The organism is Chryseobacterium sp. Leaf405 (assembly GCF_001425355.1).
In the GTDB taxonomy this organism is placed as follows: domain Bacteria; phylum Bacteroidota; class Bacteroidia; order Flavobacteriales; family Weeksellaceae; genus Chryseobacterium.
Map to the genome: position 1 here is coordinate 575954 of NZ_LMQN01000001.1, position 47991 is coordinate 623944.

Sequence of the window (47991 nt, forward strand, 5' to 3'; positions counted from 1 at the left end):
CGAAGCCAATAATCACAAAGACAACAATATTGGAAATAATGGCTTTTATTTTATTCTTTTTTCTTGATTTTTTATTTTCTGCAGCACCAGATTTTGCTGGAGCCGATTGTGTATTTTGAGTATTTTGTTCCTTGTTTTCCATTGTTTTTCAGTTTTAAAAATTAAAGAGTTCCCGTAGATTTAAGAAGGTTATAGTATTGATACAGCACATTGATTTCCGCATTGGCATAATCCAATTCCGATTGTAGTTTTTGGTTTTGCGCATCAATCATTTCTGCCTGTACTGCCAACTGATTCAGATATTTAGCTTCCGTAATCTTGTAGTTTTCTTCTGCCAGTTTCTTAGCATCATTCAGTATTTCAGTCTGTTGAATGGATTCCTGATATTTTACATAAGCAGCATTTACCGCCATATCAATATTTTGTTGGGTTAAAGTCATAGCATCATTTGCCTGATCTTTCTGAATTTCACCTAACTGTACTCTTTCTTTCGTTTTATAAAGGTTATCTATATTGTAGCTTAAAGAAACTCCCGTCTGCCAACCACTTGAATACATATCCAAAACAGGATTTCTTGTGGTAATAGGTCTTTGCAAAGTATAACCTCCGAATCCTGCTACAGTAGGCATTTTATCTGTTTTAATAATCTCAATATTTTTATCTGCAACAGCAATATTTGTTTTCGCAGATTTCATTAATGGATTGGTTTCATGGGCAAGATTCACATAATAATCCATTCCGATTCCTGATTCTTTGTTGGTTAATTCTTCAATCGGAACAATCTCTGTATCAATTGGTAAACCCAAAGCGATACTTAAATTATAATTAAGGATTTTCTTATTGTTTTTTAACGTTAAAATTCCCTGATCTAAGTTTTTGATCGCCAATTCACCACGAATCACTTCATTTCGGGTCACCATTCCCTGCTGATAGAATTTTTGGATATTTTTCAATCGTTCCTGAGCCAATTTTTTGTTGTTTTGAAAAACTTGCTGTTGATTTAAAATTTTATAAACATCTAAATAATTGGATATTACTAAAAATTTCACATCCTGTTTATTCTTTTCTAAATCTAATTCTGAAAGTTGTTCACGAAGTCCCGCCAACTCAATCGACTTATTTACCAATCCGCCTTTGAAGATCAGCTGAGTCGCCTGAACTGCATAAGAACTTCCGTAATGAGGCATTGGAATTGTTGTGGAATTTGAAAAATCTTTATCAATTGCTATTACATTTCCCAAATAAAACTGACTTGTTGAAGCCGTTATTGTTGGTAATTTCTGAAGTTTTGTAATTGTTATATTCTGTTTTGCGATGTCTATATTCTTTGCAGAAACTTTCAACTGCTGATGATTTCGCACCGCCAGTTCGGCGACTTCATTCGCTGTCATCTGTTTGATTTCTTGTGAAAAAAACAGCGCAGGAAATAACGCTACCACGAGTGATAGAGCTGTTTTTATGTTCTTTACCATTTTACCTTGTTTTACGAATACAAAGTTATGGAGATCATCAATTCAAACAAATGTTTGATAATTGGAAAAAGATGTTCAAATGTAGGATTTTATCCTTCAAACTGATTTCGATATTGTGAAGGACTTTCTCCCAGATGTTTCTTAAAAAAATGAGAAAATGAGTATTGATCGCTGAAACCGAGAATTGAAGAAATCTCTGCGACAGGCTTGCTGGAAGAATTCAACAATACTTTTGCTTCATTAATCACAATCAAAGCAATCACCTGACTTGCAGACTTCCCCGTAATCGTTTTCACAACTGAAGAAAGATGTCTGGTTGTGATCGACTGACGTTCGGCATAGAACTCCACCGTTCTTTCTTTAAGATGATTTTCTGCCAGATCACTTAAGAAAACAAAAACAATTTCTTCCTGTCTCGACATTTGATTTAACGAATTATTATCCTCTTTAGAAATAATCCCTGCCATCTGGTAACAAAAAACGGAAAAAAGATGTTCAACAATCTCTTTTTTATAGGTTATTTCTGTTTCAGAATCGAGAATATATTTAAGAAAATTCACACTTTTCCAGACTACTTCCATTTCATTGGGCAGAAAAGGAACCCCGATATTCATTTGCTGTCTGAAATAACGATAGGTAATTAATCGATTGAATTTCAATGATAAAGCCGAAATAAATTCTCTTTTATAAGAAACCATTCTCGACTGAAAATCATCGCTTACGGAAATCATTTCATAAACCGTCTGTGGATCTGTCACCATAAACATATTTGCCGAAAGTTCAAGATCGCTAAAATGTTGTCTGAGTTTTATCGTTCCTGTTTTAATGAATATAAATGCAGGATTATCAGGACGGAAAGGCTTATCGACAGCAATTCTCTCGAAAATATTATGTTGCGTGAAAATTTCGACCCCAAATTTTTCTAAGACAGACATAACACAAATGTAAGCAAAGTCTTGAACGATTGCAAAAATTTATTATTTTAGTATTTCCAATTCCAATTATGAGAAAAATTGATTTACTTCTTGCAGAATATGGCGAAAGCCACAGAAATTCAACCAACAAATTAATTCACTGGATCTGTGTTCCTTTGATTTTTTGGACGATTTTAGGTTTTATTTCATACATTCCGACACCGAATATTTATTTAAAATACTTTGGTTTTCTAAGCGTTGCAAGTTTTATCGCATTAGTTTTGGTCACTATATTTTACTTTCGGTTATCATGGAGAATTGCTTTGATCATGATTTTTGTAATGCTTTTAATGGAGCATCTTGTATCATTGGCTAACGTTACTTTCGGAAAAAATTCATGGATATTTTATCTTGCTGTTTTTATCATTACATGGATTTTACAGTTTGTCGGACATAAAATTGAAGGCAAAAAACCATCTTTCTTAAAAGATCTTCAGTTTCTTTTAATCGGACCAATCTGGTTATTAAGTTTCTTGCTAAAAAAAATGGGAATCAAATATTAGATCAGTCTTCTAAAGCGTACACTGCAAAGCTTGCTAACCAATGATCTCCCCCATAATTCCCTTGAAATAATAAAGGAAGTCCATTGTTTAAAAAGATAATGGCCGTCTTTTGGAACTCCTTTTTTAATGGATGGTTATCGGGAAGAGATTTTGCAATTCCTTTCATACACCAAGCTTTTGTGAAAGACAAACCAACCAAATGAACGGTTTGATAATCAGACAAATCACTTACAACAGGAATTTTTTCAATATTCTCCAGACTTCGCTTTTCGTAAAAGTTATGTAACCAAGAAATAAATTCTTTTTGAGGCAAAACTCTTCTCATTAAATCCGCAATTTCTAAACTTGGCGAAAAAAAATCAGAACCGTCCGGTTCAAGATAAGCCGGAGTTTTTGTATTCTTTAAATAAAAATATTTTGCCTTTTCTACCAATTGATCTTCAAAAGTTTTATCTCCGGTTGCTCTTGCCCAATCTAATGCAAAAACCATTGCAAATGCAGTATTTGGGTGAACTCCCGTTCTGTTTGGATATGTTTGTTTTGGCAGATAGGTCTTCCATGAACTTAGAATTTTATCTGTTAAAGGTTTTAAATTCTGATGCCATATTTTTGCTTTCGGATGATCCCATGTCATTAATTCTTCGTCCAATTTCAACAGCCATGCCCAACCGTATGTTCTTTCAAAAGTAGTGGTTAACTGATATTTTGTAAAATAATCTGCTTCAGCCTGAAGATTTTCTTTTGTAAATGAACTATCAAGAATATTTTCAATGTCATTTGCAATCGATAGATTTGGTTTTGTTTTTAATAAACGAGTCAGCATCCAATGCCCATGAACAGAGCTGTGCCAATCAAAACAACCATAAAAAGTCGGATGAAGATCTTTGGGAGTTAAAGGGGATTCATTAGCATTATTAATGATGTGTGCTGTTTTATTCGGATATTCCTGATTGATGCAATGAAGTGGTTTTTCGGATAATTTAATCGCCATTTCATCTGTCAATTTCGGAACTTCCTGAGCAAACATCAAAATTGGAGAAAATATAATTACTATAAGACTTCTTTTCATTCAATAAAAATAGAAATTAAATTTCATCTTCTAAAATAACATTCATTAAAATAATTGTATTATATTCTAAAAATCATTGAAAATTTTCCATCAAACTTAAAATTAAAGCATGATTTTTGATAAGATTCAGCAAAACTTACTCATGAAAAAATTCATTGCTCCTTTATTTTGTTTATTTCTTATCAATTGTAATAAATCTGAAAACTTGGCTCAGCCTGAATTAAAAGCTGATCTAATGGAAGTTATTCAAGAAGATAAAGTAATATCAAGTGCTACGGCATCTCCTACTGCCAACAATATCTCTGAAAAGGCAATCTCTGAAAATGAACCCAATTCTAAACCTCAAAACATCAATATAATTTCCAAAAAAATTATTAAAAATGGTGATATGAGAATTCAGGTTGGTGATATTAAAAAAGCTCAGAATCAGGTCAATGAAATTATAAAAAGCAATAAGGCTTACATTCAAAAAGAAGAGTTTCAAAATACAGATGTAGATGAAAATTTGGATATAACCATCAGAGTCCCACATCAAAGTTTTGGTATTTTAGTTAATTCTTTTTCTAATGGACTTGGTTCTGTGCTGTCAAAAAATATTTCTTCAAACGACGTAACAGAAGAATACACCGATGTCTCTATAAAATTAGCCAATAAGAAAATTTACCTTGAAAAATATCGTGATATGCTGAAAAATGCAAAAACCACGAAAGATATGTTGGAAATTCAGGAAAATATTCGTGAGCTTGAAGATGAAATTGATGTTTCGGAAGGCAGACTTCGATTTATAGATGATCGGGTGAATTACAGCACCTTGAATGTAAGCTTGTATAAAGAAAAAGTAAGAAGTTCAACCACATCTAAAATTGGTTTCGGAAGTCGTTTCGGAGATTCGGTAACGGAAGGCTGGAATAGTTTTGTTGCTTTTCTGCTTGGTATTATTTCACTTTGGCCTTTCTTTTTATTAATTCCGTTAATTATTTTTGCCTGGAAAAAATGGAGAAGCAAAATAAGAAAAAAATAAAGAAAAAACCGAATATTGATTAATATTCGGTTTTTATATTTTAAATCAAATGTTAAGCATTGAAATGATTTTTCACGGTTTCTAAAACCTGTTCATCAGACATTTGCTGTGCAGTATCCAAAGTAATATTCAGATTTTTAAACTGAGCAGTCTCATGTAGATAATGTTTCAGTTCTTCCTGAATTTGTCCCGGACCGGTAATATAGACTTCCTGAGAATTGGTAAGTAAATGTTCTATCTCTTTGAAGAATTTTACTTTATTCGTTCTTTCTGCGTTGTTTCCGGCATTCTCACTTGAATTACCATGTTGAATTTCTGCTTTTACCGGACTGCAAAGGAAAAATTTAAATGCATTTTGAGCATCATGATTTTTTACAACAACAGCTTTTTCGCTGTCAATCCAAAGTCCTGCTAATTTTTTCTCAGACATAATTTAATTTTTTAAAGTTATGTTTTAATAAAGACAAGAATGATGCTAAGATTGCGTTAATGCATGTTAAAATTATTTGCCTAAAACAAATACAGCCGGAATTTTATGCAGTTCAGGTTTCTGTTTCTGCCATTCTTTAATCGTTTTTGTTTTAATAAATTCATGCTCTGGATCATTGATATTTGCTGCGATACAAAGCTTTGTAGCTGGTGCTAAAAACTTGGTTAAATCTTCAAACAGAGGATTATTTCTATACGGTGTTTCCATGAAAATCTGCGAATATCCCGTCTTTTGAACCAGACTTTCTAACTGTAAAATCTGCTTTTTCTTTTCACTTCTGTCGATTGGTAAATATCCGTTAAATGTAAATTCCTGTCCGTTAAAACCACTGGAAATCAATGCTAAAATAATTGAAGAAGGTCCTGAAATCGGGATAACTCTGATATTTTTTTCATGACACCATTTTACAATCAGATTTCCGGGATCAGCAATACAGGGAAGACCGGCTTCTGAAAGCAATCCGAAATCCTGTCCTTTTAACATAAGTTCCTGAGCTTCTTTAATATCTTTATTTTCAGTATACTTATCCAACAAAAAAAGTTTTAGATCTGACTGTTTTTTTTCAGGAGCGAAAAACTTAACAACTTTTCGTGCGGTTTTTTCATTTTCCACAAAAAAGTAATCTGTCTGCATAATATAATCTTTAATCACAGGCGAAAAATGCGTGATAGAGGTATTTTCTGAAAGATAAGCAGGAAGTAAAAAAAGCATTTTATATAATATTTATGAAGATTAAATTTAAGAAAAAAATAAAAAGTGATTATAAAACCTGTTCGGCAATTCGGCTGCAACCTTTTTCTAACAATTGGAAAACATTTTCAAAATCATCCATTTCACCCCAATACGGATCAGGAATCTCGGAATTTTCATGATCTTCCAACACTTTCATAAATAAAGAGACTTTCTGTCTTTGCTCTTCATTTTTCGTTTTAGAAATAACATCTTCATAAACATTTGTATCCATACAGTAAATTTTATCAAAATTTCCAAAATCTGCTTTTATAATGGGTCTCGATCTTTGTTTTGAAATGTCAATTCCATGATTGGCTGCCGTTTTAATGGCTCTTTTATCGGGATGCTCGCCTTCGTGCATAGAAATTGTTCCTGCAGAATCAACCAAAAAATTTTCAGGAACTTTTTTCTTCATAATTCCTTCTGCTAAAGGACTTCTGCATATATTTCCCAAACAAACCATCAATATTTTCATGTTTTTCTGATTTAAAATTATTAGTTTAAATACAAAACTAAATAAAAAATGAAGAATAAATTATTCTCCATTTTTATTATCTAAATTAAATTATTTCTTACTGTTTGATTCTTTCCGATAAATCTTTAACGTATTTTTTGATCTCCTTATCGACTTTAGAAACATCTTTAATGGTATCACAAGCATACATTACTGTTGAGTGATCTTTTCCGCCCATTTCCTCACCAATTTTAGTGAATGTAGAGTTGGTAAGTTCTTTAGAGAAATACATTGCCAGCTGTCTTGGAAGTGCAATCTCTCTTTTTCTTGTTTTAGATAAAAGCTGCTCTCTTTTGATTCCGAAATAATCACATACAACATCCTGAATATAAGGAATATTGATAATTTTTTTCTGATTGGCGGCAATTTTATTGATTGTATCTTTTAACAATTCAAGACTAAGATCGGTTTTATAAACTGTAGAATAAGCAATCACAGAATTGATAACTCCGATCAGTTCTCTTACATTCGTTTTCGTTTCGATAGCCAAGAAATCAAGCATATCATCAGGTAAAACGATTCCGTCAATACTTAATCTGTCAACGATAATTTTTCTTCGAGTCTGTACATCCGGCGACTTAATTTCCGCAGAAAGTCCCCATTTAAAACGAGAAACAATCCTGTCCTGAATATCCATAATGTCAGCAGGAGCCTTATCAGAAGTAAGGATAATCTGCTTTCCGTTTTGATGTAAATGGTCGAAAATATGGAAGAAACTGTCCTGAGTTGCAGATTTCCCGGAAAGGAACTGAATATCATCAATGATTAACACATCAACCATTTGATAAAAATTAGCAAATTCCGTTTGCTTATGAGCTTTTGCTGCTGAAATAAACTGTTGAATGAATTTTTCAGAAGACAAATATAAAACTACTTTATCAGGAAACTGATTTTTAACTTCAAGACCGACAGCCTGACCCAAGTGGGTTTTTCCTACACCATATCCTCCATATAAAAATAATGGGTTAAAGGCAGTTGCACCTGGTCTTTTAGCAATAGATCTCGCTACGGTAGCAGCAAATTTGTTGCTTTCACCTTCAATATAATTCTCGAAAGAGAAATCTGCTTTTAAGTTAGAATCAATATTTACCTTTTTAATTCCTGGAACTACAAAAGGATTTACAATATTTGAAGAGAAACCTTGCGGCATAGTTTCCTGCGTTCTGGGTGTAGGAACACTTTTGCCCTTCACATTCATTGTAACGGGTTTTTCTAAGCCTGTAGGCTTATTTTCCATTACAGAATACCATAATTTAACTCCTTTTCCTATATTTTTCTTCAGGGCAGCAGAAAGTAAGGATAAATAATTATCCTCGATATATTCCTTGTAAAAATCACTCGGAACCATAAGCGTAAGGTTGTTATCAACCAAAGAAATTGGCTGCACCTTATCAAACAGTAAGTCGAAAGATTTTTCAAGCTTCTTCAAATCAGAATTGTCTTCAGCTGCGTTTAAATTATCACGCATAAACTGAAGGCATTTCTGCCATATCATCATTAGATTTTCATTCATAATTTAAAGCCCTGATTATTTCTTGAGTATCTCTTTTTAAGAGGAAGACAAAGGTCTCATTTTTTTATTTTTAAAAAAAATATTGCGGGTATTGATTATTTAAAAATATATTTGTATGAATATTTTACCATCAAAAATGATACACACAAAACACTCATTACGAGTACGTTACGGAGAAACCGATCCCATGAAATACGTCTACTACGGAAACTATGCGCAATACTTTGAGATTGCGAGAGTTGAGCTTTTTCGGAGTATAGGAATGTCATATAATGAGATTGAAAATCAAGGAATTTGGCTTCCGGTTTCCGATTACAAAATTAAGTATTTAAGACCAGCTTTGTACGATCAAAAATTAGAAATTCATACGTATGTAAAAAAAATCCCGGGAGTAAAAATTGAATTTGAATATGAAATTTATAATGAAGATGGCATTAAAATTACAGAAGCATATACTACTTTATTTTTTTTAGATGCAAAAACCAACAAAATTATCAAGTGTCCGGATTATCTCGTGAAACTGATAGAAGAAAACTGGGTTGAATAATTTAGGATTGAGATATGAGTCTAATAACTTTTCATTACATTTAAAATTCAAAATAAATATAGATTACAATGAAGATTGCATTTTTGGGTCCGCAGGCGAGCTTCACTCAGCTTGCAGCCACTCAACTTTTTCCGGATGAAGAACTTTTACCTCAAACCAATATTTTAGACTGCTTTCTTGCCGTTGAGAACGGATTAGTGGAAAAAGCCGTTGTTCCTTTGGAAAATTCTATTGAAGGAACAGTTTCTATGACGCTGGATTATTTGTATAAAACGCCTCAGATTAAAATTGAAGCGGAAGCTGTTATGCCGATTGCTCATCATTTAATGGTTCATCCGAATTGTAATGTTGAAAATATTGAAAAAATTTATTCTCATCCACAAGCGTTAGCACAGAGTTTTCATTTTTTGGATACACAATTTAAGAATGTTCAAAAACAGGACTATTCATCAACTGCTGCTGCTGCAAAACACGTTTCGGAAAATCCGGAAAGGAATCTCGCTGCTGTTGCCAATCAGTTTGCTGCAAATTTGTACGGATTGAAAATTATTCACCATAATATTCAGGATTTTGAACAAAATCATACGCGGTTTATTATTATTTCTAAAGAAAATCATTCATACGATAATAAAAAACTTACCGTTTCGGGAGAGAAATCCGGTCTTTTAATTACCCTGCCTGAAGATCATCCGGGAAGTTTACATCAAATACTGTCCGTTTTTGCATGGCGGAAAATGAATCTCAGCAAAATAGAATCACGAACTTTAAAAACCGGATTGGGAAATTATTTTTTCTTCATTACCGTAGTCGGAAAATGGAATCCCATTTTACATGAAAATGCCATTGAAGAATTAAAAACGCTTGACGTAAAAGTAGATTTTCTCGGGAATTATCAAGAATTTATTTTAAAAAGCTAAAAAATATTATTTTATCTCAAAAGCTCCTCATTCAGGAGCTTTCTTTATTTTCAACCATTTCATTTTCAACAACTAAAACGATTAACCTAAATTCATTATTTGGTGATATAGATTTTTTTTATTAAAATTGCAGTGTTGGCTTTTCCTACATTATTATTAAAAAAACATTTCATTATAATCATAATTATAACAAATTTTAATACGAAATTAACTATAAAAATAAAAAATTATTATCCAAAATTATCATTTCGCATAATATTTGATGTATATTTACTATAAACTAACTGAGACTAAACCATATTAACTAATTTAAATTTCTTAACATGAAAACTAAAATTTATTGTGCACTTTTTGCCCTAGTAGGCATTTGTACGTTCTCGCAATCCGGATGGATTGGAATAAACACTCCAAATCCTCAAGCCAACCTCGATGTAAATGGAACAATGAAATTAAGAAACACTCCTGCTGCTACATCTCTACCGGGATATCAGATTTTGAGTGTGAATCTTAATAGTAACGGCGATAGCCAGGTATCACAGATGAACCCTCAGATGCTTGCTGATTTTGCAGTAAATTCAGGAGCCAACACATCTATTTATGCTGCAAAAAAATCTACAGGTATAACGCTGGTATCCCTCTCACTTTTCCCTACAGGATTCAGAACTGTTAACTTTTTAGAAGCGGAAAGAAATGTGGGTGTACCTGCTCTATTTTCTGAGACGGATCATAGTTATACCATTCCTTCAAACGGAACGTATGCAGTAGGTTTTTCCTTTAAATATGGTACAGGGGTACAAGCTGGTGTTTTAGTAAACAGCCCGGGAGTAGGAATTTTGAGAACAAGAAATAACGTAGCAACACTAATAGACAGCCGTATATTCAGCGGACTGGATTTAGGATTGGTAGCGTTAACAATTGCTGAGTCTAACATCACTTCCCTTTATACTTTCCAAGCCGGTGATAAAATTAATTTCGGTCTTACGGGATCTACTGCGCTTACTGCAGGAATTCTTTCAACCAGTGTAGGATCTTTTTATATTTATAAAGTTTCTAATTAATTCTTATACAAATTCATTCAATTTATTTACTAATCCATCGTAGTTTTTACGGTGGATTAATAATTTAAAGCATTATCTACAATTGACTATATTTGATAAAAGTAAAAAATCCGAGGATGGAATATTCTTTCTTATTAATATGTTTGCTCATCATATTTATTATTTATACAACTTTAAATAATAAAATTAAAAAGCTGGAAAATGATATTTCTGAGCTTCAAAAAAAATTCAATAAAAATGAAGAACAAATTAAAATAGATGAAACTCTAAAAACCAAAAGTACTGTATCTGATATTTCGCAACCAGTATTTACTCTATCAAATTCTAATGAAATTCAAGAAAATACTCCTCCTGAACGAAAACAGCAAAAAGATATAATTACTCCCATATTTGAATTTTTAAAACAAAATGCGTTAACCATCATTGGGATTTTCACTTTAGTTCTGGGAATCGGTTATTTTGTAAAATATGCCATCGACAGAAATTGGATCGGTGAAAATGCAAGAGTGGGAATCGGCTTTCTTATTGGAGCTATCATCATTACAACGGGACATTTTCTGAGAAAAAATTACACCGCATTCTCTTCAATCATAACCGGAGGCGGAATTGCCGTTTTATATTTTACCGTTACCATTGCTTTTCGGGAATATCAGCTGTTTTCACAAACAATTGCTTTTTCGATAACCTGTTTAATTACTTTGATTTCCATTGCACTCTCCTATTATTACAAAAGTGAAATCTTAATTATTTTTTCTTTATTTGGTGGATTTTTAGCACCGTTAATGATCAGCACCGGAGAAAGTAATTATTTTTTCCTTTTCACTTATATTACTGTTTTAAATATTGGGATGCTTGCCATCATCTTTCTGAAAAACTGGAAAAGTGTTGGTTGGATTGCTTTTATTTTCACTACGGTTTATCTTTCTTATTGGACTGCGGACAAACCTCAAATTACAGGAATTTTTTTTTATCTGATAAATTACGTCATCTTTTATGTGATCGCTTTATTAAATTATAGTAAGAAAAATATTCTTCAAACCTTTGATATTTTAATGATTGTTTTAATAAATCTGACAAGTATTATTGGAATTGTTTATATTTTTAATGTGCTGCAATATCAACCGGTAATTATTTTTCCGATTCTCTTTGGTTTTATCAACCTTTTTCTTCTGTATCTGGAATACAAAAAAAAGAATTTGGGCATCAATTATTCTGTGTTTACAGGAATTACGGTGAGTCTTTTTACCATTGCTTTTGCTGTACAGTTTAAAACTCACTTAATTACAAGTGTTTGGGCAATCGAGGCAACTTTGCTTCTGTTTATCTGGAAGAAAACTAATCTCAATGTCTTTAAAATCTGTTTTTACGTTTTATTTCCATTAGTAATTATTGCGCAGATTATGACTTGGTCGGAATATCTTGATACCAAAAATATGACAATCATTTTCAATCCTGTATTTCTGACGAGTTCCGTAGCGGTTACTACAACATTTGTCAATTTAATATTGTTGAGAAAGCTGAATAATACAGAAAACCAACCTATAAATTTCTTCGAAAATGTATTTACCATAGCAAGTTTCGGAATTATTTACACCGCACTTTTACTGGAAATTATATATCACATTTCAGACAGAGAATGGATTGTAATTTTCACTGTGGCATTACTTTTCAGTCTGTATTATATCTTCATGATTCTTTTGCTTAGAAAGAAATTGGAAATCAATAAAATTCTGGAAACCGGACTTTTTTATCTGTTTTTAATTTTAATCATCATTCATACTTCCATTGCAGGAACCGAAATTGTTGATTCATTTTTGCTGAAAGAGCTCGGCTTCAATATGTATTTTCTTTATTTATTGTATGTCTTGCCGCTTATATATTTGATGTTTAAATTTTTAACGAAATCTGAAACTTCTAATTTAAAATTTTCATATTGGCTGACTTCTATTACACTGGTTTTTGCCGTCAGCTTTGAATTATATCATCTCTATATTTTATTGAATAGTAATGATATTTCAACAGTTTATATCTTTAAGAAACACTTTAGAATCCTTTATTTACCGATCATCTGGGCTGTTCTTGCCAGTATTTTCATCTATAAAGGTCTAAAAAGCGAAACATCAGAATACAGCAAAATCGGATTTGTATTAATTGCCATAATGATCTTAAAACTTTATACTTATGATGTCTGGGAAATGGATAACATTTCAAGGATAATTGCATTTATAATCCTAGGAATCATTTTACTATTGAGTTCATTTTTATTTCAGAGACTGAAAAAAATCATTAAAAATTTAGTGGAAAACAAAGATGAAAAGATAGAAGCTGACAATAGATAATAACAACAAAACTCCTTATTTATCATTATTATTTAAATTAATGTAAATTTTAATTCACATTTAATAAAAAATAACTATATTTAACAAGTTTTTAATAGTCATTTATTCCCAAACATTATGAAAAAAATACTCTACTCTTTTTTACTATTGTCTTCGGCAACTTTATTTGCGCAGAAGAATACGGCAACCAAATTTGCAGTTGCCAATGATATTGTCGGAACGGTAGATATGTTTACTAATTATAAAAAAGTTATTCAAAGCTCTCAAGTTTATAAAACTCAGGCTGCACTTCCGCAAAATCTTAAAAAGTTTAATTCATTAGCAGAAAAAAACGGACTCACAGAATTTAAGTTCAATACCAAGCAGTATAATATTGATTCTGTACCATTATCTGACATGAATTTACAATACGAACTTCCAAAAGATAATCCTGTATTTATTGACGGTTATGAAATTGCGGATTCCAACACGCTCGTATTTGGAGATATTTTAGCCAAAATGGAAGTAAAAAACAATGACGGTAAAAAAGCGTTGTTCATTTCAACAAAAAAGTAATTTCTTAAACCATATTTAAATTAGAAAGGATACTCAATTGAGTATCCTTTTTTAATATTTATTATTCCATTTTTTCTTTAATTCATCATAAATTTTCTTCTCTGTGGCATTATTTCCCGGTTCGTATAACTTCATATCTCTTATTTCGTGCGGAAGAAAATCCTGATCTACAAAATTTCCTTCATACGAATGCGCATATTTATACTCTTTTCCGTAATCCAGATCTTTCATTAATTTTGTCGGAGCATTTCTTAAATGTAACGGAACAGGAAGATTTCCCGTTTTTTTCACCAAAGCCAACGCCTCATTAATTGCCATATAGGTGGAATTACTTTTCGGGGAAACAGCCAGATAAACAGCCGTTTCACTTAAAATAATTCTGGCTTCAGGATTTCCGATTACATTTACTGCCTGAAAACAGGTATTCGCCATCATCAGCGCATTCGGATTTGCCAATCCAATATCTTCAGCTGCCAAAATCAGCATTCTTCTTGCAATAAACTTAATATCTTCACCGCCGGCAATCATTCTCGCCAGCCAATACACCGCACCGTTCGGGTCGCTGCCACGCATTGATTTGATAAAGGCAGAAATAATATCATAATGCTGCTCTCCGTTTTTATCGTACAACGCCATTGTTTCCTGCAACACCTCAAGAACATCCTGATTGATGATTTCTTTTGTAGACGAATTTTTATATTGATTAAAAACCAATTCCACAGAATTAATCAGTTTTCTGGCATCACCACCGGAATATTGAATAAACGCTTCTTTTTCCAGAACTTTGAAATCTGTTTCTTCATCTTTGTTAAATCTTTCGGCAGCAATATCAATTAATTCTTCAAGCTTCTCATAAGTCAACGCCTTCAAAATATAAACCTGACTTCTTGAAAGCAAAGCAGAAACTACCTCGAAACTTGGGTTTTCAGTTGTTGCCCCGATGAGAACAATCCAGCCTTTTTCTACGGCATGAAGCAGAGAATCCTGCTGAGATTTGTTAAAACGGTGAATTTCATCAATAAAAAGTATTGGTGATTTTCCTGAAAAAAGATTCTGTTTTTTGGCATCTTCAATTACATCACGCACATCTTTTACCCCCGACGAAACTGCAGAAAGTTTATAAAATTTTCTTCCTGATTTTTCAGAAACAATTTCCGCTAAGGTTGTTTTCCCCGTTCCGGGTGGTCCCCAGAAAATAAGAGAATTCAAAGAATTGTTCTCTAGCATTTTTCGGATTGTCCCTTTTTCTCCGGTAAGATGTTCCTGTCCGAGAACATCATCCAATGTTTTAGGTCTTAATTTTTCCGCTAATGGAATATTTTGATTCAAAATTTACAATTTGATTTAATAATTTTATTAATATTTTTAATCAACATACAAAGATAAATCCGTTTTTGAAACAACTTTGTGCGTTGAAGCCTGCTTTCATATTTGATAAGCTGGAAGATCATTTATTTAAATTCAACAATTACGATCTTAAAATTTCAGATTTTCCGGTTCTGAAACTTCTAACAAATTTAAACTAATTTTCATTTTTTTACCCTATTTTTGTAGCGTTTTGAAATTTACATTCAACAAAATAATCACTTTTCCTTTGGTACTATTGATACGATTTTACCAATGGTTTATCTCGCCATTACTTCCCAAAAACTGCCGTTATGAGCCCACCTGTTCCCATTATATGGTGAAAGCATTGCAGGTTCATGGTATTTTTAAAGGATTTTGGCTGGGAGCGAAAAGAATTTCAAAATGTCACCCTTGGGGAGGAAGCGGCTATGATCCCGTTCCGCCAAAAAAGTAAAATCAATAAAATAACTACTAAAAAAATAGCAATGAGTAATATTTTTTTCAGAATTTACCTTGTTTTGTTTGCGTTCTTGACACAGTCACTTTTTGCGCAAGATTATAAGGACGGAATGTCAGACGGAACTTTAAAAGTAAACTCGACAGATGTTCCCGTAAAAATTTATACAACAACGGAGATCGGCGACCTGAACGCGTTTGCTCTTAAACCCAACAGCAATAATACGCTGGTCATTCTGAACGAATCAAATCTTGAACCCGTTTATCTCAGCTACACAACGTCAATTTTAGGAACTTTCAGAAATTCCAAATACCAGCTTTTCGATAAAAACTTTAAATTAATTAATGATCCTGTTACAAAGGAAAATATTGAACAATTTAAATACGCTGTAAAATCAAATAAATCCATTACAGATAGTGACACTGTAAGTCTGGAAACTCCTTTCAAAATCTGGGATCCTGTAAAAGGAATTGAGTTGGGACCAATTACACTGCATTTCTATAGCTTAATGTTCATTTTTGCATTTGGTTTTGGGTATCTTTTAATGACTAATATTTTCAAAATTGATAATGTTAATCAGAAATATCTTGAGCCACTTTTCACCTGGACATTAATCGGGACGATTCTTGGAGCAAGAATGGGACACGTTATTTTCTATCAGCCTGAGCTATTCAAAGAAGATTTCTGGAGTGTATTTTTACCGATCAGTACGAAAAACGGGTTGAAATTCACAGGATTTTCAGGGTTGGCAAGCCATGGAGCTACTATTGCTTTAATCTTCACAACATTATATTATTCATTCAAAATCATCAAGAAAAATCCTTTTTGGGTATATGACAGATTAGGAATTGTAGTTTCTTTGGGTGGTGCTTTTGTAAGAATGGGGAACTTTTTCAATTCTGAAATCGTTGGAAAACCGGTTGATCCAAACTCCCCGTTTGCTTTACTTTTTCCACAACAAAGCAGTGAATATGGTATAACAGTTCCACGTTATCCGACTCAGTTATTTGAAGCTTTCGGTTATGTTTGCCTTTTCGTTTTATTATGGATATTATATCGAAAAACTAATAAAAAATATCAGCAAGGATGGTTATTCGGATTGTTCTTTATCATTCTTTGGGCGATCAGATTCTTTGTAGAATTCTTAAAAATGCCGCAGGGAGACGAGTTTATTCAATTAGGTTCGCTAAATACCGGTCAGGTACTTTCTATTCCTTTCATGATTGCAGGTGTAGTTATCATGGTTCTTTCTAAAAAATTTACCATAACTCAGGCGGAGAACGAAAAACCTGAATAATCTAAAATATTAAGACGTTAATATAAAAAGGCAAATCTGATAATCAGATTTGCCTTTTATCTTGTATCAATAAGCTTTTTCAGCTATTACAACTGTATTTCTACTGCGGTATTTAATTCTTCAAACACATTACCGAATTCATTAATAACATCACTCGGAAGCATTGCCTCTTTGGAATATTTCTTCGCAGCAAATCCCGCAGCTTTTCCATGAAACCAAACGCCTAAAATAGAAGCGTGCTCCGCTGAATAACCCTGAGCCAAAAACGAAGTCAAAATCCCTGTTAAAACATCTCCGCTTCCGCCTTTTGCCAATCCTGAATTTCCTGTAATATTATAGAAAACTTTACCTTCAGGCGTTATAACTTGCGTATGATGATCTTTTAAAATAATATAAATATTGTGTTCTTTTGCTTTATCTTTTGCTAACTGAAGTCTTTCAAAAGAACTTTCCGTTGTTCCGAATAATCTTTCAAATTCCTTTGGATGCGGAGTGATAATCGATCTTTTCGGAATTAATTTCAAATTACTTTTGTCATCAGAAATTATATTTAATCCGTCAGCATCTAAAACCAGTGGTTTAGAATAGTTTTTTAAGAATTTTAATAAACTCGTTGCCGTTTCTTTATGTTTGCCTAAACCAGGACCAATTCCGAAAACCACATCTTCCTCTGCTTCAAAACTGGTAATAAAATCATCTCCGCCTTCAATAAACATTGCTTCAGGATTAGAAGTCTGAAAAATTTCATAACCACATTTCGGAGCTAGCGTAAAAGTAAGTCCTGTTCCTGTTTTTAAAGCAGATCTTGTCGCTAAAACTGCAGCTCCCATTTTACCGTAGCTTCCCCCAACAATTGCAGCTTTTCCGTACGTTCCTTTATGAGAAAATTCATTTCTTTGCTTAAAAATCTTTTTAACCATTTCATGAATTACGAAATCGTTTGTTTCCGTTTCTAAAATGTAATCCTGACTTAAATTAATATCTAAAATTTGTACTTTTCCTGTATATTTTCCTGTTTCAGGATGAAGAAAGCTTTTTTTCCAAAATTGAAAACTCAGTGTATAATCCGTCTGAAATATAGTCGCATTTTCATCAGGAATACCGTCTGCTAAAAGTCCGGAAGGAACGTCAATGGAAATTTTAGCATTGTTTTTTGAGTTTAACAATTCAACCAAATCTTTAAATTCACCTTCAAGATTTCTTGATAACCCCGTTCCGAAAAGTGCATCGATAATCACCGTTCTTTTATCAAAACGATATTCTGAAGCTTCTTTGAAATCTTTAATGGCAATTCCTGAAATCTCTCTCAAATCCTTTAAATTAATATTGGCATTTTCAGAAAATTTGGCTTTATGATTATTGATAAAAACATCTACATCAAAACCTTTTGAAAAAAGCATTCTGGCAATAGCAAAACCATCTCCACCATTATTCCCATTTCCGCAAAAAACGGCAAAATTTCTATGATTTTTACAATGTTCGGAAATCCAGTCGACACAGGTTTCGGCAGCTCTTTCCATCAATTGGATCGACATAACCGGTTCGTGGGAAATTGTGTATTCGTCGCATTTCCTGATCTGTTCTGCGGTAAAAATTTTCATATTTAAGCTTCTTATTGTATGTATTATCTTCAAAGCAATTTACAAAAAGAATGTCTAACCTCATAGAAATTGGCTTAAATAAAGTACCTTAATAAATAATTAACTATATATTTTTCGATTCATATATTTTTAATCATAAAAGAGGGAAAAATATATATTTTTTTGTACCTTAAACCCATCATTTCATTTAAATAATACATTAAAAAAATATCACATATGGGATTTGTAAAAGAATTTAAAGAATTTGCATTTAAAGGCAACGTGCTTGATCTTGCAGTCGGTGTCATCATTGGAGCAGCTTTCAGTGCCATTGTAAAATCATTTGTAGATGATATTATCACTCCTCTCCTCTTGAATCCGGCATTGGAAAAAGCCCATGTAAAAAACATTGCAGAACTCTCCTGGAATGGTGTAAAGTATGGTAACTTCCTATCATCAGTTATTAGTTTCCTGATTGTAGCCATTGTTTTATTCCTTCTTATAAAGGGTATTAACAGTCTTAATAAAAAACCCGAAGCAGTTCCTGAAGCACCTGCAGGTCCAACGGAAGATCAAAAATTATTAATGGAAATCAGAGATTTACTTAAAAGTAAAAACACACTATAAAAGGCAAAGCACTTCATTTTGAAGTGCTTTCTATATTTTCAACAATAAAATAAATTATTGAATCTGTAAAATACTGGTAATCTGTTCTGCTAAAGAAAGTCCGATTCTGTCCTGAGCCTCCAAAGTAGATGCTCCTGTGTGAGGAGTCATCGAAATTTTTGAATGATTAAGAATTGCTTTTGAAGGCGTTGGCTCATTGATGAAAACATCTAAGCCGGCAAACTTCACTTTTCCTGAATCTAATGCTTCAATTAAAGCAGTTTCGTCGATCACACCACCTCTTGAGCAGTTTACAATTGCTACACCATCTTTCATCATTTCAAACTCATTTTTGCCAATCATGTACCCGTCTTTCTGAGCCGGAACATGAAGGGTTATAAAATCTGAATGTTGTAAAACATCCTGAAGCGGCTCAGTTTCGATATCTACATTAATGAACTGCTTGTTATAAAAAGTCACTTTAATACTTGCTTTACCAATATTGTTATCAGCCGCAATCACTCTCATTCCAAGACCTAAAGCGATTTTTGCCACTTCCTGTCCGATTCTTCCCATTCCAACAATACCTATGGTCTTTCCTTTCAATTCGATACCGGCTGCATAGGCTTTTTTCAAACCTGCAAACTCTGTATCACCCACTAAAGGCATTTTTCTGTTGGAATCCTGCAAAAATCTTGCTCCTGAAAACAAGTGTGCAAAAACCAGCTCAGCAACCGATTCTGAAGAGGCGGAAGGCGTATTGATGACATGAATTCCTTTTTCCCTTGCATATTCTACATCGATATTATCCATACCAACACCTCCTCTACCGATAATTTCGATAGACGGACAGTTGTCAATCATATCTTTTCTTACCTGCGTTGCACTTCGCACCAAAATAGTACGAATTTTGTGCTCATTGATGTAATCTACCAAAAGCTCTTGTGGAACTTTTGTGGTAATTACTTCAAAACCTTTCTCAGTCAATGCATCAATCCCGGATTGATCCAAGCCATCGTTTGCTAAAACTTTCATAAATACCTTTTATTTATCTGTAAAAATAAAAAGATTAAATGATTACAATGTACTTTAAAAAGTATCATAATTAATCGTTTAATCTCTTATATAATTTAATCTTCTTTGAAAACTTCTATTGTAACCTGTCTTTCTACCAAATCCGTGAATTTTCCTTTATATCTTGTTGCTCTTACCAAGTGATTGTCTATCCAGTGATAATTTCCACCTCTTGGTTTTCCGCATAAAACACTGTGGTATTTGAAGCCGTGCTTATCCAACCAATCGATGGTAACTTGCTTTAAATTTTCTGTTCTTGAAGTGAAGAAACAAATCTGGTGACCTTCGTCATACCATTTGTTGATTGTTTCCAAAGCATCGGGAAAAGGCTCACAGGTAACCATTCTTTCCGGTTCTTCGTTCGGAACATCCTCAGTAATTGTCCCGTCAATATCGATTAAGTAGTTCTTAATCCCGTCCTTCAGAATAGGACTTATGTGTTCTATGTACTCTAATTCCATCTGTAAAAATTGAATGGCAAAGTTACGGTTTTTACATCAAAAAGGCTTCTTAAACTTTGTTTATATTATCCTTATTTCTGTTAAAATTAATTATTTAACAAAATACTTTTATGATGATTTATTTAGATTTCTTTTTATTTAAACTTTAAAGAATATGATGTTTTACCAAAAATTTCCAAAATACATTTATTACACTTACATTTGTAGAAATGGAAGAATTCGTAGTTTTAGTAAATCCTGAAGATAAAGTTTTAGGCTTGATGGAAAAGCAGCAAGCTCACATCAATGGCTTATTACACCGTGCTTTCTCCGTATTTTTGTTTAATACTAAAGGCGAAATGCTTTTACAGAAAAGAGCTTCAGAAAAATATCATTCACCCTTAAAATGGACGAACGCCGTTTGTTCTCACCCCAGAATTGAGGAAACTTATCTTAAAGGAGCAAAACGCAGAGTAAAAGAAGAGCTGGGAATTGATGTTGAACTTTCAGAAAAATTCGATTTTATTTACAAAGCAGATGTTGGAAACGGACTTTGGGAACACGAACTCGACCATGTTTTTGTAGGAATTTTTGAAGATGATTTTGATTTAAATAAAGATGAAGTGGAGGAAGTAAAATATATTTCTGTTGACGATCTCGACAGAGAAATACATGAAAATCCTGAAAATTTTACGGAATGGTTTAAAATCATTTTAGAAGAATACAAACACCATTTTTAATTGATGAAGAAAATATTTATTGCAGTATCTCTTTCTGCAGCATCTTTTATATTTGCACAATCGGTTTCAACGAAGCTTTATGAAAGTAAGAACTACTCCATTACTCTTCCTCAAGGTTGGAAAGTGACCAATGACAATGAGATCATCAATATTTTCCCAAGTAATGAGATTGGAGCTATTACCATTTCAGAATATCATGATCTTGATCTTCCCAAAGCGGAAACTAAAAAATTCATTCTTTCTCTTTATCAATCTGCTGACGACGAAAAGCTGGTTAAAAGTAAAAGTGGAAAAAAAGGTTACACAGAATATTTTTACGAATATTTTGATGAAAAAGAAAATTTATACTGGATTACAAAAGTTTTCCAGAAAGATAAAGATCTGTTCCTGATTTCTATTAATTGTGGAAAAAAATATTGGAACGGAAATTACATGAAGCTTTTCAATGAAGCTTTCGAAAGTTTTAAAGTAAAAAAATAGAAATAAATTCAATATGAAGAAAACAGCATTGTACGACAAACACGTTTCTTTGGGAGCTAAAATCGTACCTTTCGCAGGATTTGATATGCCTGTACAATATTCCGGAGTAACAGAAGAGCACTTTGCAGTAAGAGAAAAAGCAGGTTTGTTTGATGTTTCTCACATGGGACAGTTTTTCATCGAAGGTTCAGGTTCTAAAGAGCTTTTACAGTACGTTACAACAAACAACGTGGAAGTTTTGGAAAACGGAAAAGCTCAATATTCTTGTCTTCCTAACGAAAACGGAGGAATTGTGGACGATCTTATCGTTTACAAAATGGAAGATGATAAATATTTCGTAGTTGTAAACGCTTCAAATATTGATAAAGACTGGGATCATATTTCAAAATTTAACACTTTCGGAGCAAAAATGACGAATGTTTCAGACGAAATGTCTCTATTGGCAGTTCAGGGTCCGAAAGCGACTGAAATTCTCCAGAAATTAACGGAAACCAATCTTTCTGAAATTCCTTACTATCACTTTACAGTAGGTTCTGTTGCTGGTGTAAATGATATAATTATTTCAAACACAGGATATACAGGAAGCGGAGGTTTCGAGATTTATTTCAAAAACGATTCTGCAGAAAAACTTTGGGATGCAATTATTGAAGCAGGTAAGGAAGAAGGAATTATTCCTTGTGGATTGGCTGCCAGAGACACGTTGAGACTTGAAAAAGGTTTCTGCCTGTATGGAATGGATATCGACGATACCACTTCACCAATTGAAGCAGGATTAGGATGGATTACAAAATTTGATAAAGATTTTGTTTCTAAAGATACTTTCGCAAAACAAAAAGAAGAAGGTGTTACCAGAAAATTAGTTGCTTTTGAATTGACAGACAAAGGTGTTCCAAGACATGATTACCCTGTTGTAGACGCAGAAGGAAACGTAATCGGAAAAGTAACTTCGGGAACTCAGTCTCCAATGAAAAAGATCGGTTTGGGTCTTGCTTATGTTGATAAGCCTTACTTTAAATTAGGTTCTGAAATCTTTATTCAGATAAGAAATAAAAATATTCCTGCAAAAGTGGTAAAAGCTCCTTTTGTATAATAAGAATAAGATATTTATAAAAAACCGCAGAAATTTCTGCGGTTTTTTTGTTTTAACGATATACTAAAATATTTTTCACAATCTTACTTCCATAAAATCGTTTTTCAGATTCAGAAAAATAAAACTTGTTCCTTCTGTTATTGAAATTCACTGTTTTGTAAAGCAATCCCGTTTCCCAAGTAATCATCATTTTTGTTTCGTTCATGATCGGATAATTCATATCATAAAATCTGAAAAGAGATTTTTGCACAACCATGCTATCAACAGAATTAGGAATAATCCAAACCGTTTGTGGTCGAATTTTAATCATTCTTCCTAACATATAAGAAAACGGTTTACCTATATATTCTTTTTTATTAACTTCAAAAGTTTTAATATATTGTAATGTATCTAAAACAGCTTTATCTTGAGACTTTTTTATAATAATATTACTTTGTGCATCACAATGAATACACAAAAAAATGAACATCGTTACAAAAATTTTCATCTTCAAAACATAAGACGGTATAATTCAATTAACTTCAAATATCAGATTTACAATTATTTATTCTGCCCGGAAAAATTCTTTAAGACTTTGAAGATTCGCTTTTTCATTACCTATAAAAATTTCTTTATCTGTAAGAAAAACCGGACGTTTTAAGAATGTATAATGATCTAATAACAATTCCTTATAATCATCTTCGCCTAAAGCCTTTAGGTCTAACTCTCTCAGTTTGATCTGAGTAGATTTTTTACTAAACAATGCTTCATAAGATTGTGTATGCTGATACATGGCTTCTAATTCCTCTTTTGTAATTGGCTCCTTTTTTATTTCTCGAAGTTCCCAATCTTTAAGACTAAACTGTCCCAAAATTTTTCTACAAGTGTCACATGTATTAAGGTGAAATACTTTTTTCATTTCCCAAAAGTAAGATATTAATCTAAAATTTTAAAAATTATTAAATATCTTTATTAAAATTTTATTGAGAATGGACAACAAACCTATTACTTTTCAGTTTATTTCTGAGCCTTCGGACGTTAATTACGGAGGAAATGTACATGGAGGAAGCGTTATGAAATGGATCGATCAGGCAGGTTACGCTTGTGCAACGACTTGGAGCGGAAATTATTCTGTAACTGTTTACGTTGGCGGGATAAGATTCTACGAACCAATCAAAATCGGGGAAATCGTAAAGGTCGAAGCTCAGGTAATTTATACAGGATCTTCGAGTATGCATATTTCAATTAATGTGTTCTCCAGAAACCTGAAACAGCCAAATTTTGATAAGAAAACCCACTGTATCATTGTTTTTGTGGCCGTTGATGAAAATGGTAAAAAACTTCCTGTTCCAAAATGGATTCCTGAAACCCAAGAAGAAAAACAACAGGAAAAATACGCAAAACGCCTGATGGAACTGAGAACACAGATTGAAGACGAAATGAAACCTTTTCTATAAATGCAAAGAAAAGATTTTATCAAGCTTTCTTCATTGGGACTTTTAGGATTGTATTCCTGTGGAATTTCAAATGTAAAAAATAACAAAAAAACATTGGCAATTCAATTATATACCATTCGTGATGCCATTTCCGCAAATCTGGAAAAAACATTAGAAAGACTGGCAGAATTAGGTTTTAAAGAAATTGAAATTTATGGCTTTGATGGAACGTTTTATGGAAAAACAAGATATGAATTTCAGGAAATTCTAAAAAATATTGGCTTAAAAGTTATCAGTTCACACCACACCACCGGAATCCTTCATAATGATAAAGGAACTTTATTGAATAACTGGGAAAAGTCAGTAGAAGATTTACAATATATCGGTTCGAAATATATGGTTTGCTCGTATCTTTTTCCTGAAGAACGAACCCTAGAAAATTATAAAAAAATACCGGAACTATTAGATAAATCAGGAGAATTAACGAAAAAAGCAGGAATTCAGTTTGCTTATCACAATCATGATTTTGAATTTCAGGAATTTGATAAAACGCAAAATATTTATGATTTTATTTTAGAAAATTCGTCTTCAGATTTAGTTAAAATGGAATTGGATTTATACTGGATATCAAAAGCAGGAATTGATCCTTTAGTTTATTTTGAAAAATATCCAAAAAGATTTTGCTTGTGGCATATAAAAGACATGAAGGCAGAATCAAAGGACTTTGCAGAAATCGGAAATGGAACGATTGATTTTAAAAGAATTTTTGAAGCCAAGGAAAAGGCAGGTCTTCAACATTGGTTTTTAGAACAGGATTCCAGCGATAAAGAGATTTTTGAAAGTATTAAAATAAGCCGTGATTATATCCTGAAAAATGATTTCTTTTGAAATAATACTTATATTTGCAGCAAAGGAAATGGTGTTCTTCCTTACCCAACCGCTTTTCAAAAGCTGATGACGCCTGATTAAGAGATTATTAACAATAATTTGATCAGGAAATTATGTCTAAACATCAACGAACTTTAAATAACAAAGCAATATTTCATACCCGATTTTTCTTCAGAAAATATCCGGCTTTACCGTATATTTTTAAATGGTTTTGTATCAGTTTAATTATAGGAATATTAGTGGGAACAGCTTCCGCAGGATTTTTACAATCTTTAGAATGGGCAACCCAATTCAGAGAAAATCATATCTGGATGATTGCATTTTTACCGATTGCCGGTTTTTTGGTTGGACTTTTATATTACTATTTCGGAAAAGATGTAGAGGCAGGAAATAATATTTTGATTGAAAATATTCATGAACCCAAAGCGATTATTCCATTCAAAATGGCTCCTTTTGTTTATTTAGGGACGATTATCACCCATCTTTTTGGAGGTTCGGCAGGCCGTGAAGGAACAGCACTGCAAATGGCAGGAGCAATTGCAGATCAGTTGACAAAGCCTTTTAAACTCAATCAAAACGAAAGAAAAATTTTAATTATTTCAGCAATTGCAGCTGGTTTTGGTTCGGTTTTCGGAACACCTTTGGCAGGAGCAGTTTTCGGACTTGAAGTTTTTTTGATTGGGAAAATTCGATATAATGCCATTTTTCCTGCTTTTATATCAGCTATTTTAGCAGATTGGGTAACTAATCTGTGGAATGCAAAACATACGCATTATGATATTGATTTTATTCCGAAGCTTGAGTTTTTACCGATTTTATACAGTATTGTAGCGGGAATTGCTTTTGGAATCTGTGCCGCAACGTTCAGCAAAATGATTCATTGGGCAGGTTCAGTTTTTAAATCTAAAATACAATACCCTCCGCTTCGTCCTGTTATTGGTGGAATTATTGTAGCTGTTGCCGTTTTTTCAATAGGGACAACACGATATATAGGACTGGGAATTCCAACAATTGTAGAATCTTTTGAAAAACAGCTTGCATTGTATGATTTTGCACTGAAAATGATTTTTACCGTCATTACCCTTTCTGCTGGTTTTAAAGGAGGAGAAGTAACTCCTTTGTTCTTTATCGGGGCAACTTTGGGAAGCGCTTTGTCATTATTTATTCCGCTTCCGTTTGGTTTATTGGCAGGAATGGGATTTGTAGCAGTTTTTGCGGGAGCAACCAATACTCCGCTTGCCTGTATGTTGATGGGAATTGAATTATTTGGAATAGAATCCGGTATTTACATTGCTATTGCCTGCATCGTTTCGTATTTATTTTCCGGAAACAACAGCATTTACACAAAACAAAAAATTGGAGAAGCAAAAAATCAAAGATTCGAAAATCTTCACGATAAAAGTTTCTCTGATTTATAATGTTAACTTTACTAACTTCATCAAACTTTTTGAGTTCTCACATTACAAAAGCCTTCCGAAGGTCCGAAAGGCTTTTGCGTATTAAATGTGGAAATGTTTATTTCTAATTGAAATAATTTTTATACCTCACCACAAGTGTAAACCTGCGGACAAGCGATGTACTGACCGCAATATTTAGGACCTACAACAGATCCTGCGCAGTCGCACCCGCAAAGCGAAAGATCCGGAGTTCCGCTTACACCTCCTGTGATGTTTTTAAGATCGGCTTTTTTTAATTTTGTAGCTTTTTTCAAAAAATTCTGCATATTGATTTGGTTTTTGAGATTATAATTTTGTTTTAGTTACGTTTCAAAGTTAAACAAATAATAATTATTCACCTCATAATTTAAAAATAATTTTACAATTAGTTTATTTCATTGACTTTACTGATATGACAACGTAAATTTTTATATAAATATTTCTTAAACACTTATAATTATTATATAAACTTTATATTTTACTAAATCTTGGAATTAGCAATTAAAAAAATAAACAATAATTTCAACTTTACTAAAAATAAAAAACCTTTCAATTTCTTGAAAGGTTTCTATTAAATATCTTGATAAGATTATCTCGCAATATTCACAGCTCTCGTTTCTCTGATCACTGTTACTTTTACTTGTCCCGGATATGTTAATTCATTCTGAATTTTTTCGGAAATATCATAAGATAACTGAGAAGCAACTTCGTCATTTACTCTTCCGCTTTCTACCATCACTCTTAATTCTCTTCCCGCCTGAATTGCATACGCTGAAGAAACTCCTTCAAAGCTCAATGCTGCGGCTTCAAGGTCTTTTAATCTTTGAATATAAGATTCAAGAACCTGTCTTCTTGCTCCCGGTCTTGCTCCAGAAATCGCATCGGCAACCTGAATGATCGGAGATAATAATGAAGTCATTTCAACCTCGTCGTGGTGAGCACCAATAGCATTGATAACTTCTGCATTTTCACCATATTTCTCAGCCCACTGCATTCCTAATAAAGCGTGAGGAAGTTCAGATTCCTGCTCCGGAACTTTACCGATATCGTGTAATAGACCGGCTCTTTTAGCTAATTTTACATTTAATCCCAATTCAGCAGCCATTGTTGCAGCAATATTTGCCACCTCTCTTGAGTGCTGTAGTAAGTTCTGTCCGTAAGATGAACGGTATTTCATTCTACCTACGATTTTTATTAGTTCAGGATGTAATCCGTGGATTCCTAAATCGATAATCGTTCTTTTACCTACTTCGATAATCTCCTCCTCGATTTGTTTTCTCGTTTTTTCAACAACTTCTTCAATTCTTGCCGGGTGAATTCTACCATCGGTTACCAATCTGTGAAGTGATAATCTTGCGATTTCTCTTCTTACAGGATCGAAACATGAAAGAAGAATCGCTTCCGGAGTATCATCTACAATAATTTCTACACCGGTCACGGCTTCTAAAGCACGGATATTTCTACCTTCTCTACCGATAATTCTACCTTTTACTTCATCAGATTCAATATTAAATACCGATACCGAATTTTCGATTGCCTGCTCTGTTCCGATTCTCTGGATAGTCTGGATAACAATTTTTCTTGCCTCTCCTTTGGCATTCAGCTGAGCTTCTTCCATAATACTCTGAACGTGCGCCTGAGCTCTGGTTTTTGCTTCTGCTTTTAGAGATTCTACCAATTCAGCTTTTGCTTCTTCTGCAGAATAATTAGAGATTTTTTCAAGAATTTCGACCTTTTTAGCAGTTGCAGTATCTAGTTCCTGCTGCTTTCTTTCGAGAATTTCTGTTTTTTTAGCATAATCTGCAATTTGCTTGTCAAGATCTTTTTCAAGCTTTCCTATTTTGCTAAGTTCGTCGTTTAGTTTGTGCTCTTTATCTTTCGTTCTTTTTTCGATCTCCTGCATTTTTCTTTCACGAGACTGAATATCTGCGTCATGCTGGGATTTCAGTTCAAGAAATTTTTCTTTTGCCTGAAGATTTTTTTCTTTCTTTATGGATTCTGCTTGTACATTAGCTTTTTCTATAAGGTTTTCAGCATTTTTCTTTGCATCATCTATAATAAATTTTCCTTTGGTATTAAGCGAGCTTTTGGAAAAAAGAATTCCTATCACTGCACCAATTACAAGGCAAATTACGCCGACTATAATGGCTGTTGTCATATCTATATATAAGTTTTAATTGTCTTTCATTAAATAAAAAAGCCTACAATAATTCAGTGATATAGAGTAAACTCCTAATCAACACGATTTGAACTGATTTCCATTTTCTGTAATCCGATAAATCGGCACGCCATTTAATGGACATTTGCTCGGTAATTGTTTAGCGTTGAGTTTACCTTTAATGTGTTAGAATTATTGTAGGCAGCTTTTGTGGGAAAAAAAATCTATTTCCCTATTTCATTATTCAACGATTGATTAATCTGAGTTAATCTTTCGTTGGTAGATTGTATGGTTTTATCGTAGTTCATAGACGTTACTTCTGCATTGGTTCCCAATTTCAGGGCACACATCGCCAAAGCATCCTGTTTGTCTCTCACATCGAAATTTTGTTCAAAATCTTTAATCATGCTTTCAATTTGCTTCCCTACCTTTCTCAGCGTTTCTTCTTCTGCTGCCGGTACGTTCAGCGGATATACCCTTCCTGCAATGTTGATGGTTATTCTTCTTACCTCCATTATAATCCACTGTTTTGAAGCTGTGCAATACAGAAATCAACTTCCTTTACCAATCTGTTGATGTGATTTTTCATCAATCTGTTGTGTTCAGGATTTCCTGATATTGCCGAATGAAGCTTTATTTTTTTTTGTTCTTCTGCTAATACCTGACTTTTTCTCCTTTCCTCATCATATCTCTTCTTCAGGTCTTCATGCTCAATATTCAATTCAGAGAATCTTTCAGTAAGATTTTTATAGTTCTTTTGTAAAAGTAAAATCTTTTTTTCTAATTCTGAAAAATTGTTTTCTAAATCTTGAAGCATTTCAGGTTTGTATATTCTAACTATTAGCAAAAATAGAAAAATATTGACACTAATAAAAATAAAACGTTCTATATTTTGATATTGCCATAAAAAAAGGAGACACATTCTGCATCTCCTGATAGTATTTTAAGTAAAATTTTTCTTATTCGAATTTAAGAACAAAAAATATAGCTCTTGTCTGTAAAGTAGACATTGCCGAAGTCCAATAAGGAGGTGTTGTAGCATTATCTGCAACAATTTCGTTGTTCATGATAAATGTCCCTCTTACCGCAGGCGTTAATTTAAATTTATTAAAGTAAAACTGGATGCCCATTTCAGCAGACCAAGCAAAGTTGTGTGTTGTAGATCTGAAAACCTGCTGCATATTGTCATCCGTAGAATCTGAATTCGACTGAAGATTTACGATATAGTTTACACCCGCTGCAACATAAGGTCTGGAATTGTACCATCTTTCTCCGTGAAACTCTAATAACACAGGAACATCCACTAATGTTGTTTTGATTTCTCTTACTCTGTCCTTTTCAGTTAAAGGCATCGGAATAAAAGGATCGTTAGTCAAAGTTCCAAATTGATACTGGTCGTTTGACTGTGTATTGAAAGTCAATTGTCTTTGTCCAAACTGTAACCCCGGTTCTAATCTCAGATCTAAATAATCATTCAGTCTCCATTTAGCAATCAAACCTGCACCGAAACTGTAACTTTCTTTAGATGTCACAAGATTCTGGTTATTGTTCATACCATATCTTGGATTTAAAACGATACGGTAATCCAGCCTGTTGGCATTTAGATAAAATCCCCAACTGAATGTCTGCTGATCAAAGTCTTCCAACTTATCCATCCTGTTTCGGGTTCTAAATTGTGCATCTGCAAAAACTGCAATATTTACTGAGGCTAAAACCAGTACTTTTAATAAAAATTTATTCATAGGTTACTTTGTTGCTTTATAAATTGTGGCTATACCTAAACTTTGTTTTTTATATTCAACTTTCTTAAATCCTGTATCTAAAAGAATCTGCTTCATTTTTTCTCCGAAAGGAAAAGCATTTACAGAATCAGGAAGATATGTATATGCCCTATTATCTTTAGAAACCAATCTGCCGATGGCAGGCAATATATTTTTAAAATAAAACATATAAAACGGTCCTAAAAACCCCTCAACCTTTGAAAACTCCAGTATGTAAACACTCTTGTTATCTTTCACTACTCTTCTTAATTCTGCCAAACCTTTAGTAAGGTTCTCAAAATTCCTTACTCCAAATGCAACGGAAACAGCATCGAATCTATTATCCTCGAAAGGTAAATTTTCTGCATCGCCCTTTTGCATGGAAATTTTGCCGTCTAAATTAAGTTTTTTTATTTTAATAACGCCAACATTTAACATTTGTTGCGATAAATCTAAACCAATTACTTTTGAGTTGGTTCCTTTTTCGACTGCAATTGCCAAATCGCCCGTTCCGGTAGCCACATCCAGCACTTCCTGCGGGTTATCATTTTTCATCCATTTTACCAATGTATTTCTCCATAAAACATCAATTTTCATAGATAAAACATGGTTCAGAAGATCATATTTCGGTGCAATATTGTCGAACATATCCTCTACCTGGCTCTTTTTAGTAGCCTCAGAATTGTAGGGCGTTACTTTGTTGATATCGTTTGTCAAAACTTGTAATATTCTTTATAATAATTAAGGTAATCCTGTTTTCTAAAAATTTTTGATCTCGATTCTACCTGCTGAACATTTTTGATAATCTTATCATAATCTTCATCCACATTGTAGTAAAAATCATCCGTATATAGTTTATTGAAGTGTCTTGCTGCCCCAAAATACGGTTTTCCATCAATTATCGTCTTATCAAGTGTCAAAAGTAATGAATCTTTTTTAAGATTGTAGCCATAATATTGATCATTAACATAATAATCCTGATGTGCAATATTAATAAGACCTCGGATCTTATTTACTTCAAAAGCAGAATCGTAGAGTAATTTCTTGTTCTGATCAAAAACTTTAATTGAGTTTTTCCCTTTATCAAGATCAATCGGAACAGTCTGTCCGGCAGCAATAGTACCTTCTGAACCGTTATTAATCTTATAGTAATACGTATTAGGTGTAGGATTATCTACAACATAATAATTCTTTTTAGCCAAAAAAATAAAGTAGATCCCAAAGGCAACCACAAAAGCCGCCACAGCAATCACTAAACCTTTCATTGAAGGATTGTTTTTCATAAGACTGTAAAGTACATTTTTTGCAAATTTAATAATATTTTTAATTCTTCGTTATTAATATTAATTATTAACTTTGCATCTCTAAAAAATCATATAAACGAATGCTGAATACGATCATTATTGGTTCCGGATCTTACCTTCCAAACAGAATTATTGGTAGAGAATTTTTCTTAGATTCAGAGTTTTATACAGAAGACGGGGTAAAAATAGATAAACCTGCAGAGGAAACTATTGCAAAATTTGTAGAAATCACAGAAATAGAAAACAGGCGTTTCATTGAAGATGATCTTTCAAACTCACAAATCGGTTACGAAGCGGCAAAGATTGCTATTGCAGATGCTAATGTAGATCAGGAGGAACTGGATTATATTATTTATGCAAGTAATTTTGGAGAAGTAACAGTAAACGGATATGCTGATTTTATGCCGACAATGGCGGCAAGAGTAAAAAATAAATTAGGCATCAGAAACAGAAAATGTATTACGTATGATATGCTTTTCGGATGTCCGGGATGGGTGGAAGCAATGATTTTAGCCGATAATTTAATTAAAGCTAAAGTTGCTAAAACTATTTTGGTAATTGGTGCCGAAACATTGAGCAGAGTAACAGACCCTTATGACAGAAACAGAATGATTTTTGCAGACGGAGCCGGAGCAGTTGTTGTAAAAGCGACTGACGAAGAAAATGTAGGAATTATCGCCCATAATACAATCTGTGACAACGGAATCGAACTTGATTATCTGGCAAACGGACCGTCTATTAACAAAGAAGCCGATCAAAGTCGTTTATTTGTAAGAATGCAGGGAAGAAAAATCTACGAATACGCTCTTAAAAACGTTCCGGCAGCAATTAAAGAAACGATTGAAGACGCAGGACTTTCCATTGAAGATATCAACAAAATCTTAATTCACCAGGCAAATGCAAAAATGGATTATGCCATGATCGAAAGGCTTCACAAGCTTTACGATATAAAAGATTACGACCATTCTATCTCTCCAATGACGATTCAAGACTTTGGAAATTCGTCTGTTGCAACAATTCCTACCATGTTTGATTTAATAATTAAAGGAAAAATGGAGGGTCAAACGTTTAAAGAAAAAGGTAACATTGTGATGACTTCGGTTGGTGCCGGAATGAACATTAATGCTATCGTTTACAGATTTCCTTAAATATTATTTAATTTAAAAATATAAAAAAAGCACAGGGAAATCATTCTTTGTGCTTTTTTTACACTTGATTATGCAGAGAAATTTTTTATTTATTGCGGCGATCTTCCTTTTTTTGGAAGTTTATATTTATCAGGCAATAAGAACATTAACAGATAACTTATGGTTAAGAATCGGCTATTGGGTCGTTTCCTTAGTCATTTACGGTTTTTTCGCTTATGAAATTACTCATTTTAGCAGAGCCGACAGAAGTATGGTGAGAGCACAAATCATGATCTCGTTGTTTCTGGTTTTTATTTTACCGAAAGTTTTTGTCGTTCTGTTTTTATTAATTGATGATATTTTCAGAACCGGAAGTTATTTAGTAGGATTAACACGACCAACGGAAAACTTTTTCCCTGAAAGGCGAAAGTTTCTAAGTATTGTAGGATTAGGTTTAGGAGGCGTTCTTTCTGCCCTTTTTATTGATGGAATTACCTTTGGAAAGTATCGTCACAAAGTACGAAGAGTAAGAATTAATTTCGCAAATCTTCCAAAAAGTTTTAAAGGGTATAAAATCGTACAGATTTCTGATGTTCACAGTGGAAGTTTTTCAGATCCAAGCAAATTACAGCACGCTATTGATTTAATTAATGAACAAAAACCGGATTTGGTTTTATTTACAGGAGACATGGTGAATAATGTTGCCAATGAATTCAAACCTTTCATTCCATTGTTTTCAAAGATTAAAGCTAAAGATGGAAAATTAGCAGTTCTCGGAAATCATGATTATTCAGATTATGTGGAATGGAAATCTTTGGATGCTAAAAAGAAAAATCTTGAAACACTAATCGACTACGAAAGACAGGCCGGATTCGATATGTTGAGAAACGAGCATCGAGTTATTGAAAAAAACGGTGAAAAAATATATATTCTTGGCGTTGAAAACTGGGGATTAAAACCATTCCCACAATTTGGAAGACTGGATGACGCTTTAAAAGGAGTTCCTGAAAACGCAACAAAAATTCTAATGAGCCACGACCCTACTCACTTCGATTATGTCGTTAAAAAACATCCTGTTGACGTTCATTTAACACTTTCCGGTCACACACACGGAATGCAGTTTGGCTTAGATCTGAAAAATGTAAAATGGTCGCCTGTTCAATACAAATATCCAAAATGGGCAGATCTTTATGAAAGCGAAGGAAAAATGCTTTACGTAAACAGAGGATTCGGAGTTTTGGGTTATCCGGGCAGAGTTGGGGTTTTGCCGGAAATTACGCTTTTTGAATTGGCTTAAAAATACGAGGTTAATGATTTGCTTTAAATTTACTTAAAGTAATCCCTGAACCTATTTAAAAAATATAATCTTTCATACGGGAAGTAGCCATCTCCTTTTCGTTGAACCAAACAAGGAGGGCAGCTAGTTTGTCCTCCATTTTTTTGCCCGAATATAATCTTCTGTAAAAAGGAATCTCAAATCGATATTTCTTAAAATCTGTAAACTGCCAAGAGTTGAGATAAATCAAAACAAATTCATCATTCTTCAAGGTTTCGAAAACCATATTCTGATAATATTTCGTAGGCAAAATCTGAAATACAAAATCATTGTACGGCAACTGACTGTAAGGAGAAATACTTTCCGGAACAATACTTAATCCATCTTCTTCGACGATTTGCGTATCTCTTTTCAGACGTTTAAAAGGAAAAAGAATATTGGCATTATCAATATTAGAAACATAATTAAATTCTAACATTTTCAAATCTTCTTGAGGCAGCTTGCAATCTTTCTGACGAATTCCCCGGATCTGTTTTCCAAACAATTCCTGAGTTAATTTCTTTACTGCTTCAATTTCCTGAAGGTTGGAATTTTTATTATAAAAAGCAATTTCATGCCCCTGGGATGAAATTGCTTTTAGCAGATTCTGAAGTTTTTCTGCAATGGAAATCTCTACAAAAAAACTTGCTTTTGTATCGTGAATATCTAAAATTCTGAGAATTGCTTTGGTATTCTCAATGGTAATTTTTAATCTTTCTTCATCGGAAATCTCTACTCCATTTTGGCATTTAGCTTCTATATTTACAATGTTGAAAGTCAATAAAATCATTTAAATTTAATTTTAGATAAAAATTATAATTAATTAAAAATCAGATGTTAAAAATAATTTTATTTAAATAATAACTTTAAATAATTATTTTTTCTCCAATTTAGCTTTCAGATTCTTTATCATATCTTTTGTCATTTCAGAAATTCCAAAATCATACGACAATCCCCAGTCTTTTTTTGCTACAGAATCATCAATTGAAGCCGGCCAAGAATCTGCAATCTGCTGTCTGAAATCTGGTTTATAATCGATCTCAAAACCTGGAATTTCTTTCTTAATTTCTTCTGCCAATTCTTTTGGAGTGAAAGACATTCCACCTAAATTATAAGACGAACGAACGGTTAAACTTTCTTTCGGAGCTTCCATTAATTTCAAAGTTGCGTTAATCGCATCATCCATATACAACATCGGCATTCCCGTATTTTCAGAAATAAAACTTGTATATTTTCCTTCTTCAATGGCTTCGTAAAAAATCTCAACAGCGTAATCTGTTGTACCTCCACCCGCAGGAGTTTTCCATGAAATCAATCCGGGATAACGGATACTTCTTACGTCTACTCCATATTTATCAAAATAATATTCGCACCATTTTTCACCCGCCATTTTAGAAATTCCATACACTGTGGTAGGATTTAAAACAACATCCTGCTCCACATTTTCCTTTGGAATTCCTTTTCCGAAAACAGCGATTGAACTCGGCCAGAAAATCTTTTGAAGCAGACCTTCTTTTGCCAATTCGCAAAAATGAAGAAGAGGTTCAAGGTTTAATTTCCATGCGAAAATAGGCTGCTTTTCTGAAGTACCGGACAATAATGAAGCCAAATGATACACTGTAGTAATCTCGTAATCTTTGATTACCTGTCTTACCAATTGCGTATTTGTAACGTCCATACGTTCGTAATGACCTGCAGCAGTAATTCCCTTTTGCCATCTGTCAAGCCCCGAAGCAACCACATTATCTGCCCCGTGAATTTCAACAAGTCGGTTTGTAAGCTCGGTTCCGATTTGCCCCAAAGCCCCTGTAATAAGTATTCTTTCCGTATAAGATTCCATTTTTAAACTTTTTATTTTGATCGAAAGCAAAAGTAAATATTTTAAATCTATCCTGAAACACAAAAAAGCATATCGGAAACTTCTCCTGACTTTTATCACATCTTAATTCAAATTTTATTAATTTCCGACTCTTAAAACCAACATTCTTTTGAAAGCGAAAAAAATCTATCAGCAGCTTTATTTTCAGGTTATTATAGCCATTATTGCAGGAATTTTACTAGGGAGATTTTATCCTGATTTGGGAGAAAAAATGAAACCTCTGGGCGACGGCTTTATTAAATTAGTGAAAATGATTATTGCTCCGGTAATTTTCATCACCCTGACTTTAGGAATTGCCCACATGACAGATCTAAAAAAAGTGGGAAGAATTGCCGTAAAAGCGATGATCTATTTTATCACTTTTTCCACATTAGCTTTAATTATCGGATTGATTGTCGGGAATATTTTGCAGCCCGGTCATGGTTTAAATATTGATCCTTCTACTCTTTCCGGAGACGTTTCTCAATATCAGCAGAAAGCTCACGACACGACACTGACAGGATTTATCATGAATATTATTCCTGAAACACTATTTAGTCCGTTGGTTGGAGAAAATATTTTACAGGTACTTTTAGTGGCTATTTTGATGGGTGTTGCATTGGTTTTAACCAAAGAAAAAAGCGGAAAAGTAACCGAATTTTTACAGGATCTTTCAACTCCGATTTTCAAAATTGTGCATATGCTAATGAAATTGGCGCCGATTGGAGCATTTGGAGCAATGGCTTTTACCATTGGGAAATATGGACTTCATTCTGTTATCAATCTGATTTTTTTAGTCGGAACATTTTACATCACATCTGCCCTTTTTATAGTTTTAGTTTTGGGAGCTGTAGCTTGGTACAACGGTTTTAATATTTTTAAATTGATGTATTATCTGAAAGAAGAACTTCTTTTGGTTTTAGGAACAAGTTCATCAGAATCTGCACTTCCCGGAATTATGGAAAAAATGGAAAAAGCAGGTTGCTCAAAAGCAATTGTTGGATTAGTTGTTCCAACGGGATATTCTTTTAATTTGGACGGCACAAATATTTACATGACATTGGCATCGTTATTTATTGCGCAGGCTTTGAATATTGATCTTTCCATTGAAAAACAGATTATGTTACTTTTGGTTGCGATGTTGAGTTCAAAAGGCGCTGCAGGAGTTACCGGAGCAGGTTTTGTAACGTTAGCCGCCACTCTAGCGGTAGTTCCAGAAATTCCTATTGCGGGAATGACCCTGATTTTAGGAATTGATAAATTTATGAGTGAATGCCGTGCTTTAACAAACGTTATCGGAAATTCCGTAGCAACAGTTGTTGTCGCAAACTGGGAAAAGCAATTGGATAAAACGCAATTGCAATATTGCCTGGATCATCCGAATGAGATTGAGAAAAAACTGGAAATTTGATCCCGCATTTATTGTTATTTACCAACGTTAATTTTACAGACAAATACCATAGCCCCAATTGCAGTGAAAATCCTTTTTTGAAAAAAAAGATTGTAATGTAAAGCAGGAAAAAGCTCTTGAAAATGTGCAAATGAGTTATGTGTTTTGAGATTGCTTCGTCACTTCGTTTCTCGCAATGACTTAAATCAAAATATTCAGGCTGGAAGGCTGAACTTTTACGTGAATTGGTGATTTTATTTTGTTGAATTCTCCGTCAAGATGCCAGTTTTTGGTGTTGACTTTAAATTCAATTTCTGAAACGGGAAGATATGTTACATAATCATCATCTTTCAGCTTTTTGGTGAACATTCTGAAGGCAAAAAGCGCAGAATACGTCAACGGAAATTTTTTTACCAAAACCATATCTACCAAACCGTCGCTTTTGCTAGCCTGAGGTGCAATATAAGCATTATTCCCGAACTGACGGGTATTAGCAATATTTACCATCAGATACTTCCCGTTGTATTGCTTATAATCTTCATTAAAAAATTTAAGTTTAATTGGTTTATAACTGAAAAATGTTTTTAGAGAAACTTTAATATAATTTTTGAATCCGCGAGTTGTTTTTTCAAATTCTTTGACCACTTTCCCATCAAATCCGGTTCCGGAAACATTGATTGAAAGTTTATCATTGACCGTAAAAGTATCTATTTTTCTGGATTTTTTTGTTTTAATTTTCTCTAATAACTCCTCCAGATTTTTGCTGAATTGCGTTTCATTAGAAAAACCATTTCCAGATCCGGCAGGGAAAATCGCCAGAATTTTCTCTGTATTAATCAGATTTCTAGCAATCGTAGAAATAGTTCCGTCACCACCAATCGCCACAAAAATATCTGTTGTTTCAAAATGCTGCTGAATAAATTCATCCGTACCCAAAATCGATTCCGAAATATAGTACAAAGGATTTTCAACCTTAGTTTTCAACTCGTTAAGAAACGGCAGATAATTTTTCTTCGCCGAAAAAGGATTGATGATAAAGGCTACTTTTTCCATTATCGCAAAATTAAAAAATGCTTCCTGATTTGGAAGCATTAATATTAATTAATTTTCATTCTTTCTTTAAATTCAGGTTTCAGCGTTCCTGCAAGATCTTTCCATGAAATCGGAATGGTGATATCTCCCGCCGCAAAAGCCGTAATTTCGTAAGGACTGTAATGAAAATACAGGTTTTTATCATCAAAATAAAAATTCTGTGTGGTCGGAATCACGTCTACCAAAAGCATTTCGGAATTATTAACTTCACCGTTTTCATCCGTAGCTCCGCCATTTGCTTTATTTATGTTTTTCATCAATAAACTTTCCAATTGCTTTTTAGTCATTGAGGTAATGTCTGTCAACTGTACTTTTTTGTTATTTTTTAAGTCAAAAACTCTTTCCGAGAATCCATAATTGTCATGAGCGCCCCCAGAGTATGATCCCCATGAATATTCGATATGAAGAAAATCATTTTTATTCGAAATCAATTCCATTCCTGCGCTTTCGTACCATACTTGTGAAAATGTGATATCGGAAATCCAGTCTTTACTGTCTTTTTTAATTGAATTAAAATAATCTGTCTTATCTTTTTGTAAAAAATTCTGCAATCCCTGTTTAGAATAATCTTTCTGATCTTTTATGCTAAAATAAATACTGTCTAGCAAAGCTTTATCTTTTATTGTCGGGAAAACCAATAATTTAGAATCAAATTTTGCAGTAAGAGAATCTGCAATTTTTGTAGAATCTTCAATCTTCACAGAGTCAATAACAAACTTTTCAGGTTGATTCGTTTCAGTTTTGTCTGCATTTGTTGTATTCTTCTCAGTTTTATTACAAGCCGTAAAAGCAAATAACGAAGAAAGTGCTAAGACAGCAATCGTGTTTTTCATAATTTTATTTTTCTTCTTATATGCAAAAACCATTCAAAAAATGAATGGTTTTAAAAATATTCTGAAAAATTTGATATTATTATTTTTTCACTAAGCTAATTACCTGATTTTCCTGTTTTGAAGCGACTCCCCAAATCTGTTTGAAAGCCGGATAATATTCTTTCGGATAATCGGGGCTCAATACTTTGGTTATCGTCGTAACTTCGAGTTTATTTCCTTTCTGTTCGGCAATATAGCTGTATTCAATTTCTTTATCTTCCGTTACGATCTTCTTATTTTTGGGCATTTCTTCAATCACATATCCGTCAGGAATTTCCAATGTAATTTTTTTTATTCTTGTAAAAGATGAAGTAAAATCAATCAGATATTTTCTTGTTTCGGTCTGATCAAATTCATTTGAATTTTTGTTTAGAAATAACATCGGATTAATAATCATCTTCTTCCCGATTTTATCAATAAGATTGTCTGACGAAAAATTCATAGTACTTTCAAAATCACCGTTTTCAAGAACTTTAGAATCAATATTTTTAAAATCTATTGCAAAATTTTCTTTATACTGTTTTTTGTATTTATCAGAATTATCATCATAATTTTCTTTCGCAAACATAGCGTATGTTCCGGTATCTTTATCAGAATAAGTTCCCGAAATACTTCCATCATCATTAATTTTAGCATCAGCAGTCAGATATGTAAAGCTGGCTTTTGCATTTACCATAGACAATTGCTGTACTTTGTCTTTGGCAACTAAAATCCCAAACTGATTCCAGTCTCTTGGCGGAAGCTGATCCATCGAAGATTGCTTTGAAGTCGCATCATAAAGGTGAAAACCGTCTTTCGTCTGTATTGCTGCAATCACAAAATTGGTATTGGTAATATTGGGAGTCGCAATATTAATCAAACCGTTGCTCACCGTAGAAATCACAAGTGGATCTGCTTTCAAACCAGCTTCACGAAGCATCATAACCAGAAAAAGATTAATTTCGGCGGCATTTCCGATTTTTGTTTCGATCATTTTTTTGATTCCGTCTTCTGTATAAATTCCGCGGTCTTTATTCCATGTAAAAGTATTTTTAACATAATTGAAAACAGCATTTGCTTTCTCTGTTTCATTATTAATGATCGAAATATTCAAAGGCATATTTTCCTTTGCAAGCCTTGTTTTCTTCAGTTCGCCACCAAAATCTTCATTTTCATACAGCCTATCTTTAATCTTTTCCCAAGATGAAGAATATAATCTTAGCTCACGAAAATTTGTAGAGTGAAGCTCTGCTCCTATTTTAGTTCTGTAATTTCTGTCATTTCTTACAAATTTTTCAGTTTTAAAACCTTTTAAATTTTCGTATCCAAATCTGTACGTTCTGTAGTTTGTTCCGTACATTGCCTTTTCTTCTACCATTTTATATTTCGGAGTGAGAGAACCTGTATAATTTAGGTTATAAGCAATATTGGAAGGACTGTCTAACACATATTCTGTGTACAAAGACGGTGTATCAGTTTCAATCAGAATTTCGGGAATAATATACAAAAACGGAGACGTAACTTCGTATTGATATTCAATCACAGAGCCATTTTTCACATTGGGAAATGCAAATTTTGTAACAGAAACGTTTTTACTTTCTTTGCTTTTGTATTTTGAACTATTATCGACTTTAGTCGCAATCGCTGCACCATTTTCTAAATTATAGGTAAAAGCTTTAATTTTAGAAAGAGTTTCCTGATCGCTTCCGCTTTTATAAAGAGGAATTTCAAGATTCAACCAATCTTCAGCTTTGTCTTTATCATAAATTTTCACCCGGTAAAAAACCTTTTTAATCAAAGAATTACTGCTGTTATCGATACTGAAATGCAAAGATTTATACAAAATCTCTGCTGGAGCATTTTCATCTAAAGTCGATTTTTGTTTCGAAAGATCTGCATCATCAAATTTCGGAGGCTCTAGAAATCGATATTTTTGAGCCGGAATGTATATAAAATTTACTGAGCAGATTGCCAGAAGGAGAAGTTTTTTCATGCTTAGATTTTGGTAATTAGAATCTTTGAATTATCGTTATTAATTGTTTTTTTTCGGAAATTAATGTAATCGTTATATTTTTCTTTTGGATAAAGACCTTTATTAACTTTAATTATTCTGTTTACTTTCAGCTCAGTACCATTGTTTACGAACTTTAATGTATAGGATCCGAATTCAGAATTAAAAGTAACATTCTGAGGAATTTCTTCCACTTTAAAATTTTGCGGAATGGTATAATTTATCTCGTACTCATCTTCAAAAGACTGCCTCAATTCAAACGGCAATTCTCTGTTTTCTTCAATTTTATAGACCGTATTTGAATAGATAGGAACCGCTCTGAAAATCATGCTGTTTCCTGCATTTTTAGAATAATTAATGGCTTTAAAATCAAGATCATATTTAGCCAATGCCTGATCTTTATCATTGAGAAAATTTTTCATCTCAATTTTTTCAAAATTTAGTGTATTTAAAAGATTTTTCGCCGCTTCATTTCTGTCTTTCGGAGACATATTGACAAGAGAAATAGTATTGTCATATTGACTTCCGCTATAAGAAAAATTACCATCTCCCAAAATACTATTATCTTCATTCAGCTTTATTTTAAGGATTTGCTTCTCTTTATTTTGCTGTGCAGGATAAACGGGTGTTTCAATTAATTCAATTCCGTTTTTTCTGATAGAAAGCACGTTTCTGTCTGTCGTATTGTAGCTAAGATGATTAAATGCAATTTGTTGAGACGTATTCTCCAACCAAATATTTCCTTTTTCTGTTGGAACCATTAAAATAACGTGATTGCCACCCATTTTAGGAAAATCAGCATCAAAAGAAACCGGTGAAGCCCCTGAATTAATCACAGAATAGTATGAAGGAATACCCGCTTCATCCAACAAAATTTTCATATAATTAGAAAGACCTTTGCAATCTCCATACCCTTTTTTCTGCACTTCATCTGGTAGCATAGGCTGCCAACCGCCAATTCCTAGTGCAACAGCAATGTACCTCGTTTTTTCCTGCATGTGCTGATACAGTTTCTTTACTTTCTCTTCAGTGGTTCCCTGTAAATTAAGCGCAGCAACTTCCGATTTAATGGATGGAGAAGTAACCGAAACCGGCTGCAAAATACTGTTATAATACCAGGCTCCGAATTCACTCCAACTATTAATACTTCCCTGTTTGCCTTCAAGATTGAACTTTGTTAAAGCAAAACTGACTTTTGGTAAAATTTTCACCGTCTGAGGCAGAAGAAAAACATCCTCGATAGCAGAAACATTTTTATAAGTATAGGTTTTATCTGAACCGTTATCGCTTTCATTAACAGAAGTATAATTATATTTCGAAGGATAAATTTTAGTTTTAAGTTCAATCCCCGAATTATTAATAATCTTTATTTGAGCTTCTTCCAAAGAAATATTAGTCGATTTAAATGGCACAAAATCTGGCAGAAAAATAGTATTCTCATCACCGATCTGATAAGAAAACTCTACTGTATATGGATATTGAGTTGGAGTATAAGATAATGCTAAAATTCTATTATCAGAATAAAAAGTTCCCTGATTATTATTCGCAAAATCATTAAAATCTGACTTCGAATATGATTTGATTTTTTTTCCTGATTCATCGTGATAAGTTACTTTAACATCAGAAATACTATTCCCTTTTTCATACGGAATATAAACCATCGCCTGCGAATCTCCGTCTTTATTTAAAACTGTTGTAGCCGTATAATACTGATATTTTATATCGTCGATCTTATTGATCTGAATTGTTGTAAAATCTTTTCTGATAACCGCATTAGCATTTTTTTTAAGATTTTCAGCAATAGAAGAAACAGGAAAACTTTGAGCGCAATAAAATGAAGCCATCGAAAGTGCTCCAATACATAGTATTTTCATCATAGTTATTAAAGTTTTGCAAAAGTAATGAAATCTAATAACTGATGAAATTATTTTTTATTGTATTAAAAAATGTTCACAAATCTTTCATTTAATGTAAAAACAAAAAAGACCTCATTTCTGAAGTCTTTTAATTTTATAGTGAAAGCATTTAATTATGCATCAATTTTCGCATACTTAGCATTCTTCTCAATAAATTCTCTTCTTGGCGGAACCTCATCTCCCATCAACATAGAGAAAACGCTGTCTGCTTCTACTGCATTGTCAATTGTCACCTGTTTCAGAATTCTGTGTTCCGGGTTTAGAGTTGTCTCCCAAAGCTGCTCCGGGTTCATTTCTCCAAGACCTTTATAACGTTGAACTTCAACACCTTTTCCGTCCGGAGACATTTCTAAAGTAAACTGTTCACGCTCTTTTTCATTGTAAGCGTAAATTTTCTTATTTCCTTTTTTTAATAGATATAAAGGAGGTTGAGCGATATAAATATATCCGTTTTCAATTAACTCCTTCATATATCTGAAGAAGAACGTTAAGATCAAAGTAGAAATGTGAGATCCGTCGATATCGGCATCGGTCATAATTACTACTTTATGATATCTTAATTTCACCATATTCAACGCCTTGCTGTCTTCTTCTGTACCTACAGAAACTCCTAAAGCCGTATAAATATTTTTAATTTCTTCGTTATCATACACTTTATGAAGCATTGATTTCTCAACATTCAAAATCTTACCTCTTAAAGGAAGAATTGCCTGAAAATGACGGTCACGCCCCTGCTTAGCCGTACCACCTGCAGAATCTCCCTCCACTAAGAACAATTCAGATTCAGCCGGATCTTTTGAAGAACAATCAGACAGTTTTCCTGGTAAACCAGAACCTCCCATTGGAGATTTTCTCTGAACCATTTCACGAGCTTTCTTCGCTGCCTGTCTAGCTTTTGCCGCTAAAACAACTTTCTGAACGATAATTTTCGCTTCGTTAGGATTTTCCTCCAAGAAATTGGTAAGCATTTCACCTACAATTTTATCTACAGCACCCGAAACTTCAGAATTACCTAATTTCGTTTTCGTCTGTCCTTCAAACTGAGGTTCCATTACTTTTACAGAAATCACGGCCGTTAATCCTTCACGGAAATCATCTCCTGTAATTTCCACTTTTTCTTTAGCAGGAATACCTAATTCATCAGCATATTTCTTAAGAGTTCTCGTTAAAGCACGTCTGAAACCTGCCAAGTGAGTACCTCCTTCGTGTGTATTGATATTATTAACGTAAGAGTGAAGATTTTCGTTGAATGATGTATTGTAACGCATCGCTACTTCCACCGGAATATCGTCTCTTTCACCTTCCATGAAAATTACATTTTCCATGATCGATTCACGGTTTCCGTCGATATAGGCAACGAATTCTTTTAAACCACCTTCAGAATGAAAAACTTCTGTTTTGAAAGAACCGTCTTCCAATTTTTCTCTCTCATCTGTAAGGGTAATGGTGATTCCTTTATTAAGATAAGAAAGTTCTCTTAAACGGTTTGCCAATGTATCATAGTTGTATACCAATTCCGTAAAAATAGTATCATCCGGCTGGAAAAACTGCTTCGTCCCTCTATGCTCACTATGACCAATTTCTTCAACACCGGTTTGCGCTTTTCCTTTAGAGTAAATCTGCTGGTAAACGTTTCCGTCTCTGTAGACCGTAGTTACCATTTCGTTGGAAAGTGCATTCACACAAGAAACCCCAACCCCGTGAAGACCACCTGAAACCTTATAAGAATCTTTATCAAATTTACCTCCTGCCCCGATTTTTGTCATTACAACCTCAAGAGCAGATTTTTGTTCTTTTTCGTGGAAGTCAACAGGAATACCTCTACCGTTATCCATAACTTCGACTCCGTTTCCTTCCTTAATAGCAACGAATATCGTATCGCAGTATCCTGCCAACGCTTCGTCTATAGAGTTATCTACTACTTCATAAACCAAATGATGGAGACCTCTTACTCCCACATCACCAATGTACATTGAAGGACGCATACGTACGTGCTCCATTCCTTCCAATGCCTGAATACTACTAGCTGTATATTGTTTCTGACTCATATAAATATTAAAAATTTTGCCCTATGCAAAGACTCACAAATATCGTGATTTTTTTCGAGGTATGAAAGTTAAAATATGTCAAAAAAAGAAGGATTTTTCTACATTTGGAAGAAGTGAATGATTTTAAAAAAGATCAAAGTTAAAGTGTATTTTTTTAACCCTTACTGTTGTAAATCATAATTTATCTCTCTAATTTATTCTTATCTTTATTACACCAAAATTGATATTTTATGGACGACTTTCTTGCCGCTCGTGCCCAAATGGCGATGTCCCTAGGTTTTCACATTATTTTTTCCTGTGTCGGTATGGTTATGCCTTTTTTAATGGCTTTTGCCCACTGGAAATATCTAAAAACTAAAAACGAAGTATATAAAGGTCTTACCAAAGCATGGAGTAAAGGAGTTGCCATTCTATTTGCTGTAGGAGCCGTTTCCGGAACGATGCTTTCGTTTGAGCTCGGACTTCTCTGGCCTAATTTCATGAAACACGCCGGACCAATTTTTGGGATGCCTTTTTCGCTGGAAGGAACCGCATTTTTTATTGAAGCCATTGCCATAGGTTTTTTCCTTTACGGTTGGGATAAATTTAATAAATGGTTTCACTGGTTTTGCGGATTTTTGGTTGGCTTAAGTGGTTTAGCTTCAGGAATTTTAGTCGTTGCCGCCAATGCGTGGATGAATTCTCCAGCCGGTTTTGATTATGTTGACGGACAATATTTGAATATAGATCCTATTAAAGCCATGTTTAATGAAGCTTGGTTTCCGCAGGCATTGCATATGACCGTTGCCGCTTTTTGTGCGACAGGATTTGCAGTTGCAGGAGTACATGCCTATTTAATAATGAAAAAAAAGAATGTTGAATTTCATACCAAAGCATTTAGAATTGCTGCCGGATTTGCTTTAATCGGAGCATTCGGAGCACCTTTAAGCGGAGATGTTGCAGCAAAATCCGTTGCCAAAAGACAGCCTATAAAATTAGCAGCAATGGAAGCTCATTTTGAAACAGAAAAAGGAGCTGCTTTCGTAATAGGCGGAATTCCGGATGAAGAAAAAGAAGAAATAAAATATGCTATAAAAATCCCAAAAGTATTAAGTTTTTTAACAAGTAATGATTTTAATGCTGAAGTAAAAGGCTTAAAAGATTTCCCAAAAGATGAATGGCCACCTGTTCCCGTTGTACATTACGCTTTCCAGATTATGATTTTCTTCGGTGTGGTGATGATTATAATCGGAATAGTTTATCTATATGCCACATTTTTCAGGAAAGAATGGCTCGATAAAAACTGGTTATTAAAAACATTTTTATATGCTACTCCTTTTGGATATATTGCTCTGGAAGCAGGATGGACTGTCACAGAAGTAGGAAGACAGCCCTGGATTATTTACGGAATCATGAGAACCGTTGACGCCGTGACTCCTATGCCGGGAATTCAGTATTCATTTTATTTTTTCACAGCAGTTTTTATTTCATTATCGATCATTATTATTTTCCTTTTGAGAAGACAGATACAGATGGTTCCGAAATTATATGATCCGACAGATGTTCAGTTTAATGCTAAAAACAAGAAATCATGATTTACGTAGTTATAGGTTTTCTCTGGCTGTCAATTTGCCTGTATGTGATTTTGGGAGGAGCTGATTTTGGAGCCGGAATTGTAGAACTTTTCACAAAAAAAAGAGCCCGTAACAAGACGAAAGAGCTTATGTACGAATCCATCGCACCGGTTTGGGAAGCTAATCATATGTGGCTGATTATTGCGATTGTTATTCTATTTGTCGGTTTTCCTGAAATTTACACTACACTTTCAACTTATCTGCATATTCCGTTGGTTTTGATGTTGGTGGGAATTATTGCTAGAGGTACTGCTTTTACTTTCAGAAATTATGATGCGGTAAAAGATGACTGGCAACACGTTTATACACAGATATTTTATTTTTCAAGTCTGCTAACTCCCTTTTTCTTAGGATTAATTGCTGCTGCTACGATTTCACATTCTATTGATACGGAAGCGACGGGATTTTTAGACTTATATATTTTCAGTTGGCTGAATTGGTTTGGGATTTCTGTTGGTTTATTTACGATCTCAATCTGTGCGTATGTAGCTTCTATATTTGCATTAAGAGAAACTATAGACCGGCTTGAATTGGGTTTAATGATTAAAAAATCAAAACAAACGATGATCTTTGTTGTCATTACCGGAATTTTAGTTTTTGTAACGGCTTATCTTTCTGATATTCCTTTATTGATATGGGTTTTCTCGAAACCTTTAGGGATAATGGCAACTTTTTTTGCAACCATTTGTTTACTATTGATTTTAAGAGCTATGAAAACCCGAAAACTTCTTCCCGTAAGAGCATTGGCAGGATTTCAGATTATTATGATTTTGGTGGCTGCAACCTATCAGCATAATCCAAACATCATTCTTTTTGCTAATGGACAGCATCTTTCTTTATTGGAACATGTTGCCGCTCCGAAAACGATTTCAGCTTTGGGATGGGCTTTACTATTGGGTTCTTTATTTATTCTGCCATTTTTATTTTACCTGATGGCGTCGTTTAGTAAGTTGAGAAAATAGTAATTTTTATAAGAGGTTTTGGCGGCAGCTTC

General features: G+C 33.4%; 49 protein-coding genes and 1 riboswitch (1 of these 50 running past the window's edge). Of the genes, 21 read left to right on the top strand and 28 right to left on the bottom strand.

What is annotated here, in order from left to right:
- The 3 genes from ASG22_RS02590 to ASG22_RS02600 form a co-directional block, all read right to left on the bottom strand.
- On the bottom strand, window positions 1–142 hold the beginning of the coding sequence (locus ASG22_RS02590) for an HlyD family secretion protein (RefSeq protein ID WP_055980059.1). It extends 971 nt beyond the left edge of the window; the window shows 142 of its 1113 coding nt (coding positions 1–142); the start codon lies at window positions 140–142; the stop codon falls past the left edge of the window.
- A 19-nt stretch (window positions 143–161) separates the two neighbouring features.
- The gene (locus ASG22_RS02595) at window positions 162–1472 is read right to left on the bottom strand and encodes a TolC family protein (protein ID WP_055980062.1); all 1311 of its coding nucleotides are present in this window, start codon (window positions 1470–1472) and stop codon (window positions 162–164) included.
- Window positions 1473–1561: 89 nt separating this feature from the next.
- Entirely contained in the window at window positions 1562–2407 is an 846-nt protein-coding gene (locus ASG22_RS02600; RefSeq protein ID WP_055980066.1) for a helix-turn-helix domain-containing protein, read from the bottom strand.
- A gap of 68 nt (window positions 2408–2475) precedes the next feature.
- Between ASG22_RS02600 and ASG22_RS02605 the strand changes: the two genes are divergently transcribed.
- On the top strand, window positions 2476–2949 hold the full coding sequence (locus ASG22_RS02605) for a DUF962 domain-containing protein (RefSeq protein ID WP_055980069.1): 474 nt from the start codon (window positions 2476–2478) through the stop codon (window positions 2947–2949).
- A gap of 1 nt (window position 2950) precedes the next feature.
- On the opposite strand, the gene ASG22_RS02610 is transcribed toward ASG22_RS02605, so the two are convergent.
- Window positions 2951–4018 (bottom strand): DUF2891 domain-containing protein, encoded by a 1068-nt coding sequence (locus tag ASG22_RS02610; RefSeq protein WP_055980072.1) that lies wholly within the window; start codon window positions 4016–4018, stop codon window positions 2951–2953.
- Window positions 4019–4160: 142 nt separating this feature from the next.
- Here ASG22_RS02610 and ASG22_RS02615 point away from each other — a divergent pair, with 142 nt between their 5' ends.
- Entirely contained in the window at window positions 4161–5039 is an 879-nt protein-coding gene (locus ASG22_RS02615; protein WP_082504919.1) for a DUF4349 domain-containing protein, read from the top strand.
- A gap of 52 nt (window positions 5040–5091) precedes the next feature.
- Here ASG22_RS02615 and ASG22_RS02620 read toward each other — a convergent pair whose 3' ends face one another.
- The 4 genes from ASG22_RS02620 to dnaA all read right to left on the bottom strand — a co-directional run bounded on the left by ASG22_RS02620 (window position 5092) and on the right by dnaA (window position 8288).
- Window positions 5092–5469 carry a hypothetical protein gene (locus ASG22_RS02620; protein WP_055980079.1) on the bottom strand — a complete coding sequence of 126 codons (378 nt, stop codon included), beginning with the start codon at window positions 5467–5469 and terminating at the stop codon, window positions 5092–5094.
- A 72-nt stretch (window positions 5470–5541) separates the two neighbouring features.
- A complete protein-coding gene (locus ASG22_RS02625; protein WP_055980081.1) occupies window positions 5542–6240 on the bottom strand; it encodes an SAM-dependent methyltransferase in 699 nt (232 codons plus the stop codon).
- A gap of 49 nt (window positions 6241–6289) precedes the next feature.
- Complete coding sequence (locus tag ASG22_RS02630; protein ID WP_055980084.1) at window positions 6290–6736, bottom strand: low molecular weight protein-tyrosine-phosphatase; 447 nt, start codon at window positions 6734–6736, stop codon at window positions 6290–6292.
- Between the two features lie 97 nt (window positions 6737–6833).
- A complete protein-coding gene (gene dnaA, locus ASG22_RS02635) occupies window positions 6834–8288 on the bottom strand; it encodes a chromosomal replication initiator protein DnaA (RefSeq protein WP_055980086.1) in 1455 nt (484 codons plus the stop codon).
- Window positions 8289–8424: 136 nt separating this feature from the next.
- Between dnaA and ASG22_RS02640 the strand changes: the two genes are divergently transcribed.
- The 5 genes from ASG22_RS02640 to ASG22_RS02660 all read left to right on the top strand — a co-directional run bounded on the left by ASG22_RS02640 (window position 8425) and on the right by ASG22_RS02660 (window position 13704).
- Window positions 8425–8835 carry an acyl-CoA thioesterase gene (locus ASG22_RS02640; protein ID WP_055980089.1) on the top strand — a complete coding sequence of 137 codons (411 nt, stop codon included), beginning with the start codon at window positions 8425–8427 and terminating at the stop codon, window positions 8833–8835.
- Window positions 8836–8903: 68 nt separating this feature from the next.
- Window positions 8904–9752, top strand: coding sequence for a prephenate dehydratase (gene pheA / locus ASG22_RS02645; RefSeq protein WP_055980092.1), 849 nt, complete (start codon window positions 8904–8906; stop codon window positions 9750–9752).
- A 323-nt stretch (window positions 9753–10075) separates the two neighbouring features.
- A complete protein-coding gene (locus ASG22_RS02650; protein WP_055980096.1) occupies window positions 10076–10810 on the top strand; it encodes a hypothetical protein in 735 nt (244 codons plus the stop codon).
- Window positions 10811–10926: 116 nt separating this feature from the next.
- The gene (locus ASG22_RS02655) at window positions 10927–13149 is read left to right on the top strand and encodes a DUF2339 domain-containing protein (protein WP_055980099.1); all 2223 of its coding nucleotides are present in this window, start codon (window positions 10927–10929) and stop codon (window positions 13147–13149) included.
- A 117-nt stretch (window positions 13150–13266) separates the two neighbouring features.
- The gene (locus ASG22_RS02660; RefSeq protein ID WP_055980101.1) at window positions 13267–13704 is read left to right on the top strand and encodes a hypothetical protein; all 438 of its coding nucleotides are present in this window, start codon (window positions 13267–13269) and stop codon (window positions 13702–13704) included.
- Between the two features lie 51 nt (window positions 13705–13755).
- Here the strand turns inward: ASG22_RS02660 and ASG22_RS02665 are convergent, their stop codons facing one another.
- Window positions 13756–15033 (bottom strand): replication-associated recombination protein A, encoded by a 1278-nt coding sequence (locus ASG22_RS02665; protein WP_055980111.1) that lies wholly within the window; start codon window positions 15031–15033, stop codon window positions 13756–13758.
- 229 nt (window positions 15034–15262) lie between these two features.
- Here ASG22_RS02665 and yidD point away from each other — a divergent pair, with 229 nt between their 5' ends.
- Both yidD and lgt read left to right on the top strand, forming a co-directional pair.
- Window positions 15263–15505, top strand: coding sequence for a membrane protein insertion efficiency factor YidD (yidD, locus tag ASG22_RS20660; RefSeq protein ID WP_185113780.1), 243 nt, complete (start codon window positions 15263–15265; stop codon window positions 15503–15505).
- A gap of 433 nt (window positions 15506–15938) precedes the next feature.
- Window positions 15939–16805, top strand: a complete 867-nt coding sequence (gene lgt, locus ASG22_RS02670; RefSeq protein WP_055980265.1) for a prolipoprotein diacylglyceryl transferase — start codon at window positions 15939–15941, stop codon at window positions 16803–16805.
- A gap of 86 nt (window positions 16806–16891) precedes the next feature.
- Here the strand turns inward: lgt and ASG22_RS02675 are convergent, their stop codons facing one another.
- Window positions 16892–18406 (bottom strand): bifunctional ADP-dependent NAD(P)H-hydrate dehydratase/NAD(P)H-hydrate epimerase, encoded by a 1515-nt coding sequence (locus tag ASG22_RS02675; protein ID WP_055980115.1) that lies wholly within the window; start codon window positions 18404–18406, stop codon window positions 16892–16894.
- A 216-nt stretch (window positions 18407–18622) separates the two neighbouring features.
- Between ASG22_RS02675 and mscL the strand changes: the two genes are divergently transcribed.
- Window positions 18623–19012 (top strand): large conductance mechanosensitive channel protein MscL, encoded by a 390-nt coding sequence (gene mscL, locus ASG22_RS02680; RefSeq protein WP_055980119.1) that lies wholly within the window; start codon window positions 18623–18625, stop codon window positions 19010–19012.
- Between the two features lie 54 nt (window positions 19013–19066).
- Here the strand turns inward: mscL and ASG22_RS02685 are convergent, their stop codons facing one another.
- Together ASG22_RS02685 and ASG22_RS02690 are read right to left on the bottom strand one after the other, a co-directional pair.
- Window positions 19067–20026, bottom strand: a complete 960-nt coding sequence (locus ASG22_RS02685; RefSeq protein ID WP_055980121.1) for a D-2-hydroxyacid dehydrogenase — start codon at window positions 20024–20026, stop codon at window positions 19067–19069.
- Between the two features lie 95 nt (window positions 20027–20121).
- The gene (locus ASG22_RS02690) at window positions 20122–20526 is read right to left on the bottom strand and encodes a hypothetical protein (RefSeq protein WP_055980123.1); all 405 of its coding nucleotides are present in this window, start codon (window positions 20524–20526) and stop codon (window positions 20122–20124) included.
- A 209-nt stretch (window positions 20527–20735) separates the two neighbouring features.
- On the opposite strand from ASG22_RS02690, the gene idi reads away from it, so the two are divergent.
- Genes idi through gcvT form a run of 3 tightly spaced genes read left to right on the top strand, consistent with a single transcriptional unit; the run spans window position 20736 to window position 22815 of the window.
- Complete coding sequence (gene idi / locus ASG22_RS02695) at window positions 20736–21245, top strand: isopentenyl-diphosphate Delta-isomerase (protein WP_055980125.1); 510 nt, start codon at window positions 20736–20738, stop codon at window positions 21243–21245.
- A 3-nt stretch (window positions 21246–21248) separates the two neighbouring features.
- Window positions 21249–21725 carry a hypothetical protein gene (locus ASG22_RS02700; protein ID WP_185113781.1) on the top strand — a complete coding sequence of 159 codons (477 nt, stop codon included), beginning with the start codon at window positions 21249–21251 and terminating at the stop codon, window positions 21723–21725.
- 13 nt (window positions 21726–21738) lie between these two features.
- Window positions 21739–22815 (top strand): glycine cleavage system aminomethyltransferase GcvT, encoded by a 1077-nt coding sequence (gcvT, locus tag ASG22_RS02705; protein ID WP_055980131.1) that lies wholly within the window; start codon window positions 21739–21741, stop codon window positions 22813–22815.
- Between the two features lie 52 nt (window positions 22816–22867).
- Here gcvT and ASG22_RS02710 read toward each other — a convergent pair whose 3' ends face one another.
- Window positions 22868–23284: a hypothetical protein gene (locus tag ASG22_RS02710; RefSeq protein WP_131726139.1), complete on the bottom strand. Its 417-nt coding sequence runs from the start codon at window positions 23282–23284 to the stop codon at window positions 22868–22870.
- A gap of 75 nt (window positions 23285–23359) precedes the next feature.
- A complete protein-coding gene (locus ASG22_RS02715) occupies window positions 23360–23713 on the bottom strand; it encodes an arsenate reductase family protein (protein ID WP_055980138.1) in 354 nt (117 codons plus the stop codon).
- Window positions 23714–23783: 70 nt separating this feature from the next.
- Here ASG22_RS02715 and ASG22_RS02720 point away from each other — a divergent pair, with 70 nt between their 5' ends.
- From ASG22_RS02720 to ASG22_RS02730, 3 genes are all read left to right on the top strand, one after another.
- A complete protein-coding gene (locus ASG22_RS02720; protein WP_055980141.1) occupies window positions 23784–24251 on the top strand; it encodes an acyl-CoA thioesterase in 468 nt (155 codons plus the stop codon).
- Window positions 24252–25118, top strand: coding sequence for a sugar phosphate isomerase/epimerase family protein (locus ASG22_RS02725; RefSeq protein WP_055980144.1), 867 nt, complete (start codon window positions 24252–24254; stop codon window positions 25116–25118).
- Between the two features lie 15 nt (window positions 25119–25133).
- A riboswitch (Fluoride riboswitch) is annotated at window positions 25134–25201 on the top strand.
- A gap of 30 nt (window positions 25202–25231) precedes the next feature.
- Window positions 25232–26536 carry a voltage-gated chloride channel family protein gene (locus tag ASG22_RS02730; RefSeq protein WP_082504905.1) on the top strand — a complete coding sequence of 435 codons (1305 nt, stop codon included), beginning with the start codon at window positions 25232–25234 and terminating at the stop codon, window positions 26534–26536.
- 119 nt (window positions 26537–26655) lie between these two features.
- Here the strand turns inward: ASG22_RS02730 and ASG22_RS02735 are convergent, their stop codons facing one another.
- The 7 genes from ASG22_RS02735 to ASG22_RS02765 form a co-directional block, all read right to left on the bottom strand.
- On the bottom strand, window positions 26656–26841 hold the full coding sequence (locus ASG22_RS02735; protein WP_055980147.1) for a hypothetical protein: 186 nt from the start codon (window positions 26839–26841) through the stop codon (window positions 26656–26658).
- Between the two features lie 302 nt (window positions 26842–27143).
- The gene (gene rny, locus ASG22_RS02740) at window positions 27144–28712 is read right to left on the bottom strand and encodes a ribonuclease Y (RefSeq protein WP_055980150.1); all 1569 of its coding nucleotides are present in this window, start codon (window positions 28710–28712) and stop codon (window positions 27144–27146) included.
- Between the two features lie 224 nt (window positions 28713–28936).
- On the bottom strand, window positions 28937–29227 hold the full coding sequence (locus ASG22_RS02745) for a cell division protein ZapA (RefSeq protein ID WP_055980153.1): 291 nt from the start codon (window positions 29225–29227) through the stop codon (window positions 28937–28939).
- On the bottom strand, window positions 29227–29529 hold the full coding sequence (locus ASG22_RS02750) for a hypothetical protein (RefSeq protein WP_055980157.1): 303 nt from the start codon (window positions 29527–29529) through the stop codon (window positions 29227–29229). The genes ASG22_RS02745 and ASG22_RS02750 overlap by 1 nt, the downstream gene beginning before the upstream one ends.
- Window positions 29530–29671: 142 nt before the next feature.
- Window positions 29672–30454: a porin family protein gene (locus ASG22_RS02755; RefSeq protein WP_055980159.1), complete on the bottom strand. Its 783-nt coding sequence runs from the start codon at window positions 30452–30454 to the stop codon at window positions 29672–29674.
- Window positions 30455–30457: 3 nt separating this feature from the next.
- Window positions 30458–31189, bottom strand: coding sequence for a bifunctional demethylmenaquinone methyltransferase/2-methoxy-6-polyprenyl-1,4-benzoquinol methylase UbiE (gene ubiE, locus ASG22_RS02760; protein ID WP_055980162.1), 732 nt, complete (start codon window positions 31187–31189; stop codon window positions 30458–30460).
- Window positions 31186–31755: a hypothetical protein gene (locus tag ASG22_RS02765; RefSeq protein WP_055980164.1), complete on the bottom strand. Its 570-nt coding sequence runs from the start codon at window positions 31753–31755 to the stop codon at window positions 31186–31188. The genes ubiE and ASG22_RS02765 overlap by 4 nt, the downstream gene beginning before the upstream one ends.
- A gap of 101 nt (window positions 31756–31856) precedes the next feature.
- Between ASG22_RS02765 and ASG22_RS02770 the strand changes: the two genes are divergently transcribed.
- Both ASG22_RS02770 and ASG22_RS02775 read left to right on the top strand, forming a co-directional pair.
- Window positions 31857–32924, top strand: coding sequence for a 3-oxoacyl-ACP synthase III family protein (locus ASG22_RS02770; protein WP_055980167.1), 1068 nt, complete (start codon window positions 31857–31859; stop codon window positions 32922–32924).
- Window positions 32925–32994: 70 nt separating this feature from the next.
- On the top strand, window positions 32995–34200 hold the full coding sequence (locus ASG22_RS02775) for a metallophosphoesterase (RefSeq protein WP_055980170.1): 1206 nt from the start codon (window positions 32995–32997) through the stop codon (window positions 34198–34200).
- 55 nt (window positions 34201–34255) lie between these two features.
- Here the strand turns inward: ASG22_RS02775 and ASG22_RS02780 are convergent, their stop codons facing one another.
- The gene (locus tag ASG22_RS02780) at window positions 34256–35008 is read right to left on the bottom strand and encodes a hypothetical protein (RefSeq protein WP_055980172.1); all 753 of its coding nucleotides are present in this window, start codon (window positions 35006–35008) and stop codon (window positions 34256–34258) included.
- Window positions 35009–35092: 84 nt separating this feature from the next.
- Entirely contained in the window at window positions 35093–36058 is a 966-nt protein-coding gene (locus ASG22_RS02785; RefSeq protein ID WP_055980175.1) for an NAD-dependent epimerase/dehydratase family protein, read from the bottom strand.
- Between the two features lie 148 nt (window positions 36059–36206).
- On the opposite strand from ASG22_RS02785, the gene ASG22_RS02790 reads away from it, so the two are divergent.
- Window positions 36207–37487, top strand: coding sequence for a dicarboxylate/amino acid:cation symporter (locus tag ASG22_RS02790; RefSeq protein WP_055980178.1), 1281 nt, complete (start codon window positions 36207–36209; stop codon window positions 37485–37487).
- A 180-nt stretch (window positions 37488–37667) separates the two neighbouring features.
- Here the strand turns inward: ASG22_RS02790 and ASG22_RS02795 are convergent, their stop codons facing one another.
- The 5 genes from ASG22_RS02795 to gyrB all read right to left on the bottom strand — a co-directional run bounded on the left by ASG22_RS02795 (window position 37668) and on the right by gyrB (window position 45384).
- Window positions 37668–38558 carry a diacylglycerol/lipid kinase family protein gene (locus ASG22_RS02795; protein WP_409991354.1) on the bottom strand — a complete coding sequence of 297 codons (891 nt, stop codon included), beginning with the start codon at window positions 38556–38558 and terminating at the stop codon, window positions 37668–37670.
- A gap of 5 nt (window positions 38559–38563) precedes the next feature.
- Window positions 38564–39391, bottom strand: coding sequence for a DUF3298 and DUF4163 domain-containing protein (locus ASG22_RS02800; RefSeq protein ID WP_055980274.1), 828 nt, complete (start codon window positions 39389–39391; stop codon window positions 38564–38566).
- Between the two features lie 79 nt (window positions 39392–39470).
- Complete coding sequence (locus tag ASG22_RS02805; RefSeq protein WP_055980182.1) at window positions 39471–41402, bottom strand: transglutaminase domain-containing protein; 1932 nt, start codon at window positions 41400–41402, stop codon at window positions 39471–39473.
- A gap of 2 nt (window positions 41403–41404) precedes the next feature.
- Window positions 41405–43297, bottom strand: a complete 1893-nt coding sequence (locus ASG22_RS02810) for a DUF3857 domain-containing protein (RefSeq protein WP_055980185.1) — start codon at window positions 43295–43297, stop codon at window positions 41405–41407.
- Window positions 43298–43449: 152 nt separating this feature from the next.
- On the bottom strand, window positions 43450–45384 hold the full coding sequence (gyrB, locus tag ASG22_RS02815; protein WP_055980188.1) for a DNA topoisomerase (ATP-hydrolyzing) subunit B: 1935 nt from the start codon (window positions 45382–45384) through the stop codon (window positions 43450–43452).
- A 230-nt stretch (window positions 45385–45614) separates the two neighbouring features.
- On the opposite strand from gyrB, the gene ASG22_RS02820 reads away from it, so the two are divergent.
- Entirely contained in the window at window positions 45615–46958 is a 1344-nt protein-coding gene (locus ASG22_RS02820; protein ID WP_055980191.1) for a cytochrome ubiquinol oxidase subunit I, read from the top strand.
- Entirely contained in the window at window positions 46955–47959 is a 1005-nt protein-coding gene (locus tag ASG22_RS02825) for a cytochrome d ubiquinol oxidase subunit II (RefSeq protein ID WP_055980194.1), read from the top strand. The genes ASG22_RS02820 and ASG22_RS02825 overlap by 4 nt, the downstream gene beginning before the upstream one ends.
- Window positions 47960–47991 lie beyond the last annotated feature (32 nt).

What these genes read in the sequence shown, in the direction of transcription:
- ASG22_RS02595 (WP_055980062.1), bottom strand. Translation starts at nt 1,472, where the DNA reads ATGGTAAAGAACATAAAAACAGCTCTATCACTCGTGGTAGCGTTATTT.
- ASG22_RS02600 (WP_055980066.1), bottom strand. Translation starts at nt 2,407, where the DNA reads ATGTCTGTCTTAGAAAAATTTGGGGTCGAAATTTTCACGCAACATAAT.
- ASG22_RS02605 (WP_055980069.1), top strand. Translation starts at nt 2,476, where the DNA reads ATGAGAAAAATTGATTTACTTCTTGCAGAATATGGCGAAAGCCACAGA.
- ASG22_RS02610 (WP_055980072.1), bottom strand. Translation starts at nt 4,018, where the DNA reads ATGAAAAGAAGTCTTATAGTAATTATATTTTCTCCAATTTTGATGTTT.
- ASG22_RS02615 (WP_082504919.1), top strand. Translation starts at nt 4,161, where the DNA reads ATGAAAAAATTCATTGCTCCTTTATTTTGTTTATTTCTTATCAATTGT.
- ASG22_RS02620 (WP_055980079.1), bottom strand. Translation starts at nt 5,469, where the DNA reads ATGTCTGAGAAAAAATTAGCAGGACTTTGGATTGACAGCGAAAAAGCT.
- ASG22_RS02625 (WP_055980081.1), bottom strand. Translation starts at nt 6,240, where the DNA reads ATGCTTTTTTTACTTCCTGCTTATCTTTCAGAAAATACCTCTATCACG.
- ASG22_RS02630 (WP_055980084.1), bottom strand. Translation starts at nt 6,736, where the DNA reads ATGAAAATATTGATGGTTTGTTTGGGAAATATATGCAGAAGTCCTTTA.
- dnaA (WP_055980086.1), bottom strand. Translation starts at nt 8,288, where the DNA reads ATGAATGAAAATCTAATGATGATATGGCAGAAATGCCTTCAGTTTATG.
- ASG22_RS02640 (WP_055980089.1), top strand. Translation starts at nt 8,425, where the DNA reads ATGATACACACAAAACACTCATTACGAGTACGTTACGGAGAAACCGAT.
- pheA (WP_055980092.1), top strand. Translation starts at nt 8,904, where the DNA reads ATGAAGATTGCATTTTTGGGTCCGCAGGCGAGCTTCACTCAGCTTGCA.
- ASG22_RS02650 (WP_055980096.1), top strand. Translation starts at nt 10,076, where the DNA reads ATGAAAACTAAAATTTATTGTGCACTTTTTGCCCTAGTAGGCATTTGT.
- ASG22_RS02655 (WP_055980099.1), top strand. Translation starts at nt 10,927, where the DNA reads ATGGAATATTCTTTCTTATTAATATGTTTGCTCATCATATTTATTATT.
- ASG22_RS02660 (WP_055980101.1), top strand. Translation starts at nt 13,267, where the DNA reads ATGAAAAAAATACTCTACTCTTTTTTACTATTGTCTTCGGCAACTTTA.
- ASG22_RS02675 (WP_055980115.1), bottom strand. Translation starts at nt 18,406, where the DNA reads ATGAAAATTTTTACCGCAGAACAGATCAGGAAATGCGACGAATACACA.
- mscL (WP_055980119.1), top strand. Translation starts at nt 18,623, where the DNA reads ATGGGATTTGTAAAAGAATTTAAAGAATTTGCATTTAAAGGCAACGTG.
- ASG22_RS02685 (WP_055980121.1), bottom strand. Translation starts at nt 20,026, where the DNA reads ATGAAAGTTTTAGCAAACGATGGCTTGGATCAATCCGGGATTGATGCA.
- ASG22_RS02690 (WP_055980123.1), bottom strand. Translation starts at nt 20,526, where the DNA reads ATGGAATTAGAGTACATAGAACACATAAGTCCTATTCTGAAGGACGGG.
- idi (WP_055980125.1), top strand. Translation starts at nt 20,736, where the DNA reads ATGGAAGAATTCGTAGTTTTAGTAAATCCTGAAGATAAAGTTTTAGGC.
- ASG22_RS02700 (WP_185113781.1), top strand. Translation starts at nt 21,249, where the DNA reads ATGAAGAAAATATTTATTGCAGTATCTCTTTCTGCAGCATCTTTTATA.
- gcvT (WP_055980131.1), top strand. Translation starts at nt 21,739, where the DNA reads ATGAAGAAAACAGCATTGTACGACAAACACGTTTCTTTGGGAGCTAAA.
- ASG22_RS02710 (WP_131726139.1), bottom strand. Translation starts at nt 23,284, where the DNA reads ATGTTCATTTTTTTGTGTATTCATTGTGATGCACAAAGTAATATTATT.
- ASG22_RS02715 (WP_055980138.1), bottom strand. Translation starts at nt 23,713, where the DNA reads ATGAAAAAAGTATTTCACCTTAATACATGTGACACTTGTAGAAAAATT.
- ASG22_RS02720 (WP_055980141.1), top strand. Translation starts at nt 23,784, where the DNA reads ATGGACAACAAACCTATTACTTTTCAGTTTATTTCTGAGCCTTCGGAC.
- ASG22_RS02725 (WP_055980144.1), top strand. Translation starts at nt 24,252, where the DNA reads ATGCAAAGAAAAGATTTTATCAAGCTTTCTTCATTGGGACTTTTAGGA.
- ASG22_RS02730 (WP_082504905.1), top strand. Translation starts at nt 25,232, where the DNA reads ATGTCTAAACATCAACGAACTTTAAATAACAAAGCAATATTTCATACC.
- ASG22_RS02735 (WP_055980147.1), bottom strand. Translation starts at nt 26,841, where the DNA reads ATGCAGAATTTTTTGAAAAAAGCTACAAAATTAAAAAAAGCCGATCTT.
- rny (WP_055980150.1), bottom strand. Translation starts at nt 28,712, where the DNA reads ATGACAACAGCCATTATAGTCGGCGTAATTTGCCTTGTAATTGGTGCA.
- ASG22_RS02745 (WP_055980153.1), bottom strand. Translation starts at nt 29,227, where the DNA reads ATGGAGGTAAGAAGAATAACCATCAACATTGCAGGAAGGGTATATCCG.
- ASG22_RS02750 (WP_055980157.1), bottom strand. Translation starts at nt 29,529, where the DNA reads ATGCTTCAAGATTTAGAAAACAATTTTTCAGAATTAGAAAAAAAGATT.
- ASG22_RS02755 (WP_055980159.1), bottom strand. Translation starts at nt 30,454, where the DNA reads ATGAATAAATTTTTATTAAAAGTACTGGTTTTAGCCTCAGTAAATATT.
- ASG22_RS02765 (WP_055980164.1), bottom strand. Translation starts at nt 31,755, where the DNA reads ATGAAAAACAATCCTTCAATGAAAGGTTTAGTGATTGCTGTGGCGGCT.
- ASG22_RS02770 (WP_055980167.1), top strand. Translation starts at nt 31,857, where the DNA reads ATGCTGAATACGATCATTATTGGTTCCGGATCTTACCTTCCAAACAGA.
- ASG22_RS02775 (WP_055980170.1), top strand. Translation starts at nt 32,995, where the DNA reads ATGCAGAGAAATTTTTTATTTATTGCGGCGATCTTCCTTTTTTTGGAA.
- ASG22_RS02780 (WP_055980172.1), bottom strand. Translation starts at nt 35,008, where the DNA reads ATGATTTTATTGACTTTCAACATTGTAAATATAGAAGCTAAATGCCAA.
- ASG22_RS02785 (WP_055980175.1), bottom strand. Translation starts at nt 36,058, where the DNA reads ATGGAATCTTATACGGAAAGAATACTTATTACAGGGGCTTTGGGGCAA.
- ASG22_RS02795 (WP_409991354.1), bottom strand. Translation starts at nt 38,558, where the DNA reads ATGCTTCCAAATCAGGAAGCATTTTTTAATTTTGCGATAATGGAAAAA.
- ASG22_RS02800 (WP_055980274.1), bottom strand. Translation starts at nt 39,391, where the DNA reads ATGAAAAACACGATTGCTGTCTTAGCACTTTCTTCGTTATTTGCTTTT.
- ASG22_RS02805 (WP_055980182.1), bottom strand. Translation starts at nt 41,402, where the DNA reads ATGAAAAAACTTCTCCTTCTGGCAATCTGCTCAGTAAATTTTATATAC.
- ASG22_RS02810 (WP_055980185.1), bottom strand. Translation starts at nt 43,297, where the DNA reads ATGATGAAAATACTATGTATTGGAGCACTTTCGATGGCTTCATTTTAT.
- gyrB (WP_055980188.1), bottom strand. Translation starts at nt 45,384, where the DNA reads ATGAGTCAGAAACAATATACAGCTAGTAGTATTCAGGCATTGGAAGGA.
- ASG22_RS02820 (WP_055980191.1), top strand. Translation starts at nt 45,615, where the DNA reads ATGGACGACTTTCTTGCCGCTCGTGCCCAAATGGCGATGTCCCTAGGT.
- ASG22_RS02825 (WP_055980194.1), top strand. Translation starts at nt 46,955, where the DNA reads ATGATTTACGTAGTTATAGGTTTTCTCTGGCTGTCAATTTGCCTGTAT.